Source organism: Erwinia sp. Eh17-17 (assembly GCF_039675725.1).
Taxonomy (GTDB): Bacteria; Pseudomonadota; Gammaproteobacteria; order Enterobacterales; family Enterobacteriaceae; genus Erwinia.
Genome location: NZ_JBDFQT010000009.1, coordinates 57,672 through 113,837 on the forward strand (window position 1 = coordinate 57,672; position 56,166 = coordinate 113,837).

General features: G+C 54.6%; 56 protein-coding genes (2 of these 56 running past the window's edge). 22 read left to right on the top strand and 34 right to left on the bottom strand.

All coding sequences use genetic code 11. The features are described from left to right. The 3 genes in view from ABEH87_RS18765 to rfaQ are tightly spaced (at most 3 nt apart) and all read right to left on the bottom strand, a layout consistent with a single transcriptional unit that may run on beyond the window. A protein-coding gene (locus tag ABEH87_RS18765; protein WP_346578561.1) for a glycosyltransferase crosses the window boundary here: on the bottom strand, window positions 1-1,041 show its 5' portion. It extends 57 nt beyond the left edge of the window; the window shows 1,041 of its 1,098 coding nt (coding positions 1-1,041); its start codon is at window positions 1,039-1,041; its stop codon lies off the left edge, out of view. Between the two features lie 3 nt (window positions 1,042-1,044). Beyond that, window positions 1,045-2,172, bottom strand: coding sequence for a glycosyltransferase family 4 protein (locus ABEH87_RS18770; protein WP_346578562.1), 1,128 nt, complete (start codon window positions 2,170-2,172; stop codon window positions 1,045-1,047). Beyond that, window positions 2,169-3,242: a putative lipopolysaccharide heptosyltransferase III gene (rfaQ, locus tag ABEH87_RS18775; RefSeq protein ID WP_346578564.1), complete on the bottom strand. Its 1,074-nt coding sequence runs from the start codon at window positions 3,240-3,242 to the stop codon at window positions 2,169-2,171. The genes ABEH87_RS18770 and rfaQ overlap by 4 nt, the downstream gene beginning before the upstream one ends. Window positions 3,243-3,401: 159 nt before the next feature. Between rfaQ and ABEH87_RS18780 the strand changes: the two genes are divergently transcribed. Together ABEH87_RS18780 and ABEH87_RS18785 are read left to right on the top strand one after the other, a co-directional pair. Beyond that, window positions 3,402-4,361, top strand: coding sequence for a deacetylase (locus tag ABEH87_RS18780; RefSeq protein WP_346578565.1), 960 nt, complete (start codon window positions 3,402-3,404; stop codon window positions 4,359-4,361). A 1-nt stretch (window position 4,362) separates the two neighbouring features. Further along, a complete protein-coding gene (locus ABEH87_RS18785) occupies window positions 4,363-5,454 on the top strand; it encodes a glycosyltransferase family 9 protein (protein ID WP_346578672.1) in 1,092 nt (363 codons plus the stop codon). 7 nt (window positions 5,455-5,461) lie between these two features. On the opposite strand, the gene ABEH87_RS18790 is transcribed toward ABEH87_RS18785, so the two are convergent. Genes ABEH87_RS18790 through rfaD form a run of 6 tightly spaced genes read right to left on the bottom strand, consistent with a single transcriptional unit; the run spans window position 5,462 to window position 11,850 of the window. Next, complete coding sequence (locus ABEH87_RS18790; RefSeq protein ID WP_346578674.1) at window positions 5,462-6,469, bottom strand: glycosyltransferase; 1,008 nt, start codon at window positions 6,467-6,469, stop codon at window positions 5,462-5,464. A 2-nt stretch (window positions 6,470-6,471) separates the two neighbouring features. Further along, the gene (locus ABEH87_RS18795) at window positions 6,472-7,704 is read right to left on the bottom strand and encodes an O-antigen ligase family protein (protein ID WP_346578567.1); all 1,233 of its coding nucleotides are present in this window, start codon (window positions 7,702-7,704) and stop codon (window positions 6,472-6,474) included. Between the two features lie 21 nt (window positions 7,705-7,725). Further along, window positions 7,726-8,892 carry a glycosyltransferase gene (locus ABEH87_RS18800; RefSeq protein ID WP_346578569.1) on the bottom strand — a complete coding sequence of 389 codons (1,167 nt, stop codon included), beginning with the start codon at window positions 8,890-8,892 and terminating at the stop codon, window positions 7,726-7,728. Then, entirely contained in the window at window positions 8,889-9,854 is a 966-nt protein-coding gene (gene rfaC, locus ABEH87_RS18805) for a lipopolysaccharide heptosyltransferase RfaC (RefSeq protein WP_346578571.1), read from the bottom strand. The genes ABEH87_RS18800 and rfaC overlap by 4 nt, the downstream gene beginning before the upstream one ends. Then, window positions 9,855-10,901: an ADP-heptose--LPS heptosyltransferase RfaF gene (rfaF, locus tag ABEH87_RS18810; RefSeq protein WP_346578573.1), complete on the bottom strand. Its 1,047-nt coding sequence runs from the start codon at window positions 10,899-10,901 to the stop codon at window positions 9,855-9,857. A 16-nt stretch (window positions 10,902-10,917) separates the two neighbouring features. Next, window positions 10,918-11,850: an ADP-glyceromanno-heptose 6-epimerase gene (gene rfaD, locus ABEH87_RS18815; protein WP_346578574.1), complete on the bottom strand. Its 933-nt coding sequence runs from the start codon at window positions 11,848-11,850 to the stop codon at window positions 10,918-10,920. Between the two features lie 228 nt (window positions 11,851-12,078). On the opposite strand from rfaD, the gene kbl reads away from it, so the two are divergent. Together kbl and tdh are read left to right on the top strand one after the other, a co-directional pair. After that, window positions 12,079-13,290, top strand: a complete 1,212-nt coding sequence (gene kbl, locus ABEH87_RS18820; protein WP_346578576.1) for a glycine C-acetyltransferase — start codon at window positions 12,079-12,081, stop codon at window positions 13,288-13,290. After that, entirely contained in the window at window positions 13,287-14,315 is a 1,029-nt protein-coding gene (tdh, locus tag ABEH87_RS18825; RefSeq protein ID WP_346578578.1) for an L-threonine 3-dehydrogenase, read from the top strand. Before kbl ends, tdh begins: the two co-directional genes overlap by 4 nt. A 79-nt stretch (window positions 14,316-14,394) precedes the next feature. Here the strand turns inward: tdh and ABEH87_RS18830 are convergent, their stop codons facing one another. Together ABEH87_RS18830 and envC are read right to left on the bottom strand one after the other, a co-directional pair. After that, on the bottom strand, window positions 14,395-15,324 hold the full coding sequence (locus tag ABEH87_RS18830) for a divergent polysaccharide deacetylase family protein (protein ID WP_346578676.1): 930 nt from the start codon (window positions 15,322-15,324) through the stop codon (window positions 14,395-14,397). A gap of 3 nt (window positions 15,325-15,327) precedes the next feature. Beyond that, window positions 15,328-16,635, bottom strand: coding sequence for a murein hydrolase activator EnvC (gene envC, locus ABEH87_RS18835; protein WP_346578579.1), 1,308 nt, complete (start codon window positions 16,633-16,635; stop codon window positions 15,328-15,330). Window positions 16,636-16,987: 352 nt separating this feature from the next. Between envC and ABEH87_RS18840 the strand changes: the two genes are divergently transcribed. The 5 genes from ABEH87_RS18840 (at window position 16,988) to cysE (ending at window position 20,139) form a co-directional block, all read left to right on the top strand. Further along, window positions 16,988-17,419: a rhodanese-like domain-containing protein gene (locus tag ABEH87_RS18840; protein ID WP_346578581.1), complete on the top strand. Its 432-nt coding sequence runs from the start codon at window positions 16,988-16,990 to the stop codon at window positions 17,417-17,419. Window positions 17,420-17,437: 18 nt separating this feature from the next. After that, on the top strand, window positions 17,438-17,689 hold the full coding sequence (gene grxC / locus ABEH87_RS18845) for a glutaredoxin 3 (RefSeq protein ID WP_346578583.1): 252 nt from the start codon (window positions 17,438-17,440) through the stop codon (window positions 17,687-17,689). Between the two features lie 82 nt (window positions 17,690-17,771). Next, entirely contained in the window at window positions 17,772-18,233 is a 462-nt protein-coding gene (gene secB / locus ABEH87_RS18850) for a protein-export chaperone SecB (RefSeq protein ID WP_346578584.1), read from the top strand. After that, window positions 18,233-19,252, top strand: a complete 1,020-nt coding sequence (gene gpsA / locus ABEH87_RS18855; protein ID WP_346578586.1) for an NAD(P)H-dependent glycerol-3-phosphate dehydrogenase — start codon at window positions 18,233-18,235, stop codon at window positions 19,250-19,252. The genes secB and gpsA overlap by 1 nt, the downstream gene beginning before the upstream one ends. A gap of 65 nt (window positions 19,253-19,317) precedes the next feature. Beyond that, a complete protein-coding gene (gene cysE / locus ABEH87_RS18860; RefSeq protein WP_346578588.1) occupies window positions 19,318-20,139 on the top strand; it encodes a serine O-acetyltransferase in 822 nt (273 codons plus the stop codon). A gap of 52 nt (window positions 20,140-20,191) precedes the next feature. Here cysE and trmL read toward each other — a convergent pair whose 3' ends face one another. Genes trmL through cpxR form a run of 3 tightly spaced genes read right to left on the bottom strand, consistent with a single transcriptional unit; the run spans window position 20,192 to window position 22,778 of the window. Next, window positions 20,192-20,662: a tRNA (uridine(34)/cytosine(34)/5-carboxymethylaminomethyluridine(34)-2'-O)-methyltransferase TrmL gene (gene trmL, locus ABEH87_RS18865; protein WP_346578589.1), complete on the bottom strand. Its 471-nt coding sequence runs from the start codon at window positions 20,660-20,662 to the stop codon at window positions 20,192-20,194. A gap of 38 nt (window positions 20,663-20,700) precedes the next feature. Then, window positions 20,701-22,080: an envelope stress sensor histidine kinase CpxA gene (gene cpxA / locus ABEH87_RS18870; protein ID WP_346578590.1), complete on the bottom strand. Its 1,380-nt coding sequence runs from the start codon at window positions 22,078-22,080 to the stop codon at window positions 20,701-20,703. Then, the gene (cpxR, locus tag ABEH87_RS18875; protein ID WP_346578592.1) at window positions 22,077-22,778 is read right to left on the bottom strand and encodes an envelope stress response regulator transcription factor CpxR; all 702 of its coding nucleotides are present in this window, start codon (window positions 22,776-22,778) and stop codon (window positions 22,077-22,079) included. Before cpxR ends, cpxA begins: the two co-directional genes overlap by 4 nt. A 152-nt stretch (window positions 22,779-22,930) precedes the next feature. Between cpxR and cpxP the strand changes: the two genes are divergently transcribed. The 5 genes from cpxP to ABEH87_RS18900 all read left to right on the top strand — a co-directional run bounded on the left by cpxP (window position 22,931) and on the right by ABEH87_RS18900 (window position 27,698). After that, complete coding sequence (gene cpxP / locus ABEH87_RS18880; RefSeq protein ID WP_346578593.1) at window positions 22,931-23,440, top strand: cell-envelope stress modulator CpxP; 510 nt, start codon at window positions 22,931-22,933, stop codon at window positions 23,438-23,440. 122 nt (window positions 23,441-23,562) lie between these two features. Next, window positions 23,563-24,465, top strand: coding sequence for a CDF family cation-efflux transporter FieF (gene fieF / locus ABEH87_RS18885; protein ID WP_346578595.1), 903 nt, complete (start codon window positions 23,563-23,565; stop codon window positions 24,463-24,465). A 195-nt stretch (window positions 24,466-24,660) separates the two neighbouring features. Then, on the top strand, window positions 24,661-25,623 hold the full coding sequence (pfkA, locus tag ABEH87_RS18890; protein ID WP_346578597.1) for a 6-phosphofructokinase: 963 nt from the start codon (window positions 24,661-24,663) through the stop codon (window positions 25,621-25,623). A gap of 144 nt (window positions 25,624-25,767) precedes the next feature. Continuing rightward, complete coding sequence (locus ABEH87_RS18895; protein ID WP_346578598.1) at window positions 25,768-26,757, top strand: sulfate ABC transporter substrate-binding protein; 990 nt, start codon at window positions 25,768-25,770, stop codon at window positions 26,755-26,757. A gap of 185 nt (window positions 26,758-26,942) precedes the next feature. Beyond that, complete coding sequence (locus ABEH87_RS18900) at window positions 26,943-27,698, top strand: CDP-diacylglycerol diphosphatase (protein ID WP_346578600.1); 756 nt, start codon at window positions 26,943-26,945, stop codon at window positions 27,696-27,698. Window positions 27,699-27,749: 51 nt separating this feature from the next. Here the strand turns inward: ABEH87_RS18900 and yhjD are convergent, their stop codons facing one another. Together yhjD and ABEH87_RS18910 are read right to left on the bottom strand one after the other, a co-directional pair. Further along, window positions 27,750-28,751 (bottom strand): inner membrane protein YhjD, encoded by a 1,002-nt coding sequence (yhjD, locus tag ABEH87_RS18905; RefSeq protein WP_346578602.1) that lies wholly within the window; start codon window positions 28,749-28,751, stop codon window positions 27,750-27,752. A gap of 56 nt (window positions 28,752-28,807) precedes the next feature. Beyond that, a complete protein-coding gene (locus ABEH87_RS18910; protein ID WP_346578603.1) occupies window positions 28,808-29,707 on the bottom strand; it encodes a LysR substrate-binding domain-containing protein in 900 nt (299 codons plus the stop codon). Window positions 29,708-29,822: 115 nt separating this feature from the next. On the opposite strand from ABEH87_RS18910, the gene ABEH87_RS18915 reads away from it, so the two are divergent. Continuing rightward, window positions 29,823-30,581, top strand: coding sequence for an SDR family oxidoreductase (locus tag ABEH87_RS18915; protein WP_346578605.1), 759 nt, complete (start codon window positions 29,823-29,825; stop codon window positions 30,579-30,581). A gap of 51 nt (window positions 30,582-30,632) precedes the next feature. Here the strand turns inward: ABEH87_RS18915 and ABEH87_RS18920 are convergent, their stop codons facing one another. After that, complete coding sequence (locus ABEH87_RS18920) at window positions 30,633-31,484, bottom strand: PhzF family phenazine biosynthesis protein (protein ID WP_346578607.1); 852 nt, start codon at window positions 31,482-31,484, stop codon at window positions 30,633-30,635. A gap of 112 nt (window positions 31,485-31,596) precedes the next feature. On the opposite strand from ABEH87_RS18920, the gene ABEH87_RS18925 reads away from it, so the two are divergent. Beyond that, a complete protein-coding gene (locus tag ABEH87_RS18925) occupies window positions 31,597-32,220 on the top strand; it encodes a glutathione S-transferase (RefSeq protein ID WP_346578609.1) in 624 nt (207 codons plus the stop codon). Window positions 32,221-32,346: 126 nt separating this feature from the next. Here ABEH87_RS18925 and ABEH87_RS18930 read toward each other — a convergent pair whose 3' ends face one another. Continuing rightward, complete coding sequence (locus ABEH87_RS18930; protein ID WP_346578610.1) at window positions 32,347-33,798, bottom strand: PLP-dependent aminotransferase family protein; 1,452 nt, start codon at window positions 33,796-33,798, stop codon at window positions 32,347-32,349. A 137-nt stretch (window positions 33,799-33,935) separates the two neighbouring features. Between ABEH87_RS18930 and ABEH87_RS18935 the strand changes: the two genes are divergently transcribed. Continuing rightward, window positions 33,936-34,523: a LysE family translocator gene (locus ABEH87_RS18935; protein WP_346578612.1), complete on the top strand. Its 588-nt coding sequence runs from the start codon at window positions 33,936-33,938 to the stop codon at window positions 34,521-34,523. 40 nt (window positions 34,524-34,563) lie between these two features. Here the strand turns inward: ABEH87_RS18935 and mqo are convergent, their stop codons facing one another. Both mqo and ABEH87_RS18945 read right to left on the bottom strand, forming a co-directional pair. Further along, window positions 34,564-36,162, bottom strand: a complete 1,599-nt coding sequence (mqo, locus tag ABEH87_RS18940; protein ID WP_346578613.1) for a malate dehydrogenase (quinone) — start codon at window positions 36,160-36,162, stop codon at window positions 34,564-34,566. Window positions 36,163-36,449: 287 nt separating this feature from the next. Then, window positions 36,450-36,905 carry a carboxymuconolactone decarboxylase family protein gene (locus ABEH87_RS18945; protein WP_346578615.1) on the bottom strand — a complete coding sequence of 152 codons (456 nt, stop codon included), beginning with the start codon at window positions 36,903-36,905 and terminating at the stop codon, window positions 36,450-36,452. A 58-nt stretch (window positions 36,906-36,963) separates the two neighbouring features. Between ABEH87_RS18945 and ABEH87_RS18950 the strand changes: the two genes are divergently transcribed. Then, complete coding sequence (locus tag ABEH87_RS18950) at window positions 36,964-38,397, top strand: PLP-dependent aminotransferase family protein (RefSeq protein ID WP_346578616.1); 1,434 nt, start codon at window positions 36,964-36,966, stop codon at window positions 38,395-38,397. Window positions 38,398-38,427: 30 nt separating this feature from the next. Here the strand turns inward: ABEH87_RS18950 and tpiA are convergent, their stop codons facing one another. Both tpiA and ABEH87_RS18960 read right to left on the bottom strand, forming a co-directional pair. After that, window positions 38,428-39,195 carry a triose-phosphate isomerase gene (tpiA, locus tag ABEH87_RS18955; protein WP_346578618.1) on the bottom strand — a complete coding sequence of 256 codons (768 nt, stop codon included), beginning with the start codon at window positions 39,193-39,195 and terminating at the stop codon, window positions 38,428-38,430. 118 nt (window positions 39,196-39,313) lie between these two features. Continuing rightward, window positions 39,314-39,907, bottom strand: a complete 594-nt coding sequence (locus ABEH87_RS18960) for a YiiQ family protein (RefSeq protein WP_346578677.1) — start codon at window positions 39,905-39,907, stop codon at window positions 39,314-39,316. A 91-nt stretch (window positions 39,908-39,998) separates the two neighbouring features. On the opposite strand from ABEH87_RS18960, the gene ABEH87_RS18965 reads away from it, so the two are divergent. Continuing rightward, a complete protein-coding gene (locus ABEH87_RS18965) occupies window positions 39,999-40,442 on the top strand; it encodes a DUF805 domain-containing protein (RefSeq protein ID WP_346578619.1) in 444 nt (147 codons plus the stop codon). Here the strand turns inward: ABEH87_RS18965 and fpr are convergent. Beyond that, window positions 40,433-41,179 (bottom strand): ferredoxin--NADP(+) reductase, encoded by a 747-nt coding sequence (fpr, locus tag ABEH87_RS18970; RefSeq protein WP_346578621.1) that lies wholly within the window; start codon window positions 41,177-41,179, stop codon window positions 40,433-40,435. The two genes, ABEH87_RS18965 and fpr, sit on opposite strands and share 10 nt — an antisense overlap. A gap of 310 nt (window positions 41,180-41,489) precedes the next feature. On the opposite strand from fpr, the gene emrD reads away from it, so the two are divergent. Next, the gene (gene emrD / locus ABEH87_RS18975) at window positions 41,490-42,668 is read left to right on the top strand and encodes a multidrug efflux MFS transporter EmrD (RefSeq protein ID WP_346578622.1); all 1,179 of its coding nucleotides are present in this window, start codon (window positions 41,490-41,492) and stop codon (window positions 42,666-42,668) included. An 87-nt stretch (window positions 42,669-42,755) separates the two neighbouring features. Here the strand turns inward: emrD and glpX are convergent, their stop codons facing one another. From glpX to ABEH87_RS18990, 3 genes are all read right to left on the bottom strand, one after another. After that, entirely contained in the window at window positions 42,756-43,766 is a 1,011-nt protein-coding gene (gene glpX / locus ABEH87_RS18980) for a class II fructose-bisphosphatase (RefSeq protein WP_346578623.1), read from the bottom strand. Between the two features lie 98 nt (window positions 43,767-43,864). Further along, window positions 43,865-45,379, bottom strand: coding sequence for a glycerol kinase GlpK (gene glpK / locus ABEH87_RS18985; protein WP_048914275.1), 1,515 nt, complete (start codon window positions 45,377-45,379; stop codon window positions 43,865-43,867). Window positions 45,380-45,413: 34 nt separating this feature from the next. Further along, window positions 45,414-46,259, bottom strand: a complete 846-nt coding sequence (locus tag ABEH87_RS18990; RefSeq protein WP_346578624.1) for an MIP/aquaporin family protein — start codon at window positions 46,257-46,259, stop codon at window positions 45,414-45,416. Window positions 46,260-46,705: 446 nt separating this feature from the next. Here ABEH87_RS18990 and zapB point away from each other — a divergent pair, with 446 nt between their 5' ends. Continuing rightward, window positions 46,706-46,945 (top strand): cell division protein ZapB, encoded by a 240-nt coding sequence (gene zapB, locus ABEH87_RS18995; protein ID WP_062746814.1) that lies wholly within the window; start codon window positions 46,706-46,708, stop codon window positions 46,943-46,945. A gap of 74 nt (window positions 46,946-47,019) precedes the next feature. Here the strand turns inward: zapB and rraA are convergent, their stop codons facing one another. The 7 genes from rraA to priA form a co-directional block, all read right to left on the bottom strand. Then, entirely contained in the window at window positions 47,020-47,505 is a 486-nt protein-coding gene (rraA, locus tag ABEH87_RS19000; RefSeq protein WP_346578626.1) for a ribonuclease E activity regulator RraA, read from the bottom strand. A gap of 107 nt (window positions 47,506-47,612) precedes the next feature. Continuing rightward, window positions 47,613-48,539 carry a 1,4-dihydroxy-2-naphthoate polyprenyltransferase gene (locus ABEH87_RS19005; protein ID WP_346578628.1) on the bottom strand — a complete coding sequence of 309 codons (927 nt, stop codon included), beginning with the start codon at window positions 48,537-48,539 and terminating at the stop codon, window positions 47,613-47,615. Between the two features lie 165 nt (window positions 48,540-48,704). Then, entirely contained in the window at window positions 48,705-50,039 is a 1,335-nt protein-coding gene (gene hslU / locus ABEH87_RS19010) for an HslU--HslV peptidase ATPase subunit (protein WP_346578630.1), read from the bottom strand. Between the two features lie 12 nt (window positions 50,040-50,051). After that, a complete protein-coding gene (gene hslV / locus ABEH87_RS19015) occupies window positions 50,052-50,582 on the bottom strand; it encodes an ATP-dependent protease subunit HslV (RefSeq protein WP_048914281.1) in 531 nt (176 codons plus the stop codon). A 90-nt stretch (window positions 50,583-50,672) separates the two neighbouring features. Further along, entirely contained in the window at window positions 50,673-51,608 is a 936-nt protein-coding gene (ftsN, locus tag ABEH87_RS19020) for a cell division protein FtsN (protein ID WP_346578632.1), read from the bottom strand. 172 nt (window positions 51,609-51,780) lie between these two features. Further along, window positions 51,781-52,818: a DNA-binding transcriptional regulator CytR gene (gene cytR, locus ABEH87_RS19025; RefSeq protein WP_346578634.1), complete on the bottom strand. Its 1,038-nt coding sequence runs from the start codon at window positions 52,816-52,818 to the stop codon at window positions 51,781-51,783. Window positions 52,819-53,025: 207 nt separating this feature from the next. Then, the gene (gene priA, locus ABEH87_RS19030) at window positions 53,026-55,224 is read right to left on the bottom strand and encodes a primosomal protein N' (RefSeq protein ID WP_346578636.1); all 2,199 of its coding nucleotides are present in this window, start codon (window positions 55,222-55,224) and stop codon (window positions 53,026-53,028) included. Window positions 55,225-55,441: 217 nt separating this feature from the next. Between priA and rpmE the strand changes: the two genes are divergently transcribed. Further along, window positions 55,442-55,654, top strand: coding sequence for a 50S ribosomal protein L31 (rpmE, locus tag ABEH87_RS19035; protein ID WP_133846351.1), 213 nt, complete (start codon window positions 55,442-55,444; stop codon window positions 55,652-55,654). Window positions 55,655-55,713: 59 nt separating this feature from the next. Here the strand turns inward: rpmE and ABEH87_RS19040 are convergent, their stop codons facing one another. Continuing rightward, window positions 55,714-56,166 carry the 3' portion of a linear amide C-N hydrolase gene (locus ABEH87_RS19040; RefSeq protein WP_346578638.1) on the bottom strand. The gene runs 636 nt beyond the window's last position, so 453 of the gene's 1,089 nt are visible here — the last part of the coding sequence; the start codon falls outside the window, past its right edge; the stop codon is at window positions 55,714-55,716.

The following is a 56,166-nucleotide window of genomic DNA, read 5'->3' on the forward strand; positions in this document are numbered from 1 at the left end:
CTGTTGATGATCGATTGTTGGCGGTGTTTGCCAGACCATTGCCATCTTTTCTGCCAGCGATTTGCTGTTGAGCTTTGCCAGCGCGTTACCCATGCCAGCTTTCTCCAGTATTTCTTCTGGTCCACCCGGACAGCGTGTGCTGACTACCGGTGTACCACAGATGAGGGCTTCCACCAGAACGTTGCCAAAACCTTCACTATCTGAGCTGAGAACCAGCATTTTTGCATGTTTGATGAGTGGGAAAGGATTAGACTGAAAGCCTGCAAAAATGACTCTGTCGGCGATCCCCAGTTTATCAGCAAGCTGCCTGATATCATCAATTCGGTATGCTTCACCTGTTCCGGCAAGGACTAATTTCGCCTGAATGCCAGACCTGGCGTAAGCTTTCAGCAGGCGATCGTGACGCTTCTGAGGGTGAAAACGGCCCACATGAATAAGATAAGGTTCGGTATCGGGTAAGTACGGCTCAGCGGCCTGGTCGAGAATTGCCTGCAAATCAAACGGGTTGTTGATGACGGCCTGGCGTCGTGGAGAAACGGACAGTTCACAGACGAGGTCTTTATCTACTGCCGCTGAAACGCTGACAATATTTTTCCCTTGATAGATCTGACTCATTTTACGCTTCTTCAGCCAGCGATTGAGTCCAGTCCGGTGGCCCAGATAGGTCTCTGATAGCATTCCATGAACGCAGAACCATAATTTTTCAGCTGGCAGGTTTTTACAGCGCGCCACGATCCGATCGGTTTTATGCAGATTGGAGAAAATTAAATCATAGCTCCCGCCCTGCTTTTCACTGGTTTTAATCGCCTGTTCCAGCGACCTGGCCCGACGATTTAGCTCTGTGATTTTACGCCATGGTGCGCGGCTGGTACTTTCCACTACTTTATAGTCGATACCTTCAGGCAATTGGTAGTTACAGACATTGCGCAGTGAGAACAGGCTAACCTGATGGCCCAATTTTTTCATGCCTTCACATAACGTCAGAACCACTTTCTCGGCCCCGCCGCCAGGCAACCCATCAATAATCATTAAGACACGCATCGATTAATCCAAAATCTGTTGGTAGAGAGAAATCAGCTGCTGTGACAAGCGCTGGGGGGTAGAGCCCATTACGCGTTCACGTGCATGGGTGGCCATACTGCTGCCGACGGTGTTTTCCGGAAGCGCCATGACGGCATCGCGCAGGGCGGCAATATCCAGTGCATCGCAGACATAACCATTTTCACCGGCCTGAATAAATTCACTGCCGCCGCAGGTAGTCGAGGTGATAACGGGTAAGCCGCAGGCCATGGCTTCCAGTATAACGTTGGGGAAGGGATCATAAAGCGTCGGCAGTAATAACCCGTCGGCCGCCTGATACCAGGGCCGCGTGTCCTGTTGTACTCCTGCAAAAATCACGCGATGGCTGCATCCCAGCTCACTTGCCAGTGAACGATAGTGCTTTTCAGCCTTATCTTTACCAACCACCACCAGATATCGGTTAGTACCCGAAATTGCACGAATAGCTGCTGCCAGTCCTTTTCGCTCAAAGCCCGATCCGACATAGATGAGTAGGCTGGCATCAACGGGAAGAGCGAGTTTTTGTCTCAGCTGCTGACGGGCTGATTCCCCGACGGGAACGAATTGATGGGTATCAATGGCGTTATAAATGACATGGATCTTGTCGCTGCTCACACCAAAACGCTCGACGATCTCCCGCTTAACCATGTGCGCATTGCAGATAACCGCTTTCAGTTCCGGAGCCTGATACATTGCACGTTCGGCATCCATCACGTAGCGATGATAGCGGTTATTCATCAGCAGCTTCTGTCGCCACGCAGGCAGCAGGCGTGAGCGTAATTCCAGCCAGCACTGGTGCACGCCATCGCCGGCCCGATAAATATCGCATCCTGGAATACGTTCATGGCTCTGGACAAGATCAAACTTTTCCCGTTGCCACAGTGCTCTTGCGGCATTAGCGAAGCCACGCTCCCGGCTGATGCGTCCCCATTTGACCGGGTCACATACGTGGAGGTGCCAGTTGTTTTGCTTCTCTCCCTGCCACTGTCTTGTAATGACATTGAGGTCCATGGTCTGCTGGTCGAGCGCTTCAAGCGCCCGTGAGATAAAACGTTCCGCACCACCATCAGGACGATACTTCTGGCGAACTATCGCCAGTCGGATAGATTTCATGCTAACAACCTCCGGGCTGCGGCCAGAACGGTTTCTACCGGTATCGCATCCAGATAGCGTTCTCCAGTTGAAGTGTCCACAGCATCAGGGTCTGGTAATGGAGCAAAGTCACCGGCCCAAATGACTTCTCCTTTAACCTGCCATGGCCGCCAGAAGGTTAATTTCGATGGGCCAAAAAGTGCCACGCAGGGGGTCTTTAGGGCTGCGGCCATATGCATTGGCACGGAATCCACCCCAATAAACAAATCCGCTTTATCGATTAAGGCTGCCAGCTGGTTCAGCGTTAACTGGCCCGCCAGTGAGATAACATGTTCTTGCGATAAAACCTGCGCAGAGATTTTTTTAACCATCTCCCGCTCTTTATCATCAGGGCCAGAGGTCAGTACGATAGTGTGTCCGTCTTCGCATAACGCCTGAAGCACGGCGGCAAACTTTTCTTCTCTCCAGCATTTGAAGAACCAGCGAGAAGTCGGCTGTATGACGATATATTTTTCCACCCCCTTCAGCAGTGTCGTAACTCGCTGAAGATCGGGCTCCGCATAATACATGCCGACCGTATCGTCGGTAGTTTCTAACTGAAGTGGATCGAGTAACGACAGGTTTTGCTGAACGGTGTGCAGATGCTGGTGGTTATCTGTAGAAACTAAGCGCGTATGGCAGTGTTGCCAGAGAACTCCGCGACGCTTGGGAATATTAAAGCCCAGCCGCACTGGCGCTCCAGTAAACAGGGTAATCAGCGCACTACGCCACTGATCTGCCAGATTAAGGACGATATCGTACTGCTGTTTTCGCAGGGTGCTCAGCAACTGCCATTCACGAGCCAGTTGATACCTTACGCCCTGTTTTTTCCAGCGTCGATCGATAGCATAAATCTGGTTGATATCCGGGTGGCAGGCAAGCATGGCTCGTGTTTCTTCATAGAGCAGCACGTCAATTTTCGCGTCCGGCATAGCCGCCTTGAGAGAGCGTATAACGGGGGTGGTGAGAAGCATATCACCATGATGACGAAACTTTATCACCAGAATACGCGAAGCCTTGTGAGGAGAAAGGGTCAGGTCCGGACGTTTCATGCTATACCGCTATTCAGTAAACCAGTCACTGATTCTAAAGCAGACATAAGGACCTGGCTAGCCTGGTCTCTGTCAGTCCGGAGAGTGATGGAATAACTTTGCGCAATTGCCATCCGCTACGTAACATAGCAGGCAGTTAATTTTATGGCAGGAAGAAGAATGGCTAAGCCCGCGTTTATCATCACGATTGACACTGAAGGCGATAATCTTTGGCAAAATCACGATCGGATCGCTACTGAAAACGCCCGTTTCTTGCCACGATTTCAGCAGTTGTGTGAAAAATATACTTTCAGACCGACATGGTTGACCAATTATGAGATGGCAGTAGACCCACACTATATCGAGTTTGCACGGGATGTTATTGCCCGCGGCTGCGGCGAAATTGGCATGCACCTGCATGCGTGGAATAGTCCTCCTCTCTATGATTTGACCGGTGATGACTGGCGTTATAAGCCCTATTTGATTGAATATCCCGCTGAGAATATTCGCGAAAAAGTCAGCTTTATGACTCAACTACTGGAAGAAACCTTTCAGGTAAAAATGCGCAGCCACCGGGCAGGACGCTGGGCGTTCAATGAATATTATGCAAAGTTGCTGATTGAATTGGGGTACCAGGTGGACTGTTCAGTCACTCCTCGGGTGAACTGGCAGTTTTCAGAAGGCGCTCCGCAGGGCAATGGCGGTACCAACTACCAGCATTTTCAGGATCGGGCCTACTTTATCGATGAGCAGAATATTGCAAAGTCGGGTAAATCCTCACTGCTCGAAGTCCCGATGAGTATTCAGTACAAACACTCATCGCTGATGAACCACGCGAAATCAGCCTACGATCGACTACGCGGTAAGCCGCGTAGTCCTTCGGTACACTGGCTGCGCCCGATGGAAGGTAACGTTGAACAGATGAAGTCAGTCGTCGATAAAACACTGGCAAGCGGTAATGATTATGTTGAGTTTATGCTGCACTCTTCAGAGTTTATGCCTGGTGGCAGTCCGACTTTTAAAACCAATGAAAGTATTGAAAGATTGTATCTTGAACTTGAAGAGCTTTTTAGTTGGCTAAAATTACGTACTGTGGGAATGACACTGTCTGAGTATTATCAGAAGAAAGTGAGTGGATAAAATGTCAAAGAAATGGAAAGTGAATCTCGCAAATTGGTGTCTGGAGCGTTATGTTGTTAAACATGGTCGTTTGCAGAAAAAAGAGAGTTTCGATAGTCGTATGGAGTTTGATAACATTGTTATCTATTCTACGACTGCGCTAGGTGATTTTATGTTTAATACACCTGCCATACGTGCGATTCGCGAAAGATATCCTCAGGCACATATCACTCTTGTCGCTCATAAAAAAAATAGTGAACTGGTTGAAAACGGCGCAGACTATGATCGGGTTGTGTACTGGGACAATAAAATAAAAACAGTGCCTTCACTGGTAAGGGAGTTAAAAGAATTCCAGCCAGATCTGGCTGTTATTCTTCACTCTCACCTGCCTTATGATGTTATTAGCGCTGTTATGTCCGGGGTTAAATATATCATCCGGGATAACTACAGTTCAGGGATTAGCGGACTTGAAAAGTGGTTAACTAACTATGTTTTCCATTATTATGGGCATTTTGTTCGCCGAAAGTTAGAGTTAATATCAGTACTCGGTTGCCGTAGTGATGATCCCACCATGTTCATTCCTTCGCCTTATCAGGCGGGAAACCGGGACCCGTCACGCCTGACGATAGGGTTTCAGCTTGGGGCATCAACGGAATCCCGTTGCTGGCCAGTAAAGCATTACGTGGCGCTGGCAAATAGACTTATTTCTCAGATAGAAAATGTGCGCTTCGTTCTTATTGGTGGCCCAACTGATGTCGGCAAAGCGAATCAGTTTATGCAACAGCTGGATGAAAAGGATAGAGGCTCTGTTGAAGACTGCATCGGAAAAACTGGATTGCAGCAGCTGATCACGACAATAGATAGTTTTGACCTGCTTATTACGGGAGATACCGGGCCGTTGCATCTGGCGGTGGCGCTGAAAGTGAAAACTATTAGCCTGTTTGTCACGGCTGATCCACGTTCAACAGGCCCCATTCAGGACACTGAGCTGCACCATATCATGCATAAGTCGCGTACAGGTTATACGCTGCCGCTTGAAGCAGAAGGTCCTGTGGGGGTTATTCAGCCAGAGGACGTCCGCGACGCAATATTTTCACACTTGCAACTGCGTTAATCCAGAATCAGGATTTATGAGAGTAAGTTCCTGATATCTTCTTTAGCGTCAGACGCACTTTGGAAAATAGCGTGTCTATCTGAGGGTAACGCATCTGGCAGACGGTTTTAGTTGATACGGCGGTACCTGAGCAGATATTAGCTGCCGCCCTCAAGGTTACAATCGTATCTTTATGATAATAATAATAACCATATAGCGCTTTTGACATATTCTTTACTTCACCAAAGCAGTTAACAATCATTCTTGCTGCCAGGCCTCTCAGTTCCTGATTGTCAGGCTGCTTCTCTGCGGCCAATATCATTTTTTTGATGGCGAAAAGCATATCTTCAATATCTTGTTTCTTTATATTCCGCGTGATGCCAAAGTAATTATCACGATAGAAGTATAATTTTTGATTAATGCGCCCAATTCGTGTTGTTTTGAAGTATATGAAAGGTGCAAATATGACATCTTCATAACGGCGGCCAACTTCAAACCTCTCATTTTCAAGAATATTTCGCTTGTAAATGCGGTTCCACAGGTGCCACATTGATCTTTCGAAAAGGATTTCAAGGCAGTTTAAACCTTTCTGCTCAAAATTATATCTGACACAAGGTGTATCTTCAGCGATATCGGACTCACAGGGTTGAGACGTAAATTTTTCATAGTCAAAATCGATAAGATCGAATTCGCCTGACTCCAGACACGGCCTGATGGTTTTCATATAATGGCGACTCAATATGTCGTCACCATCAAGGAATGTTATGTACTGGCCATTTGCATTATCTAGCCCAACATTTCGAGTAAAGGCGATGCCGTGATTACTTTGCGTAATAAGCCTGGTATTAGTATGGGGATGGTTTTCAAGAAAAAGACGAACTAACTCGCCAGACTTATCGGTTGAGCCATCATCTATCAGTATAATTTCAATATCATCAGCAATCTGCCTGAATAATGACTCCAGGCAGGGGGTGATAAATTCTTCGTTATTAAAAAATGGAATTATGATGCTTAATAGAGGTTCAGGTTTAGACATTGTCATCTCTGTACCTCATCTTGGGGTCTGTTAGCCAGTATGCAGATTATCATACTGGCTAAGAAGGTGGTAGTGTACTCAAGACTAAAGAAAAGAACATCACTTAAACCATATATTATCAGTGATAATGAAACGCCTAAAAGCATTACATTTTTTTTGTTTTTAAACGATAAAGCGATCAGGCTACCATAGAAGGCGAGCAGTAAAATAACCCCCCATACTCCTTTAAGAGAGTAAGTTTCCAGTATTTCGTTATGAAGATGAACGGTTAAATAACGCTCTGCATTATAGAGCTTCGGATCTGCACTAATGATTTTCCTGGCTTCTTCCGCCCTTTTTTCTGCAGACTGTCCAAGGGGCGCGGTGTTACCGGTTCGAACGGCGACAATTTGCATCCAGACACGCGAGAAGATGGAGTTTTCAACTTTAGTGTTGTCCATCAGGCTTATATTGTTGTGGAAATCGTTAATTCTCGTTTCAATTTGCTTTTTAAATATTAATCCACTGATAACCAGGAGAACAGGGAGCAGCAGCAGAAGCATTCTTTTCTGCTTAGGATTGATTAAATCTTTTGTCGCAATGATTGATATTATAATGATAACCGGGTAGGCAATCATCGATGCTCGAGTGCCCGTCAGAATGAGTGCGGAATAGGTGAAAATAAATGCAGCTGCATAGATTAAAATGCCGTAGCGGATGCGTAATGATATTATTGATTGCATCATCACGAGACTCGTAATGGTAATGATGTAAGCAACGATAGTTGCACGATCAAAATTGAGAATGACGCGTGGTTCGTTCAGCCACAAACCTTGATATAGCGCATAGCCACTGACAATGATCCCTGCGAAAATCCCAGTAAAAATCGCTATTTTTCTGGTGATTGTTTTATCATTTAATGCAAAAAGCATAATAAACGATGTTGCGATTTGTATTCTGGCGGTGCTCATGTAAGCACGATATATATTTATGTACTCATCCTGCTGCTTATAGATGGCTACCCAGATAATCGTTGTGCAACCTAAGAGCAGTAATGACATGGACGTTAAGAGATTGAATTTATTATTTTTATAATGTCTGAAATTTAGCACTACCAAAATAAATGCAATATAGCTTGAAAGGTAAAAAACATCCCTGCCTATTTTTAGATCGAATGGCACTGTGCAGAATGCAAATACGCACCCCAGATAGATAAAATAGCTTGAAATTGTCTGGAACCGTTTCCCTATAAGCATAGATTTCTCATCCTGGTGCTATTAATTTTCAACATAAAATTTTAGTGCCATATCAAATTCTTCTTTAAATGCATTATAGCTGAAATTTTCTAAAGAGTAGTTTTGCGCATTTTGGCTAAATTTTCTGTATGTTTCCAGTGGGAATAGACTTTCCACAGCGTCTGCACACAAAGTATGTGATAGTATTTTCGGCTCAACCAGGCAATCATCATCTGGACTGTAAACCTCATAGGGGAAATCAACGTGTATCCCAGTGAGTGCTTTGTGTTCTTCAATGGATACTGTTGGTGTAATACCTAAACCACATATGCCATTTTTAACGACTTCTGGTTGACCATCAATGACAGGGAAAATCACAGGTAACCCATAATATAATGCTTCCATGCAGGACAGACCAAATGGCTCTGTTACGGGTGTGCTCAAATAAATATCAATACGATTGAAGAAATCGGCGACATTGTGTTGGAATCCACTAAAAATGACTCTGTCACCAAGATCTAATTTCTGTACCAGTGCTTCAAATTCAACTCTGTCAGGACCTTTTCCTGCTATCTCCATGGTGACATCGTGCCCACGGCGAACCAGTTCCTGCATTGTTAACAGTGCTACACTTATCCCTTTGAGGGTAACCAGCCTTGATGCTGTACCCAAACGAACAGGGGTGCTGCGCTGCTTTTCTTTCAGGTTAATCCCCGGTGGGGTTTTAATCCGGTTTATCACAACTTTTGTTGGGCAGGGGAGATTAAAACGTAAATCCATTACCCTTTTAGAGGCAAATGATGCGGAGATTACGCCATCTAACATGGAGAAAAAGCGTAAGTTTTTAGCTGACTTTGGATAACGCCATGAGCAGCCATGATCGTAATAAACGAGTTTACTGCGCTTAGGTTTTGCAGCCAGGCCAGGGATGAGATCCCATACAATAATGATATCAGGGTTAACCCGTAAAATTTTCAACTGCAAAAGGTACTTACGCAGAAACTGAGGGCAGCGTAATGACCAGGCATTGATGAGCCGGGTTGCAAAAGCAATTTTCTGCTGTGGCATCTGACGCTTTATTTCTTCGCCGACTTCGTTACTGATACAGATTACATGATTACTGTCATCGGATGTTTCATTGATATATTGCAGAAAAAGGCGCTCAACTCCACCCATTTTCCCCAAATTAATAATATGAAGTTTTTTCATCCTGTAACCTGCATTATCTTGCGCCATATGAGATCAGCGCTCAGTGAAGCCATATTTTTGTCAGTAGAAAGCACAGGATACTGATTCTTCCCGTACCCACCAATCAGCCCCGGATCGGTTGGACCGTACAGGGTAATGTTCGGGCGGTCGAGCGCGGCGGTCAGGTGACTTAAACCCGTATCAACCGACACTACGGCACGTCCACCGGCAAGCGTACGCGCCACCTGTTCCAGCGTCAACTTCGGTAAGACCTCAACAAAGTCAAAACCTTCTGCCAGTCGAAGCGCACGCTGGTGCTCATGTTCTGCGCCCCACGGTAATTTAATTTTTAAACCTGAAGACTGCATTAAGCCGATCAGCTCTCGCCAGTGGTTTTCCGGCCAGTGCTTGTTATCTCGGGTGGTGGCGTGCAGAAAAACCAGATACTGGCCGGCGTCGGCGGGCAGGTCGCGGGTGAAATGCTGCGCGATAGCATAATCGCCAGGGGTGGCGGGCAGTTCATATCCCAGGCTTTTTGCAAACAGCTCACGGGTACGCTGTACGGCATGCTGTTGCTTACTGATTTCATGACGCTTATCAAACCACCAGCTGGCAAAGGGCTCGCGGGCGCTGCGGCTGTCCTGCCCGTGCTTAACGCCCTTTGCCAGCCGTGTTACCAGCGCGGCACTCTTCATCAGTCCCTGGGCATCGATGACCGCATCGTACTCGCGCGACTGGAGCGCGCGTTTAAAGACAACGCGCTCTTCACGCACCTGGCTGCCGAACCAGTGTTTACGCCAGCGACGAATCGCCACGGGTAAAACCCGATCTACCGCCGGGTGCCAGGAGGGGATTTGCGCAAAACCTTCTTCTACTACCCAGTCAAAGCGAATCCCAGGGATCGCCTGCATGGCATCCGTCAGCGCAGGCAATGCGTGCAGCACATCCCCCATGGAAGATGTTTTAATGATCAGAACCCGCATTCAGACTCCAGGCCGTGGGCAAAGCGTTTCCAGCTCGGTCATGACGCGCTCTGGAGTAATATCAATCAGGCTCTGGTGATAGCCTTCACCGGCATCACCTTTGCGAATTTTATGGTAACCCGTAATCAAACGGATCACGCGGGCTTTATCAGACAGCGGCGGAGTGAAGTCCGGGCTGCTCGGTCCGTAGAGGGCGACCAGGGGACGATTAAGCGCCGCAGCAATGTGCATTAACCCGGAGTCGTTGCTGACAACGGCATGGCACGCAGCCAGCAGGGTCACCGCCTGTTCCAGCTGGGTTTCCCCGGCCAGATTGCGGCAGTGCTGTCGTGCATCCTCAGCCAGCGCGGCCAGGATCTGCTGCCCGGTTTCCTGGTCTTTTGCCGAACCAAACAGCACCACCTGGTAGCCCTGGTCAATTAAACCTTGTGCCAGGCTGGCATAGTGGTAATGCGGCCAGCGCTTGGCGGGGCCAAACTCTGCTCCGGGACAGAAACCTATTACTGGCCGTCCGGCGTCGAGACTGAACTCACTGATAGCCGCCTGCTTTTCCGTTTCGCTCACCGCTAACTGCGGCCACAGCAGCGGCTGGGGCAGGTCTGCGGCACTCTGGATACGTGTTTTATCGTACCCCAGCGCCACATAGCGCTGCACCATCAGCGGGAAGGCGGCTTTATCCAGTTTGCGCAGGTCATTCAGTAACCCATAGCGCATCTCGCCGCGCCAGCCGGTACGGCGCGGGATCGCGGCGAAAAAGGGAACCAGCGCGGATTTAAACGAGTTAGGCAACACATAGGCACGGTCATAGCCGTTAGCCTGTAGCATTTTGCCAAGACGGCGGCGTTCGGCAATCTCCAGCGCTCCGTGCCCCAGCGGCATCGCCAGGGCTTCATTCACTTCCGGCATCCGTGACAGCAATGGACGGCACCACGCGGGTGCCATCACATCAATGACCGCTTCAGGATATTCGGCCTTCAGGGTGCGATAGAGACTTTGCGACATCATCATATCGCCGACCCAGGACGGGCCGATAACCAGAATTTTCATTCCCGGACAGTGCCTCTTACGCGTTGCGGTTCAGCCATGCCATATAGTCAGCCACACCTTCAGCGACAGTTTTAAATGGCTTGTCATAACCGGCAGCGCGCAGTTTGGTCTGGTCTGCCAGGGTAAATGCCTGGTAACGGCCTTTCAGTTTTTCCGGGAACGGAATGTATTCAATTTCACCGCTCTGGTGATATTTCAGCGCGGCATCCGCCACTTCCTGGAATGACTCTGCACGGCCGGTACCGCAGTTGAAGATGCCCGATACGGCATTTTCCCAGAACCACAGGTTCACTGCCGCTACGTCTTCAACATAGATGAAGTCACGCTTAAAGCCGTCGCTGCCTTCGAACAGCTTCGGATTTTCGCCGTTATTCAACTGGGTATTAAGATGGAATGCCACGCTCGCCATGCTGCCCTTGTGACCTTCACGCGGACCGTAGACGTTGAAGTAACGGAAACCACAGACCTGTGACTGCGCTTCCGGCAGGATGCTACGCACGTAGTGGTCGAACAGCATTTTGGAGTAGCCATAGACGTTCAGTGGCTCTTCAAACTGGCGCTCTTCGATAAAATCAGAGTTACGGCCGCCATAAGTGGCAGCGGAAGAGGCATACAGGAACGGGATCTGATTTTCCAGGCACCAGTGCAGCAGCTCTTTGGAGTACTGATAGTTGTTATCCATCATGTACTTGCCATCCCACTCGGTGGTGGAAGAGCAGGCGCCTTCATGGAATACCGCTTCAATTTCACCGAAGTCTTCATCTGCCAGCACGGAGATCAGGAAGTCTTCTTTATCCATGTAGTCGGCAATGTTCAGATCCGCCAGATTAGCGAATTTGGTGCCGTCTTTCAGATTGTCTACCACCAGAATATCGGTGTGACCCTTATCATTCAGCGCCTTGATGATGTTGCTACCGATAAATCCAGCGCCGCCAGTGACGATAATCATGAGCTTTAACCCTAAACAGTGGGGTGGAACAGGAGGTTCCACACGCTAATGGTTCATATCATAACATCTCATCGCCAAGTCAGCAGCCAGAGGAGTCTGCAACCGAAAAGCATCGACGTTGTTTTCCGTGATTTGTGCTGCAAAAAACAGATTGTTCCATGCATATCATTACCTTTCTGCTTCAATTCGGTTATCTGTATTGAACCCACTATGCCAGGGAGGATAAAGATGGACCCGACATTCTATCAGCAGCTCAGGGCGCAACTGAGCAGCGCAGAGCAGGAAGGGCTGTTCAAGCATGAACGGCAAATTATCAGTGCCCAGCAGGCCACCATCAGGCTGGCTGATGGCAGCGAATTGCTGAACTTATGTGCCAATAATTATCTTGGACTGGCGAACCATCCTGAGTTAATTGCCGCGGCAAAAGCGGGCATGGATAGTCACGGATTTGGTATGGCGTCAGTGCGTTTCATCTGTGGAACTCAGGACAGCCACCGCCAGTTGGAACAAAAGCTGGCCGCGTTTCTCGGTATGGAAGAGGCCATCCTTTACTCCTCCTGTTTTGACGCCAACGGCGGGCTGTTTGAGACGCTGCTGGGCCCGGAGGACGCGGTAATCTCTGATGCACTGAATCACGCCTCGATTATTGACGGTATCCGCCTGTGCAAAGCGCGGCGCTATCGCTATGCCAACAACGATATGGCTGAGCTGGAAGCCTGCTTACAGCAGGCGAAGTCAGACGGCGCAAACCACATTCTGATCGCCACCGATGGCGTGTTCTCCATGGATGGGGTGATTGCTAATTTGTCCGGAATTTGCGACCTGGCAGACCGTTATCAGGCGCTGGTAATGGTTGATGACTCACATGCCGTCGGTTTCGTCGGTGAGCAGGGGCGCGGAAGCCATGAACACTGTGGTGTCATGGGGCGGGTAGATATTATCACCGGCACACTGGGTAAAGCGCTGGGTGGAGCTTCCGGCGGCTATACCGCGGCGAAAAAAGAGGTCGTGGAGTGGCTGCGGCAGCGCTCACGGCCGTATCTGTTCTCTAACTCACTGGCCCCTTCGATTGTGGCCGCTTCCCTGCAGGTACTGACACTGCTGGCTGACGGGCAGGCATTGCGCCAGAGGCTGCGGGACAATATGAGCTATTTCCGCACGGCGATGAGCGCCGCCGGTTTCACGCTGGCGGGAGCCGATCACGCGATTATTCCGGTGATGCTGGGTGATGCCCGGCTGGCACAGGATTTTGCTGCCCGGCTCCAGCTGGAGGGGATTTATGTCACCGGTTTTTGCTATCCGGTGGTGCCGAAAGGGCAGGCGAGAATACGCACGCAGATCTCTGCGGCTCATACTCAGGCCCAGTTAGAACGCGCCGTGGACGCCTTCAGGCGGGTGGGTATTGAACTGGGAGTGCTTGATCGGGAGAAGGCAGAATGAAAGCGCTGGCAAAACTTCATCCCCGCGCCGGTATCTGGATGATCGGGGATGCCCCCGTTCCTGAGCCCGGACATAACGATGTCCTGATTAAGATCCGCAAAACGGCGATCTGTGGTACCGACGTGCATATCTACAACTGGGATGAGTGGTCGCAGAAAACCGTTCCGGTGCCGATGATCACCGGCCATGAATATGTCGGAGAGGTGGTGGCCGTCGGTCAGGAAGTCGTCGGCTTTCATCCTGGTGACCGCGTGTCCGGTGAAGGACATATCACCTGCGGGCACTGCCGCAACTGTCGCGGCGGGCGAACCCATCTTTGCCGTAACGCGATTGGCGTTGGCGTCAATCGTCAGGGGTGTTTCGCTGAGTATCTGGTGATCCCGGCGGTCAATGTCTTCAAAATTCCCGATAATATCTCCGATGAGCTGGCGGCGATCTTCGATCCCTTCGGCAATGCCGTTCACACCGCGCTGTCATTTGACCTGGTCGGAGAAGATGTCCTGATCACCGGTGCTGGCCCGATCGGTATCATGGCGGCGGCCATCTGCCGTCACGTTGGCGCGCGTCACGTGGTGATCACCGATGTGAATGAGTATCGCCTGGCGCTGGCCCGTAAGATGGGGGTGACACGTGCGGTAAACGTCAGCGAGGAGAAACTGCCGCAGGTGATGGATGAGCTGGGGATGACAGAAGGGTTTGATGTCGGGCTGGAAATGTCGGGTGTCCCTGATGCGTTTCGCTCCATGCTGGCGGTGATGAATCACGGTGGACGCATTGCGATGCTGGGTATTCCTCCATCATCCATGTCAATTGACTGGAATCAGGTTATTTTCAAAGGGCTGTTTATCAAAGGGATTTATGGCCGTGAGATGTTTGAAACCTGGTACAAGATGGCTGCGTTGTTACAGTCCGGCCTCGATCTGACCCCGGTGATTACCCATCGCTTTCACATTGATGATTTCCAGCAGGGGTTCGATGAGATGCGCTCCGGGCATTCGGGGAAAGTTATCCTCGACTGGAACTGACTCAGGCATACCCGAAGTTTATCCGGGCTGACCCTGTTTCGGTCAGCCCGGCGGAGCGATCGGAATAACAGGCCTGACGCTACGGCACCTGCTTCCCGAACAGATTTTTCTTCAGGTTCTGCACCAGCGGGCTGTTGCTGATGCTGTCACTGATGACCTCCAGCGCCCGCGTTGCCGGGACGGGCTGAACGGTCACTTTACACACCTCAACCCCGTGGAACGTATTGCGCGTTGGTTTGACGGGTTTAGCCTTGCTGTCCGGAGCTGGCGGGGTAGTGCTGCCTCGCTGCGGTTCGTTGAGCAACTGGCTCGGGCGCACCAGCGTAATATCTGCGGGCAGGGTGGGCAGCATCTGCTGCAGGACTCTGACCGTCGAAGGATGAGGGTGGCCGATGGCGATGGCGGAACCATCGCGCTGTGCCAGACGTACCGCAAGGCTAAACTGCTTGCGGATATCCGCTTCATTCTGAGTGTCATCAAGGAACACCCGGCGTTTGATTACTTTGACACTGGTCCCGGCTGCGGCCCGTGTGGACTGGCTGTTACCGATAGTCATGCTGTCGAGAAAATAGAAATTGTAGCGATCGAGCACCTGCATCACTTTCTGCATTCCCGGCAGGCTGGACGTCATCGCGCTGCCCATATGGTTATTGAGGCCGACCGCAAACGGCACGTCGGCCACCGCTTCACGAATAATACGGGCGATCTCGTCCGGAGACATATCCGGGCGCAGGGTATCTTTTTCCAGCGGCTGTTTGCTGAGGGGAGCCATTGGCAGGTGGATCAGGACTTCGTGACCTCGCTGGTGGGCTTTGGTTGCCATTTCGCGTGCGTGTGGTGCATTGGGCAGCACCGCGACGGAGATGGCGGCTGGCATCTGCAGTACCTGGTTTTCCTGAGCGGGACGATAGCCAAAATCATCAATGACAATCGAAAGCTTACCGGCATAAACCGGACTGGATAACAGCAGCGCGACCAGCAGGCCGCTGAGTTTTCGACGTTGAAACAACACTTATCTTCCTAACCACGGTTGTGGATTAACGGCCTGTCCCTGACGGCGGATTTCGAAATAGAGCGACGGCGTACCCCGGCCACCGCTGGTACCGACCAGCGCAACAGGCTGTCCTGCCCGTACCTGGGTGCCTACGCTTACCAGCGCACTCTGGTTATAACCATACAGACTCATATCGCCTTTACCGTGCTCAATGACTACCACCAGGCCATAGCCCTGGAGCCAGTCAGCCATCAGCACCCGGCCATCGGCGATCGCCTTAACTTCAGTGCCTTCCGGGGCATCAATCACCAGCCCTTTCCAGCGCAGTTCACCCTGCAGCTGTTCGCCGAACCGGTGTTCAATCCTACCACGAACCGGCCAGACGGCCTGACCGGAAGGCTGGCCCAAACCACCGGTGCGCGACATCAGCGATCGCTCACTGTCGGTCGGTTTATAAGTGCTGCCTTTGCGCTTTGCCTGAGCCTCGCGCTGACGGACTTTCTCTGCCTCACGCGCTTCACGCTCAGCGCGTGCTTTCGCTTCCCGTTCAGCTTTAGCAATTTTGTCCTGCAGGCGACTTTCGTTCTGCCGCAGCTCAACCAGCTGCGCCTGATCTTTTTCCAGCGAGGATTCCAGAGTGGTCAGCGTTTTCTTACGTGCCTGGCGCGCACCTTCCAGCTTCTGCTGCTGGCTCTCCTGCTGGCTTAACAGCGATTTTTGCTGCGCCTGTTTATCCACCAGGCTGGCTTTCTGTGCCGACAGATCGCTACGCGTCTGCTTTAAGGCCTCAATGGATTTTTGCCGGGCGTCGTTCAGGTAGCCAAAATAGGCCAGCATGCGTTCGCTGCGCTGGCTCTCTTCACCGCTGAGAATCAGCTGTAAACCGTTATGCTGCCCCTGACGGAATGCGGCATCCAGCTGCTGTGCGAGGATCTCTTCCTGCTGTTTCTGCTGCTGCTGGAGTTTACTGATAGAGGCGTTCAGGCTGGCAATGTCTTTATTGAGTGTTGTCAGGCTGGACTGGGTGTCACGCAGCTGACGGCTGGCCTGCGCAATGATTTTTTCCTGGCTCTGCAACTGGTCGAGAAGCTGGCTGCGCTGTTGCTTTTGCAACTGTACACTTTTCTCTTTAGCCGCAATATCCTGTTGAATACTCTGAAGTTGTGATTTGTTATCTTCCGCTGCCAGTGCAGAAAAAGAGAACAACAATGCGCCGGTGCAAAGCGCACTGACGGCCAGGACGGACAAGCTTGCACGTAATGGCGGAACGCTAGCCGATTGATTACGCGGGGTCCATGAATGTAACACTGTCGCTTTTTCCCTCATATCTGCGGATTATTCCACGATGAACAGCAGCTTACCAGCCATCTCTGAGTGGTTTTCTATTTCCGTCAGTAACAGTTTCGGCCCGATCGCGACCGCAGCCGCGAGCCAGCAGCCTTTGCACCGGCCGGCCGGTGCAAAGCGTTAAAACCGGCAGTTGCACAACATTCCACCGCTTAACTTCGCCGCAGTACCATCACAGGATAGCCTTTTTCACTTAAGGCAACTTTTTTTTGTCATCTGTCGCAGAAAACATAACTCTGAAGGGCTTCTCGACTGTACATGACACTCCTGGCAGGTATACTCAGAAGCCTTATTTTTAGCTTATTAACCCTTTCGGGAGTTGTTACCCCTCATGCAAGATATTATGCAGTTCGCAGGCAATCACACAATTTTAGGTCTGGCGTGGGTTGTTCTGCTGGTTCTGGTGATCGTGACCACCGTTAAGGGCATGTTCTCCAAAGTAAAAGTAATCAGCCGAGGTGAAGCCACCCGTTTGATTAACAAAGAAGAAGCCGTGGTAGTGGACGTGCGTGGGCGTGATGATTACCGCAAGGGCCATATTTCTAACGCGATGAACGTGCTGGCAGCAGATATTAAAAAAGGCAGCTTCGGCGAGCTGGAAAAACATAAAGCGCAGCCGCTGATCGTCGTGTGTGCAACCGGAACGTCTGCATCTGAATCAGCCAATAAGCTGAATGCAGCGGGCTTCGAGCGGGTCTACGTGCTGAAAGATGGCGTATCCGGCTGGAGTGGCGAAAACCTGCCGCTGGTTCGCGGTAAATAAAGAGACTGGAGTGCTGGCATGGCAAACGTTGAGATCTACACCAAAGCGACCTGTCCTTTCTGTCACCGTGCGAAAGCGCTGCTGAGCCAGAAAGGCGTTAAGTTCCAGGAAATCCCCATTGATGGTGATGCACCTCTGCGTGAAGTGATGATAAAACGTAGCGGCCGGACGACCGTTCCACAGATTTTTATTGATGAACAGCACATCGGCGGCTGTGACGACCTCTTTGCGCTTGAGAGTCGTGATGGCCTGGACCCGTTGTTAAAATAAGGAAGGCTGCGCATTGTGGCGCATATTGCCTGACTCTTGCTGCAGTACAGTAACGGATTATTAACCTATAGGATTACGTACCATGTCAGAACAGAACAACACCGAGATGTCTTTCCAGATCCAACGTATCTACACCAAAGATATCTCTTTCGAAGCGCCAAACGCGCCACAGGTTTTCCAGAAAGAGTGGGAACCTGAAGTTAAACTGGATTTGGACACCGCGTCGAGCCAACTGGCTGACGATGTGTATGAAGTCGTGCTGCGTGTGACGGTTACGGCAACCGTCGGCGAAGACTCTGCGTTCCTGTGTGAAGTGCAGCAGGCCGGTATCTTCTCCATCGGTGGTATTGAAGGAACTCAGATGGCGCATTGCCTGGGTGCATACTGCCCGAACATCCTGTTCCCGTATGCGCGTGAGTGCATCACCAGCCTGGTATCCCGTGGCACCTTCCCGCAACTCAACCTTGCACCGGTTAACTTTGACGCGCTGTTTATGAACTACCTGCAGCAGTCAGAAGGTGCAGCGCCTCAGCAGGACGCTTAATGGATAGCCCTCATGCATCCATGAGCGTCATCGGTGCCGGCTCCTACGGCACCGCTTTGGCCATTACGCTGGCTCGTAATGGCCACGACGTGGTGCTGTGGGGCCATAACCCCCGGCATCAGGCGCAGTTGCAGGCCGACCGTTGTAATACCGCTTTCCTTCCCGATGTGCCTTTCCCTGATTCCCTTCGGCTTGAAACCGATCTTGCTGCCGCGCTGGCCGCCAGTCGTGATTTACTGGTGGTGGTACCAAGCCATGTGTTTGGCGACGTGCTGCAACAGATTAAACCGCATCTGCGGGCGGATTCGCGCCTGGTATGGGCGACGAAAGGTCTGGAGAAAGAAACCGGGCGGTTATTACAGGATGTGGCGCGTGATATCCTGGGTGAGAATATTCCGCTGGCGGTGATCTCTGGCCCGACCTTCGCCAAAGAGCTGGCGGCTGGCCTGCCAACGGCGATTGCGCTGGCAGCAACGGATACGGAGTTCGCTGATGATCTGCAGCAGCTCCTGCACTGTGGCAAAAGCTTCCGTGTTTATAATAACCCCGACTTTATCGGCGTGCAGCTGGGCGGAGCGGTGAAGAACGTCATCGCTATCGGTGCTGGCATGTCGGATGGTATTGGCTTTGGCGCCAATGCGCGCACGGCGTTAATTACCCGCGGGCTGGCCGAAATGAGCCGGCTGGGGGCAGCATTAGGGGCCGATCCCACCACCTTTATGGGGATGGCCGGGCTGGGTGATCTGGTGCTGACCTGCACCGACAACCAGTCGCGTAACCGCCGCTTCGGCATGATGCTGGGGCAGGGGGCCGATGTTGATGGTGCTCAAAATGCCATTGGCCAGGTGGTTGAAGGTTTTCGCAATACCAAAGAGGTGAAGGCGCTCGCCGCACGTTATGGTGTGGAGATGCCGATTACCGAGCAGATTTATCAGGTGCTCTATTGCGGAAAAAATGCACGCGAGGCAGCATTGAGTCTGCTCGGGCGCACAAGGAAGGACGAAAACAGCGGTAGCTGAAGCGGACGAACAGCGTTGTAGCCTATGGCGTCTAATCGGGCGCCATTTTTAATGGGGAGAGAGCCATGCCGTGCGTAGAGCCTGAACTGATCTGGGATAACATCAAAACGGAAGCGCGTGCGCTGGCCGACTGTGAACCAATGCTGGCCAGTTTTTACCACGCCACTCTGCTCAAGCATGACGACCTGGGGAGTGCGCTAAGCTACATGCTGGCGAATAAGCTGGCTAACCCCATCATGCCCGCGATCGCCATTCGTGAAGTTATTCAGGATGCTTACCGCCAGGACCCGACGATGATCGTGTCTGCGGCCTGTGATATTCAGGCGGTACGTCAGCGTGACCCGGCGGTCGATAAGTACTCTACGCCGCTGCTGTACCTTAAAGGCTTTCATGCGTTGCAGGCTTATCGTATTGGCCACTGGCTGTGGAATGAGGGACGTCGTGCGCTGGCGGTCTATCTGCAAAATGAAATCTCGGTCTCTTTCGCCGTTGATATTCACCCGGCGGCAAAGATTGGTCGTGGCATCATGCTTGACCATGCAACCGGCATTGTCGTCGGTGAAACGGCCGTTATTGAAGACGATGTCTCGATCCTGCAGTCTGTTACCCTCGGTGGTACGGGAAAAACCAGCGGCGATCGCCATCCTAAGATCCGTGAAGGTGTGATGATCGGTGCGGGGGCGAAGATCCTCGGTAATATTGAGGTCGGGCGCGGCGCGAAGATCGGGGCCGGATCCGTGGTGTTGCAGCCCGTTCCGCCGCATACCACGGCGGCGGGCGTACCGGCACGTATTGTTGGCAAACCGGGCAGCGATAAGCCGTCGATGGATATGGATCAGCACTTCAATGGCATGGTGCCAGGCTTTGAGTTTGGTGACGGAATCTGATTTTGCGGGTCGATCGTGGATCGACCCCGGCGTATTTCGCCATTCCGGCGTGTTAACGGATTAACGCCCCTGCGTAATCCAACTGCCGCCACGCCTCATACACCACCACCGACACCGCGTTCGACAGATTCATGCTGCGACTGTCCGGCATCATCGGGATGCGGATTTTTTGCTGTGCTGGCAGGGCATCAAGAATGGTGGCGGGCAGGCCGCGTGTTTCCGGGCCAAACAGCAGATAGTCGCCCTCCTGATAGCTGACAGCGCTGTGGGCGGGTGTTCCCTTGGTCGTCAGGGCAAACACGCGCTGTGGCGCTTCTGACGCTGTAAACGCCGCATAGCTCTCATGATGGCTGATCGCGGTGAACTCATGATAATCCAGCCCGGCGCGGCGCAGGCGTTTGTCATCCCAGGCAAAGCCGAGCGGCCCTATCAAATGCAGCTTAAAACCAGTATTGGCGCACAGGCGAATAATATTACCCGTGTTCGGTGGAATTTCAGGTTCGAATAAAACGATATTTAGCATGTTACGGCCCTCAGGAACGAGGGCCGAAGGATAGCAAATTATTCACTCTGAGTGGTATACAGCGGCAGCCAGAGGGTCAGACGCAGGCCTCCGAGCGGGCTGTCGTCGGCTTTGACCCAGCCGCGATGCTGCTGAATGGCATTATCGACAATGGCCAGCCCCAGTCCTGTCCCTCCGGATTCACGGTCACGCGCTTCATCGGTGCGGTAGAACGGGCGGAAAATCTGCTCGCGATCTTCCTGGCTGACGCCAGGGCCGTCGTCATCGACGTGAATGGTGATGCCTTTTTTATCGACGGCAAAGCTGACAGAGATCTTGCTGTGCGAATAGCGCAGGGCATTGCGAACGATATTCTCCAGAGCACTCTCCAGCGCGCTGGGGTTACCGTACAGCGGCCACGGACCCGGCGGATAAGGAACCTCAAGGGTTTTCCCCACCTGCTCGGCTTCGAAGCGCGCATCCTCAAGAACATCTGACCACAGATGGCTGGCTTTAATGGCTTCGCTGACCAGCGCATTTTTATGCTGAGTGCGTGATAGCACCAGCAGGTCATTGATCATCCCATCCAGCCGCTGTGCCTCCATTTCAATACGACCCAACTCTTTGCCTTCACCGTGGCGGCGGCGCATCAGCGCGGTCGCCAGCTGTAAGCGCGTCAGCGGAGTGCGCAGCTCGTGTGAGATGTCCGACAGCAGCCGTTGCTGACCGGTCATCATCCGCTCCAGTGCGCTCACCATCTGGTTAAAGCTGGCACCGGCGGCAAGAAACTCCTGCGGTCCCGATTCCAGCTCTGGCCGCTGACGCAGGTTACCGGCAGCCACGTCATCCGCCGCGTGTTTTAGCTTACGTGCGGGTTTTGCCAGGCTCCACGCCAGCCACAGCAGCAGCGGTGAGCTGATCAGCATGGTAACAATCAGCAGCAGCAGCGGACGGTCAAATAGCAGATTGATAAAATCGAGCTGTGAGCTGCCCGCCGGACGGATCAGATACAGCTGATAGTTATCCTCCCCATCGCGGATGGAAAACGGCCCGACCATCTCCAGCCGGCCATATTTCTTCTTCTGCGGATGATCGGCGTTATCGGACTGGCCGATAAAGTTACGGATCACCTGCATTTCGTTATGCTGTGCGCCAATCACCCGCCCTTCGCTGGTGACCAGCAGCAGGCGTTGACCGGGCGGAGCCCATTTATCGATGGCGCGGAACAGCCTGCGCCACCACATTAAATCATTGGGCGGGTCCTGACTCAGCTCCGCCTCAACGTGCTGCTCAATCATAATTCCCTGCCGCTGCTCGTTGTCCAGCAGCGGGGTCATCTGACGGGAATCAAGCTTGGGCAGCATTAACACCAGCATCAGTACCAGTGCCAGGGTCAGCCAGAAAATGGCAAAGATGCGGGTGGTCAGGCTGGATATCATGTTGCCGACACCATCAGGTATCCCCGGCCGCGCAGCGTTTTAAACCACGGATGGCCATCTCTGCGCTCCGGCAATTTGCGCCGCAGGTTGGAGATATGCATATCAATCGCCCGGTCAAACGGTGTCAGACGTTTTCCCAGCACTTCCTGACTGAGATGTTCACGAGAGACCACCTGGCCGAGGTGCTGCGCCAGCAGGTAGAGCAGCGTAAACTCGGTACCCGTTAAGTCCAGTGTCACCCCGTCGAAACTGGCTTCCTGGCGGCCTGGATTCAGCCGCAGCAAGTCCACTTCCAGCGTCGGTGAGCTGTTGTCATGCTGTTGTTGCTGCTGCTCGCTCCAGTTAGAACGGCGTAAAATGGCACGAATACGTGCGACCAGTTCACGGTCGTTAAATGGCTTCGGCAGATAATCATCAGCCCCCAGTTCAAGGCCAAGCACACGGTCCAGCTCACTCCCGCGTGCGGTTAACATAATGACCGGTGTCTGATGCTGTTGACGCAGTTCCTTCAGGGTATCAATGCCATTTTTCTTTGGCATCATCACATCAAGTAATAACAGATCGACAGTGCTGTCCAGTAGCGCCAGTGCCTGCTCGCCGTCACCGGCAACCAGCACGTTGAATCCTTCCATTTCAAGCAATTCTTTCAGTAGCGAAGTCAATTCGCGGTCATCGTCAACCAACAGGATTTTATTCATTTTTTATTGCCCTCCGCAGGCAAAATACCGTGAACGAATGCGCTCAATCCATGACTTTACGTAGTTTTACACCCCCTGACGCATGTTTGCAGCGGGCACCGTAGACTCATTCTCGTTGAATCGAAATACGGAAACAAACCTGGGAGTAAACGATGCGTAAAGTTACCGCCGTCGTTGTGGTTCCGGCGCTGATGCTCACTCTCTCCGCCGCATGGGCTGACAACGTCGCGACGACTGACGAGATGCATCAGGATGACGGAGCAAACCGTACACTGAGGCAGGTTCCGCAGAGCCACATGTTTGATGGCATTAATCTGACGGAACAGCAGCGTCAGCAGCTACGAGATCTGATGCAGCAGGCACGACACGATCGTTCTCCTATAAGTATTAACGATTTAGAGCGACTACACGAACTGATTATTGCAGATAAATTTGACCAGACGGCCTATCAGGCTCAGGCGGAAAAAATTGCACAGGCTGAAGTGGCGCGCCAGGTCGAGATGGCTAAGGTTCGCAACCAAATGTATCACCTGTTAACACCGCAGCAGAAGGACGTTCTGGCACAGAAACACCAGCAGCGCTTTGATGAAATGCGCAGGCTAACGAATATGCAGCAGTCTTCACCGCTGCAGGCAGCAAGTAGTACCGGCAGTACCCAGTAACATAGTATCCCTGTTTTTCCTTGCCATAGACACATCCCTGTCTTCCCCCGCCATGATGGTGGGGGTTTTTTTTGCCTGAAAATCAGTATACTCAAGCCCACTGAATACAGTGGAAACGCGCGATGAATGCAGATTATGCCCGGTTGGTTAATGCGGCGGCCCTCGCGGCCACGGTGCTGGCTTCGCTGTTACTGATGATCAAAATTTTTGCCTGGTGGTACACCGGATCGGTCAGCATACTGGCTGCGCTGGTGGATTCGCTGGTCGATATTGCCGCTTCGCTGACTAATCTGCTGGTCGTGCGCTACTCGCTGCAACCCGCCGACGCCGAACACACCTTTGGCCACGGCAAAGCAGAGTCTCTCGCCGCGCTGGCACAGAGCATGTTTATCTCTGGCTCCGCCCTGTTTTTATTCCTCACCGGTCTGCAGCACCTCGCCTCTCCTGAACCGATGAAAGCGCCGCTGGTAGGGATGGTCGTCACCGTGGTTGCACTGGTGTCTACGCTGGTACTGGTGACCTTCCAGCGCTGGGTGGTGCGGCGCACGCGCAGCCAGGCCATACGTGCCGATATGCTGCACTATCAGTCTGACGTGGTAATGAACGGCGCGATTTTACTGGCGCTGGCATTAAGCTGGTATGGTTTTCATCGTGCTGATGCACTGTTTGCGCTAGGGATCGGCGTGTGGATTTTGTATAGTGCTTTGCGCATGGGCTACGAGGCCGTTCAGGCGCTGCTTGATCGTGCACTGCCTGCCGATGAACATCAGGCTATTTTTGATATCGTGTCGGCCTGGCCCGGCGTTCAGGGCGCTCACGATCTGCGCACCCGTCAGTCGGGGCCGACGCGTTTTATTCAACTGCATCTTGAAATGGACGATCACCTCCCCCTGTACCAGGCTCATCAGATAGCCGAACAGGTTGAACTGGCGCTGCTGCACAAGTTCCCCGGGTCGGATGTGATTATTCACCAGGATCCCTGCTCTGTGGTCCCCGACAGGCCGCAGGGCAAATTTGACCTGTAAAGCGTTTTTAAATGAAATGCTTAGCGTTTACACTGCTCTAAACGTGACAGACCGCAAAAAAATTAGCCGAAAGTTGCCTGACCTGAATCAATTCAGCCGGCAGGGTTTGATATACTATTGCCATTAATTTAGCGTGCGTCGATCCGCTCCGGCGTCCAGAATTCATCATTTGCATCATCAAGTTCAGAGGTTGTCATGATTAAAAAAATCGGTGTACTGACAAGCGGCGGCGACGCCCCAGGTATGAATGCTGCGATTCGGGGTGTTGTTCGCGCCGCGCTCAGTGAAGGTTTGGAAGTCTGCGGCATTTATGATGGGTATCTGGGCCTGTATGAAGATCGTATGGTTAACCTCGACCGCTACAGCGTGTCGGATATGATTAACCGTGGCGGTACTTTCCTCGGTTCCGCACGTTTTCCTGAATTCCGTAATGATGATGTGCGCACGGTGGCTATCGAAAATATGAAAAAGCGCGGCATTGATGCGCTGGTGGTGATCGGCGGTGATGGTTCCTACATGGGGGCCAAGCGTCTGACCGAGATGGGCTTCCCGTGCATCGGCCTGCCGGGCACCATTGATAATGACGTCGCCGGTACTGACTACACCATCGGTTATTTCACCGCGCTGGAAACCGTGGTGGAAGCCATTGACCGTCTGCGCGATACCTCCTCTTCGCACCAGCGTATTTCCATCGTCGAAGTGATGGGGCGTTACTGCGGTGACCTGACTCTGGCGGCCGCCATTGCGGGCGGTTGTGAATTTATCGTGCTGCCGGAATATCCTTACACCCGTGAAGAGCTGGTGAGCGAGATTAAAGCCGGTATCGCCAAAGGGAAAAAACACGCCATCGTGGCGATCACCGAGCACATCTGTGACATCGACGATCTGGCGAAATACATCGAAGAAGAAACCAAGCGCGAGACCCGTGCGACGGTGCTGGGCCATATTCAGCGCGGCGGTGCGCCGGTTGCCTATGACCGTATTCTTGCCTCGCGTATGGGGGCTTACTCCATTGAGCTGCTGTTACAGGGCTACGGCGGTCGCTGCGTCGGTATTCAGAACGAGAAGATGGTGCACCATGACATTATCGACGCGATTGAAAACATGAAGCGTCCGTTTAAAGGTGACTGGCTGGAAACCGCCAAGAAACTTTACTGATAAAAAACAGGGCGCTGCGGGTCAGCGCCTTTTTTATGCAAATCGTTATTCCATATAGTTATTACAGCTAATTTTTAATTCTTTAATTCACTGAATACTTTGTGTCACGCTCCTTCACAGATAAAACCTTTGGGAGTGTGTGCAATGAAGAAGTGGAGCGTGGGAATTACCCTGTTACTGGCCTCAACCAGCGTGCTGGCAAAGGATATTCAGCTGCTGAATGTATCTTACGATCCAACTCGTGAGCTGTACGAGCAGTACAACAAAGCCTTCAGCGCGCACTACAAGCAGGAAACCGGTGACAATGTGGTGATCCGCCAGTCGCACGGGGGGTCCGGCAAGCAGGCTACCTCGGTGATCAACGGTATCAAAGCCGATGTGGTGACGCTGGCACTGGCGTCAGATGTTGATGCGATTGCCGAACGCGGCCGTATTGATAAAAACTGGATCAAACGCCTGCCGGATAACTCTGCTCCTTACACCTCCACCATCGTGTTCCTTGTGCGTAAAGGCAACCCGAAGCAAATTCATGACTGGCCTGATTTAATCAAACCTGGCGTGTCGGTGATTACCCCGAACCCGAAAACGTCTGGCGGTGCCCGCTGGAACTATCTGGCGGCCTGGGGCTGGGCGCTGGACCAGAATAATGGCGATCAGGCCAAAGCACAGGAATACGTTAAAGCGCTATTCAAAAACGTTGAAGTACAGGATTCCGGCGCACGCGGCGCGACGAATACGTTCGTTGAACGCGGCATCGGAGATGTGTTGATCGCCTGGGAAAACGAAGCGTATCTGGCGGTGAACAAACTGGGTAAAGATAAGTTTGATATCATCACCCCGAGTGAGTCTATCCTTGCGGAGCCGACGGTATCGGTGGTTGATAAAGTGGTGGATGAGCGTGACACCCGTAAAGTTGCCGATGAATATCTGAAGTATCTGTATTCACCTGAAGGGCAGGACATCGCGGCGCAGAATTTCTACCGTCCGCGAGATGCGGCCGTAGCGAAGAAATATGCCAACACTTTCCAGCCGGTGAAGCTGTTTACCATCGACAGTAAGTTCGGTGGCTGGACACAGGCACAGAAAACCCATTTTGCTGAAGGTGGCACCTACGATCAGGTGATGAAGCGCTAAGCCAGCAGACGATGATTTTACGAGGGCCGACACTGTCGGCCCTTTTTGTTTTCACGTTATTTGCTTTAAGTCTTTACCGGTATTAAATAATTTCTGTTAACCGGTGACCTACAGATAAATTCGCATGATTTCCTGCCCGGCTTAGCATACATTGTGAGCGATGAGTGGTCAGAGGTGTGGAAAAGATGTTGGGACGTAGGCGGCTTGTTATCACGCTGGTGGCATTAGGGGTGCTGGTAACCGTCGGTAGTATTGCTATCGCGCTGAATTTTAATAAAAATTCGGATGCCCTGTGGAGGATTGTCAGCCAGCAATGTGTCCCTGGACAGGAACAAAAAAGTCGTCCGGCTCCCTGCCGCCTGGTCAATATGCAGGACGGGTATGTGGTATTAAAGGACCGCAACGGTGCTTTGCAGTTTTTGCTGATACCGGTAGCGAAAATTACCGGAGTTGAGAGCCAGAAATTACTCAATCCTGCTACGTCAAATTTCCTGGCAGAAGCCTGGCGGGCGCGACATTTTATGGAGGAGAAACGCGGGGCTATTATTGATGACCGGGTGTTTTCGCTGGCGATTAATTCGCGCTTGGGGCGTACTCAGAATCAGTTGCACATCCATATCTCGTGCCTGCGTGCAGATATTCGTCAACAGCTGGATGCGCTGAGTCCCCGGCTCAATGCGCGATGGCAAAGCCTGAAGCTGGGCAGTCATGATTATCAGGTCAGAACCATCACGCGCGATGAGTTTAAGCGTACCAGTCCGTTTATCCGTATCGCGAATGAACTGCCTGGTGCGCGTGAGGATATGGGGAGTTACGGCATCGCTATTGCGGTGTTAGCGGATGGCCGGCGGGTATTGATGGTGGTGAAACGTAATCTGCTGCTGCTCAATCGTGCATCGGCAGAGGAGTTGCAGGATCACAGCTGCGCATTATTGAAATAAGCCTGCCCGTCAGTTCGCCACGGTCGATCCACACCCCCCTGTCGTCACCGGCTATTTCTGCTCCAGCTCCGGGTCATTTTTATAACGGGCCGTGGCAATCCACGCGGCACAGAACAGCGTCAGCCGTGCAAAGAAATAGAAGAATGCCATCAGTCCCAGCACCGAGCCGAACGCCGCGCCGGACGGCGAAGAGGCCAGCTTCGGCAGGGTCAGGGTCATGATGAATTTAATCACTTCAAACCCGATGGCGGCCAGCAGAGTGCCGCGAAAAAGCGCTTTTTTGCGCGGTTTGTGGCGCGGAAGTATCCAGAATATCCACAGAAAAAGTAGATAGTTAGCGAAAATCGAGATCGACAGCGCAATCAGCGTCATTGCCGGGCGCAGCCATTCAATGCCCTCCAGCCCCAGGGCGCGTACAATCGCCGCCTGGGCGGCACCGGCAATCGACGTCAGAGACAGCGTGATAATCAACGCCAGCACCAGGCCGGTCAGTGAAATAAAGTCCCGCGAATATTTAAACCAGATTTTTTCCTGATCCTGCGGGGTGCGTTCCCAGACATCGCGAGACTGGGCGCGTATCGCCTCACGCAGATTTCCCATCCAGCTAATCCCGGAATACAGCGCTACCAGCAGGCCGGTCAGACCCACGGTGGTACGCTGCTGAATAGCCGTGTTGACCGTACTTTTCAGCGTCGCGGCCAGCGAGGGATCGCTGATATTGCTGACGATCGAATTGATCAGCCTGGCCAGCAGGTCGGGGTTGGAAGCCAGCACAAAACCGACGCCGGCAAAAGAGACCATCAGGATCGGGATCAGCGAAAGAAAAGAGAAGTAGGTGATGGCCGCGCCGAACTGACTGCCGAGACGATCGTTAAAGCGTTCACCGGCACGGATAAAATGCGCCACCGCCGGGATGGCGCGGAACCACTCGACCAGTCGTGACACGCGCGTCAGCGATTTATCCACCGTGTGATTTCCCGTTTTCAGGGTGATCAGCGGCTTCTTTTCCGCCGGCTCTGTCGATTGGGTCGTATGCTGTTGATTATCTGCCATGAATCCGGCTTCATCCTTTTATAAGTTTCAGACTGCTACTGATTATAGCCTGCTGGTCAGGTGACGTAACGTGCCAGCGCCTGGCTGAGCCATTCAATAAACACCCTGACCCGGCGTGCCAGGTTGCGGCGGTGCGGATACAGCAGCGATACCGGCATCGCGCGTGCCGGAAACTGCGGCAGGATCTCGATCAGTTTTTTTTCTTTCAGCGCCGGTAAGACACCGCCGCGCGGAACCTGAATAATCCCCAGCCCGGCGATACAGGCGGTGCGGTAAGTGTCTGTACTGTTAACCGTCACCACTCCGCCAGTCTTAATCAACTGCGTGGTTTTACCGTCATCATATTCGAATCCGGCCGGCTGGCTGCCCAGGTGCTGGCTGTAATGCACCATCGCATGTTGCGACAGGGCTTCCAGCGTCTCCGGCGTGCCAAAACGTGCCAGATAGTCCGGGCTGGCACAATTGATCAGCGGCAGATACCCAAGATGGCGGGCAATCAGCCCGGAGTCTTCCAGCACGCCGACACGTACCACACAGTCAAAGCCTTCGCGGATCACATCCACCCGGCGGTCACTGCTGCTCAGCTCCAGTTCAATCCCCGGATAGTGTTGCAGAAAGTCGGGCAGTAAAGGGATCAGGTAATTACTGGCCAGGCTGACCGGCATGTCCACCCGCAGCCGGCCGCTGAGGGTCGCCGGGTCGTGCTGAAACAGGGAGTCCATCTCCTCCAGCGTGGCCAGCACATCACGGCAGCGTTCGAAGTAAACCTGCCCGTCGTGGGTCAGCTGTACCCGACGCGTGGTGCGCTGCAGTAAACGCGAACCCAGGCTGTTTTCCAGCGCCTGAATCTGGCGCGACAGGCTGCCTTTTGGCAGACCCAGACTCTCCGCAGCTTTGGTAAAACTCTGCATTTCCGCCACTCTGACAAACACCTGCATTGCGTGAATTTTATCCATTGCTGAACCCATTGTTGTTGGAAATGGAACAGTGAAGCGTATCTGAAGACCTTTATAGATCAGCTGGCCAGTAATATCCTGCTTTTTGTCCACAGCCCACTCACCGGAGAAGAGAATGAGCCAGAAAATAGCACTGATTACCGGCGGCAGCCGTGGTTTAGGCCAGAATGCTGCCCTGAAACTCGCTGAAAAGGGGGTGGATGTGATATTGACGTATCGCAGCCAGCAGCAGGAAGCCGAAGCCGCTGTTGTGCGCATTCAGGCGCTGGGCGCCCGTGCGGTGGCACTTCCGTTAAATGTGGCAGACAGCCACAGCTTCAGCGCATTTGCCGATGAGGTCACGCAGCAGCTGAAAACCACCTGGCAGCGTACAACCTTTGATTATTTATTGAACAACGCGGGGACGGCTCTGTATGCCCCGTTTACTGAGACGACGGAAGCTCAGTTTGACCAGCTGGTGGATATCCATTTTAAAGGACCTTTTTTCCTGACGCAGACACTGCTGCCGCTGATGGCTGACGGCGGGCGCATCCTCAATGTTTCCAGCGGTCTGGCGCGTTTCAGCCTGCCGGGTTCCAGCGCTTATGCGGCAGTAAAGGGGGCGATGGAGGTTCTGACGCGCTATCAGGCTAAAGAGCTGGGCGCACGCGGCATTACGGTGAATATCCTCGCGCCCGGGGCAATAGAGACTGACTTCGGCGGTGGTCGGGTGCGTGATGATGCCGCGATGAATGCCTTTGTGGCGGCGCAGACGGCGCTGGGCCGCGCCGGGCTGGCGGATGATATTGGCCATGCGGTCGCCGCGCTGTTCAGCGAAGAGTGCCGCTGGGTGAATGGCCAGCGTATTGAGGCATCGGGCGGGATGTTCCTGTAATCGGGGAGGGGGACTGATCGAAAGAGACGGTCAGCCCCTGAGGATTAACTGTTATACCCGCACCGTGCCGTCGATCACCGTGACGGTCTGGCCGCCAATCCAGACGCCGTCAGCGGCATAGGTAACGCTCAGGCGACCGGCACGCTGCATCGCCGTACCCTGCCGAACCCGGTAATCGAGCTCCACGCCGCGTGCCTGGAGATAACGTGCCAGGCAGGCATTAGCACTGCCGGTGACCGGATCTTCCGTCAGTGCGCCCTGTTCAATCAGCAGGCCACGGACTTCATACTGTTCGTTCTCACCCGCTAGCGGACCAAAAGGAACCACACCATCGACGTTGGCTTTGCGCACCAGGCGGGCAAATTCGACCACATCTGGCTTCACTGCCAGTACGGCTTCGGCAGAGGTCATCGGTACCAGCAGCCAGCGTATACCCATATCGGCAATCATCACCGGCAGCTGTTCTTCCAGGCTGTCACTGTTGAGGGCGCTGGTGATAGGGGCATCGCTGAACGGCGTGAGGGTCGCTTCCGGTGCGGCAAAGGCCAGCGCGCCGTTATCACTGATTTTGACGCGCACCAGCCCCAACCCACACTCCTGCACAATCTGGCCGGGGGTTTTCAGCGCCACTCCGGCTTCCAGCAGGGCGTGAGCAGTACCCAGCGTCGGGTGGCCGGCAAACGGGAATTCGGTGTCCGGGGTGAAAATACGCACACGATAATCGGCCGCTTCATCCGTCGGCGGGAGCACGAATGTGGTTTCTGACAGGTTGGTCCAGCGGGCGATCGCTTGCATCTGCTCGTCGCTCAGGTCGCGGGCATCCATGATGACCGCCAGTGGGTTACCGTTGTAAGGTGTGGAAGTAAATACGTCGACCTGCTTAAAAGGGCGTAATTGCGTCATAACTTATCCTGTCAGTCTAAAGGTTCCATTGGCTGACCTTCCGTAAGGCGGTTGTCAGTTTCGGTTATTATGGGTATTAATAAACCACAGTGGTTAAAAAAGTGATGATTTTATGCTGAAAATACTGGGACGTGCTTCATCTATCAATGTCAGGAAAGTGCTGTGGCTGTGCGATGAGCTGGAGATCCCCTTTCACCGGGAAGAGTGGGGCGATGGCTTTAAGTCACCGCAGGAAGCCGAATTTAAAGCGCTGAATCCTAATGCGCTGATCCCGGTGATTCAGGACGGTGATTTTATTCTGTGGGAGTCGAACACCATTATTCGCTATCTGGCTAATGCCTTTGGTGGCGAAGCCCTTTACCCCACCGCGCCTCAGGCCCGCGCCCGGGTCGACCAGTGGATTGACTGGCAGGCTACGGAGCTGAATACTGCCTGGCGTTATGCGTTTATGTCACTGGTACGCCACTCTCCGGCTCATCAGGATCCACGCCTGCTGGCCGCAGCGAGCAAGGGCTGGGCGTACACCATGGGCATTCTTAACCAGCAGCTGGAGCGCACCGGGGCCTGGGTGGCCGGGCAGTCATTCTCTCTGGCTGATATTCCCATTGGTCTCTCGGTGAATCGCTGGTACGAAACCCCGCTGGACCATCCCAACCTGCCAGCCGTTCGCGCCTATTATGAACGCCTGACGACGCGCAAAGGCTACGCTACCTGGGGCCGTAACGGCACACCATAACTCGCAATCATCGTGCCCGCCGTAGGTTTGAAACCGCCACGGCATTGCGTTCGATCCCAGGGCCCGACCTGCTGTTTCGGTCGGGCCGGGATGATTGCCCCGGTCCTTCCTTCTGAACCAGACACGTCAACCTCCGGCCGCTATCCCACTCATTTCGCAGGCCAGCGCCCCTGTCCGCTGCAACGCCCATTTGTAACGTTCATCAAACGGGTAACAGCAGGAGAGACGCAGCGCGTGGTTGCAGCGTTCGGATAACGTATAGAGCGCGCCTGGCGTCAGGCAGATTTTTTCCTGCAGCAGACGATGGAACAGTTCCACGCTGTCGACGTTGCCCGGCAGCTCCACCCAGAAGACGAAACCGCCTGCGGGACGGGTGGCGCGCGTTCCCTGCGGGAAGTGGCGGGCAATAATTCCGCGCGCCTCCTCAAGCTGGGTCGCATAGCGACGGCGCAGCGAGCGCAGATGATGATCGTAGCCACCTGATTCCAGAAAATGTCCCAGAGCTTCCGACAGCAGGCGCGATTCCGCCAGTGAAGAGACGGCCTTCAGGCGCGCCAGCTGCTGGCTGAAGCGCCCGGCGGCTATCCAGCCAAGATGGAAGTCGGGCGCGACGGTTTTGGTGAAGCTGGTGCAGAACATCACCCAGCCTCCTTCATCAAAGGCTTTCACCGCCGGGGTCAGCGGCCAGCTGAACTGTAGCTCGGCGTACAACCCATCCTCCAGCAGCGGGACCTGATAGTGGTTCACCAGCCGCGCCAGGCGCTTTTTGCCCTCCAGGGTCATGCTGCTGCCCAGCGGATTCTGCGCATTAGGCATAGCAATCAGGGCCTGAAGACGTTTTTCCTGTAGCAGCAGCTCCAGCGCATCCAGCGACAGCCCGTACTGCGGGTCAGTCGGGATCTCCACCACTTTCAGGCCCAGGCTGGCCAGCAGCGGGAACAGGTAAAAATAGGTAGGCGTCTCGACGCCGACGCAGTCGCCCGGCCGGGTGACCGCGCGCAGGCCGAGCTGGAGCGCCTCCATGCAGCCGTGCGTCAGGGTGACATCTTCGGCGCTCAGCGTGATGCCCAGCGCCATCGAGCGGCGGGCAATCTCCCGCCGCAGGCGCAGGCTGCCGGGCGGCAGCGCATAGCGGCCAATCAGCTCCGGTTCACGACGCAGCAGTGAGGCAATGATGCGGCTGATTTTTGCCGTCGGGAAAAAATCACCGCTCTGCGGGCAGGCCAGCGAGATATTGGTGTAATCACTGTGGTTCTGAGCGGCGAACACGGCGTCAATCAGATCGAGCTTTTCACTGCTGGGAGAACGCACGCTGGCGTGCTCGAAAGTCGGACGAGTCAGCGACGGGAGCGTATCGCGCACATAATACCCCGACTGAGGCCGTGCCTCGATCAGCCCGCGATCCTCAAGGATGCCGTAGGCGGTGAGTACCGTATTCACGCTAACCTGATGGCTGCTGGCACAGCGGCGGATGGCGGGCAGGCGGCTGCCGGGCATAAACGTGCCCTGATGGATGGCGTCTGCCAGCGTGTCAGCCAGCTGAGAGTAGAGCGTGGTCTGGGGTTCAACGATGGACACAGTGTGCTCCTCCGGCAATGGGTACAGTGAGGGTTTTAGTAATATTGTGCTCATTACAATAGCTCGTTTCTGCATCTGTTACCATCGGGCGCGGCTGATTACACTGAGTCTCTTACTTGAAATGCAGGACAGAAATCATGCTCGATCCCTCTTTTATCAGCTACGTTACCGTGATGTCGATTACTCCGGGTCCGAACAATATGCTACTGGCTACTTCAGGGGTGAACTTTGGCATCCGCCGCACATTGCCGATGGTGAGCGGTATTCTGATTGGCTGTGCGCTGCAAACGGCACTGGCGGGGTCGCTGCTGGAGGTTCTGCTGCAGTGGATGGGCGCCATCCGCCTGCCGCTGACGCTGGTCGGTTGTGCCTATCTGCTGTGGCTGTCGTGGAAAATTTACCGTTCCGGCGCGCCGCAGATGCGTGAGAAAGCGCGGCCAATGACCTTTATCGGCGGGGTGTTATTCCAGGCGGTGAATCCGAAAGCGTGGCTGATGGCGATCAACGTGGCGCTGATGTACACGGTGAACAGCAATATTCTGACGGTAATGCTCGGTTTTATGGTGCTGAACCTGCCGTGCATTTTGATCTGGGCGGTGATGGGCGATCGGCTGGGGAAACATTTGCAGGTCGCCTGGAAACTCCAGCTGTTTAACAGCCTGATGGCGCTGTCGCTGCTGGCAACGACGCTGTGGATGGTGGTGGAAGCGGTCCAGATGGCATAAAACGCCGGGCCGATCGCGGTGGGCGATCGGCCCGGTGGGCTTATTTACCGACCACGGAATCCACCACTACGGCGGGTTCGTCATTGGCGGCCGGGTTCATTGGCGCATAGTCCAGCTGCAGTATACGGCTGGTTTCGGCCAGCTCACGTTCGGTTGCGGCAACGTTACCATTCAGTTTCTGGCCATAGAACGGAATAATGGCCTTCAGTTTACTCTGCCATTCCGGCGACACCATCTGCTTTCTGAACACTTTGCTCATCAGGTCCAGCATGATTGGCGCGGCAGTGGAGGCTCCCGGAGACGCGCCCAGCAGGGCAGAGATGGTGCCATCTCCGGAGGTGACCACTTCCGTACCCAGCTTGAGTACACCGCCTTTTTCAGCATCTTTCTGGATGATCTGCACGCGCTGACCGGCTTTCACCAGGCGCCAGTCTGCTTTCTGCGCTTCCGGGAAATATTCGCGTACGGCATTCATACGGTCATCTTCATTCAACATCACCTGACCGACCAGATACTTCACCAGGTCGAAGTTGTCGAGGCCGACGCGCACCATTGGCATCAGGTTTGATGGCGTAATGGAGCCGAACATATCCCACAGCGAACCCTGCTTGAGGAACTTGGTGGAGAACGTGGCGAATGGCCCGAACAGCAGCACCTGTTTACCATCCAGCGTACGGGAATCCAGGTGGGGAACGGACATCGGCGGTGCGCCAACCGAAGCTTTGCCGTAGACCTTCGCGTGATGGCGCTGTACCACTTCCGGGTTGTCGGTGACGAGGAACTCACCGCCGACCGGGAAGCCGGCATAGTTTTTCGCTTCCGGAATACCGGACTCCTGCAACAGCGTCAGCGCTGCGCCACCGGCACCGATAAACACGTATTTCGTCCTGATGACGGTTTTTTCGTTATTGTTTTTCAGGTCGGATACGGTAACGCTCCAGGTATTGTCGTCGTTGCGTTTAATCGCACGGACTTCATGACGGGTCTGACGTTCAAAGTTTGGGCTCTTTTCGAGGGAGGCCACCAGCTGGCGCGTGATTTCACCGAAATTCACATCGGTGCCGGTAGGAATACGGGTCGCCGCGACTTTCTGCGTGCTGTCACGACCTTCCATCACCAGGGGAACCCACTCTCTGATCTGCGTCGGGTCTTCTGAGAATTCCATGCCGCGGAACAGGGTGCTCTGCTGCAGGGCAGTGAAACGCTTCTTCAGGAAAGCGACGTTATCCTCACCCCAGACGAAGCTCATATGTGAGACGCTGGTGACGAAGCTGCGCGGGTCGCGCAGCACATTGCGCTGTACCTGGTGCGCCCAGAAGCGACGGGAAATCTGAAACGCTTCGTTGATCTCCACCGCTTTCTTGATATCAACAGAACCGTCAGCGTTCTCCGGGGTGTAGTTCAGCTCCATCAGGGCTGAATGGCCCGTACCGGCATTATTCCAGCCGTTTGAGCTCTCTTCGGCCACACCATCCAGACGCTCTACCATGCCGATACGCCATTCTGGCTCCAGCTCTTGCAGGTAGGTTCCGAGTGTGGCGCTCATCACGCCACCCCCGATCAGTAATACATCGACGTGCTTCTCTACTGCCATTTTGCGCATGAGACGACATCTCCGTGTGATAAAGGAAATCAACATGTTAAGTAGAGAGGCAGGGTTGAGTTTTCTGCACCCCGTCTGACTGCTCTGCCCTGGTAAGGATTGCTGACGGCAAAAAACCACACCAACCGGATGTGTTTAATTGCTGTGCAAAAGCGTCAGAAATATAACATTGTTACGGGGTAATTAAAAAAGTGTTTAAAGATTAAAAATGAGAATGATAGGTCTTATAAAATAAGTAACATTTATACGAGCCGTTTAACGGCCCGTGATCTCAGGCAGGAGCCCCTGGCTAAACAGGGGGTAACTCGTTGAACCGTCAGCTATTAGCCGCGCGGAGCGCTGTCGGGGAGCTTGCGCAGACCAATCGCCAGCCGGTTGTAGGCATTCATCAATCCGATGGTGATTGTCAGGTCAGCGATCTCCCTGTCGCTAAATTCCGCTTGCGCCTGAGCAAAAACCTCGTCCGGAGCATTGGTCTGTGCGATCAGCGTCAGCGACTCCGCCCAGGCCAGCGCGGCCTGCTCACGCGTCGAGAACCAGTGACCGGCCTCACGCCATACCTGAGTGAGCACGATTTTATCCCACGGCATGCCGTCTTTGTGTAACGCTTTGGTGTGCATATCGATACAGTACGCACAGCCATTAATTTGTGACACGCGCAGAAAAACTAACTCGATAATCTCGTGTGGCAGGCCGCTCTGGGTTACATAACTGCTGACACCGGCCAGGGCTTTCATGCCTGCCGGAACCGTGGTGTAGAAGTCGATACGTTCGCTCATGGTCTTGTCCTTTGATGGGTTCAGACGCTATTTTCATCCGTTTTATGGGCTGCTTAAAGTGCCAGGAAATAACAAAATTAATGGTCCATCTGTCCCCGCTATGACGCTGCTGCGCCATTCGGGCCGGTCCCTGAGTGACCAAATCCGTGAGGAGTTCGCGCAGGCGATCGGCGAAGGGCGCATGTCACCGGGTTCCAGGGTGCCTTCATGCCGGGATCTGGCCGCTCAGCTTGGCGTGGCGCGGGGAACGGTGCGGGCGGCTTACGATATGCTGGTCGACAGCCAGCTGCTGGTGGCAAAGGGGGCCGCAGGCACCTGGGTCAGCGACATCCCGCAGCCCCAGGCCCGGAACGACGGGCAGGAGGCGACGGCGATCGCCCCGCTGGCAGCGATTGTTCATGCTTTTGACCGCCCGCCGCTGACGTTCCAGATGGGCGTTCCGGCCGATGATGCCTTTCCCGCCAAAGTCTGGTCGCGCATTCTGACGCGCCATGCGCGCGAAATGGTCAGCAAACCGATCGGCTATTCCGACCCGCGAGGCAGCCGGGCACTGCGTCAGCAGCTTGTCAGCTATCTGTCGATGGCGCGTGGTATGCGTTGCCAGGAATCTCAGGTGATCATCACCAACGGCTATGCCGGGGCGCTGGGGCTAATCTGCCTGGCGCTGGGCCTGCGTGGTCAGCGCGTGTGGACAGAGGACCCAGGCTATCTGCTGGCGCGCAGGGCGCTGGAAATGGCCGGGGTGGAAGCCGTTGCCATCCCGGTGGATGAGCAGGGGTTGTGCGTGGAGGAGGGGATGCGCCTGGCGGCCGATGCCGCTGCCGTACTGGTCACGCCAGGTCAGCAGGCCCCGCTGGGGATGACGCTGTCGCTGGAGCGTCGGGCCGCGCTGCTGGCCTGGGCGGAGCGCCGTGCAGGCTGGATTATTGAAGATGACTATCTCGGCGAGCTACAGCTTCAGGGGCGGGCGGCACCGGCGCTGGCGGCGCTGGACGGGGGGCGCGTCCTGCATATTGGCACTTTCAGTAAAAACCTCAGCCCCTCACTGCGGTTGGGCTATCTGGTGGTGCCAGCGGCTCAGGCGGCGCATTTTGGCGAGGCGGCGGCCCTGCTGGCACCGGCCTCATCCTTTGTGCTGCATAACGCGGTGGCTGAATTTCTGCACGAAGGACACTTTATGCGTCACTTACGCCGTATGAAGCGTCTTTATAGCGAACGTCTGCTGGCGATGCTGGCCGCGCTGCACCCTTTTTTCCCGCAGGCATCGCGGGCGGCGCTGGCGGTGATTATTGTGTTGCCGGCAGGCACTCAGGATACGCGTATCGCGCAGAAAGCGCTGGCGTATGGCATGGCGCCAACGCCACTGTCGGTTTGGTATCAGGATGAAAAGCGCTGTCGCTGTGGGCTGGTGTTGAGCGTGACGAATATGCCGTCTGGGGGATTTGTGAAGAGTGCGCAGCGTCTGAAAGCGCTGGTCGATGAATGGGGTTAAACCCTGCCCCGTAAGGGGCAGGGGGCATCATCAGGCTTTTTTCGCAGCAGCAGCCGCTTTAACGATCACCGCGAAAGCGTCAGCTTTCAGTGATGCGCCGCCCACCAGGGCACCGTCGATGTCTGGCTGAGCAAACAGCTCTGCCGCATTTTTATCATTGACAGAACCGCCGTACTGGATGATGACCTGAGCGGCCACCGCAGCGTCTTTCTTAGCGATGTGGTCACGAATAAATTTGTGAACCGCCTGAGCCTGAGCCGGGGTGGCAGACTTGCCGGTGCCGATAGCCCACACTGGCTCATAGGCCACGACCACGCCATTGAAAGCGTCAGCGCCCTGCGTATTCAGTACGGCATCGATCTGACGTGCGCAAACTTCTTCGGTTTTACCCGCTTCGTTTTCGGCTTCAGTTTCACCAATACACAGCACCGGGATCAGACCCGCAGCTTTCAGCACGGCGAATTTTTTTGCGATCAGCTCGTCGCTTTCAGCGTGGTAAGTACGACGCTCAGAGTGACCGATGATAATGTACTGGGCTCCCAGGTCTTTCAGCATGTCGGCAGACACTTCACCGGTGAACGCGCCGGACAGGTTAACGTCAACGTTCTGCGCACCCAGTGCGATATGGCTACCGGAAATGGCATGTTTTGCCTGATCCAGGTACATCACTGGCGGGGCAATCGCCACACCACAACCATCAACACCGCTCAACTCGGTACGCAGACCGGCGATCAGCTCGTTGACCATGTGCTTGTTGCCGTTCAGTTTCCAGTTACCCATAACTAATGGATGTCGCATTGTATCCTCCACGCTTAGAGAGTATTAAAGCTGCCAGCAGGCAGCATTGTCTGCCAGACAGTATAGAGATCAAACACCGGAAAGGCTTTGCTTTTCGTCATCCTTTAGGACTGTCGGCTCAGGGCATTCTTAACGCCAGTTTCAGCGGCTCGACGGCAAATGTTAAGCCTTTATCACCGTTATCAGCGACGATATAACGTAACGCCCCTTCAGTTTGCTGGTAAAAGCGTGAGCCTTTTCCTTTGGCCAGCAGGTCATCTGCCCGCTTCCGGCTCTGTTCATCGCTGAGCATCGGTTCAAAGTAATGAATCAGCGCGGCCATATACGCCACGGCTTTATCGCGGGAAGCCTTCTGCTCTGGGCCAGGTATCGGTAGCCAGGTGATCTGTAATGTTTTAATTTTTCCTGTGCCCTGTTCCAGCGCCGTCGACGAATAAATATTTTCGTTGATCTTGCTGGCCGCACGCGTCAGATTGCTCTTATCACCATGACCGTCAATGGCGCGATATTCACTCAACGGTAACGTTGGGTGGGCAGCATTATACTTTTCGCGAAACTGGCCGATAGTCATATCAAAGGTGGGGGCACCAGCTTGCAGGTAAGGCGCAGCGGGGAGATGTTCAGATCGGTCTTGTGGCTCTGGTGCCGCATGGACTACAGCGACAGTCACTGTGGCGAGCAGTACAATCCCTGCCCAAATCGCGTTCTTCATGTCAATGGCCCTAACCAGTAAACTCAGCCCAAGATTAGAACGGACAATGACCGGAAAAGTCAAAGGCACCTGGACTCTGAGATAAAAAATAATGACGTTACAGCAATGGTGTTTCTCTTTTCGTGGTCGCCTGGGAAGGCGTGATTTCTGGATCTGGCAGGCAGCCTGGATGCTGATGCTGGTGCTGCTGTTCACCTTAGCGGGCAATGGCTGGCTGGATAATCAGACCGCGGCGTTCTGCGTAGTCGCCCTGCTGTGGCCCACCAGCGCGGTGCTGGTGAAGCGCCTGCATGACCGCAACAAAGGCGGCCAGTGGGCGCTGCTGTTTATTCTGGCGTGGATGCTGATGGCCGGCCACTGGGCGATGTTGCCCGGAGATGCGCAATGGGTAGTGGGGCGTTTTATTCCGACGTTAATCATGGTCAGCATGGTCGTCGAACTGGGCGGTTTTTCCGGCACCGCCGGGGACAACCGCTTTGGTAAAGCGACGCAGTCGGTGGCTTTTCTGCGCCGCCGTACCCCTGATTACCAGTAATGCTCGCTGGTCATGTGTCCGGGTTTGCGCTTGAGATGTTTACGCATCCCGCGGCTCTCTTTTAAAAGCTGCTGGGTGTCACGCACCATCTGCGGATTGCCGCACAGCATCACATGACTGTTTTCCGCATCGATCGTTAACCCGGTGGCGGCTTCCAGCTGGCCACTTTCAATCAGCGCCGGTACCCTGCCGGTGAGTGAGCCAGGGCTCTCTTCGCGGCTGACTACCGTCTGGATCTGTAATTTCCCGCTATAACGCTGCTGTAATTCCTGCATCAGCGGCAGGTAGCTCAGGTCCTGTGCGTAGCGTGCAGCATGTACCAGCACGATATTGTTGAAGCGTTCCAGTCCCTTTCCTTCCTGCAAAATCGACAGATAAGGGCCAATGGCCGTGCCGGTTGCCAGCATCCACAGGGTTTCACACTCAGGCACTTCATCCAGCACAAAGAATCCCTGAGCATCCTGGGTAATCATCACGTCATCACCCGGCTTCAGGGCATGCAGACGCGGGCTGAGTTTTCCTTCCGGGACGGTCACCAGGTAGAATTCCAGATTTTCGTTACTGGGTGCATTCACAAAGGAATAGGCACGCACCACGCGCTCTCCGTCAATTTCTAATGCCAGCTTGGCATACTGCCCGGCAGTAAACGGATCGACAGGAGCTGTCACCGTCAGACTGAACAGGGCATCAGTCCAGTGGGTGATCTGTTTAACACGGGCATTGACCCATACGGCCATAAAAAACTCCTTTATTCGCTTGCGACATTGATTGGCGTCTCTGCGGCTATCTTCGCCAGCCATCGGGCTTTTTTCCAGCCAGTGGCACGGGTGAAAGCTCATATCGACAAAGTATGCGCACTATTTAAACGTAGCGTAAAATTTGTTTTACAGTTGCCATCGCTTTTGCTGACAGCCGGACGTGCGCTATTTAGTGCCGCCCCCTCGCTTTGTTACGTAATTCTGATATTTTCAGCGCCATTATGCCGTTCTGTCCGGCAGATCCTCTTCACTGAGTGATTTTCTCCCTGATTTATACTGACGCTGAGCGATGAAAAAATTAGAAAACGGGCATCTGTTAGTGATGCTGATTGCTTTACTGGCGGTCGGGCAGATGGCTCAGACCATCTATGTCCCGGCGATGTCGACCATCGCTGACGTCTTTCATGTGAAAGACGGTGCGGTACAGCGGGTGATGGCGGCCTACCTGATGACCTACGGTGCCTCGCAGCTGTTCTATGGTCCACTGTCGGACAGCATTGGTCGCCGCCCGGTGATCCTGATGGGAATGGCGGTGTTTATTGTCGGGTCGCTGACCGCGCTGCTGGCCAGCAGTCTGAACGGCCTGGTGCTGGGAGCCGCTATACAAGGGATGGGCACCGGGGTGGCCGGGGTGATGGCTCGCACCATGCCGCGTGACCTCTATTCCGGCAGTGCGCTGCGCCATGCCAACAGCCTGCTGAATATGGGCATCCTGATTAGCCCGCTGGTCGCCCCGCTGATCGGGGCCGGGCTGACCCACCTGTTTGGCTGGCAGGCCTGCTTCGCCTTTTTACTGCTGCTGTGCCTGATGGTGAGCGCGGCGATGCTGCGCTGGCTGCCGGAAACCCGTCCGCCAGGTCAGCAGACGCGCCCGCTGTTTTCCCGCTACCGCCCACTGCTGGGCGACAGCAGCTTTGTGCGTTATCTGGTGATACTGATTGGCGCGCTGGCCGGGATTGCGGTATTCGAGGCCAGCTGCGGCGTGCTGATGGGTGGCGTACTCGGCTACAGTAGCCTGGCCGTCAGCGTGTTGTTCATTCTGCCCCTGCCTGCGGCATTTTTCGGTGCCTGGTTTGCCGGGCGCAGTGATAAACCGTTCACCAGCGTGATGTGGTATGCGGTTAACAGCTGCCTGCTGGCGGGAGTGATGATGTGGATCCCCGGCTGGCTGGGGGTGATGAATCTGTGGACGTTAATTGTGCCTGCGTCGCTGTTCTTCTTCGGTGCCGGGATGCTGTTTCCGCTGGCAACGACGGGGGCAATGGAACCCTGGCCTTATATGGCGGGCACCGCCGGGGCGCTGGTGGGGGGGTTACAGAACCTCGGCTCCGGACTGATCGCCTGGCTGTCAGCTCTGCTGCCGCAGACCGGGCAGTTCAGCCTGGGCATGCTGATGTTTGCGACGGCGCTGCTGATCCTGCTGTGCTGGCTGCCGCTGTCGAAGCGCCCGCAGGCGCACGCGGTATAATTGTGCAAATTATTGGCAAGGGCGGACCGCAAAAACAGGTCCGCCCTTACAGGATCTCGTAGGGGGCGGGCATGCCCGACCCGGGTTTTACAAAATATACTGATGCAGGCTTTCGTCTTTCAGATCGAGGTAGTGAATCGACTGAATGCGACGAATGGTGCGCGACTTGCCGCGGATCAGCAGCGTTTCGGTGGTCGCCATATTGCCCTGACGCGTGATGCCTTTTAGCAGATCGCCGCTGGTGATCCCGGTGGCAGAGAAGATCACGTTGTCGTTGCGCGCCATCTCTTCCAGCTTCAGCACCTGACCCGCAGCAATCCCCATGGTACGACAGCGCTCCAGCTCTTCTTCACCCAGGCGACGATTCTCCGGGGTATCGCCTTTGACGTCGTGACGGGCCAGCAGGCGGGCCTGCATATCGCCATCGAGCGCGCGGATCACCGCTGCCGACACCACGCCTTCCGGCGCGCCGCCAATGCCGTACATGACATCCACTTCACTGTCTGGCATACAGGTCAGAATTGAGGCCGCCACATCGCCGTCCGGGAAGGTAAATACGCGTACGCCCAGCTGTTGCAGGCTGGCGATGATGGCATCATGGCGTGGCTTCGCCAGCAGCGTGACCGTCAGCGCGTTGAGAGGTTTGTTCAGTGCTGCGGCAATACGAATCAGGTTCTCTTCCAGCGGCAGATTGAGGTCAATGGCGCCTTTGGCCCCCGGACCAACCACCAGTTTCTCCATGTACATATCCGGTGCGTGCAGGAAAGTTCCTTTATCTCCGACCGCCATGACGGCCAGGGCGTTAGCCTGCCCAAGCGCCGTCATGCGGGTACCTTCGATCGGATCAACGGCAATATCAACGGCATCACCGTTGCCTGTGCCGACTTTCTCGCCGATGTACAGCATCGGGGCTTCATCAATTTCCCCTTCGCCAATCACGATCTGACCGTCGATATCCACTTTGTTGAGCATAATGCGCATCGCATGCACGGCCGCGCCGTCTGCGGCGTTTTTATCGCCACGCCCCAGCCATTTATAGCCAGCCAGTGCCGCCGCTTCAGTGACGCGGGAAAATTCAATCGCCAGTTCTCGTTTCATGACATGCCTTTAGGAAACTAATCAGGCGGGAAGTTTATCACAGGGAGCCGATCGGGGAAGGGAGATACCCGTGGTCAGGCGACCACGGGTTGAAGGGCTTACTTATCGTCGGCCTCTTCCCATGCCTGCGCACGGGCGACCGCTTTCTTCCAGCCCGCGTACAGCACGTTACGCTGGGTGGTTTCGATGCTTGGGCGGAATTCACGTTCAATCACTGATTTAGCGCGAACTTCGTCCAGATCTTTCCAGAAGCCCACTGCCAGACCCGCCAGATAAGCGGAACCCAGCGCGGTGACTTCACGTACTTCAGGACGCTCAACGCGCGCACCCAGAATGTCAGACTGGAACTGCATCAGGAAGTTGTTGGCAACGGCACCACCGTCCACACGCAGCGATTGCAGGCGGGTGTTGGCATCGTTCTGCATTGCTTCCAGCACGTCACGAGTCTGATAGGCAATTGACTCCAGCGTAGCGCGGATGATGTGGTTGGCGTTAGCGCCACGGGTCAGGCCGAAGATAGCACCACGGGCATACGGGTCCCAGTATGGCGCGCCCAGGCCGGTGAATGCCGGCACCATATACACGCCGTTGGTGTCATTCACTTTCGTCGCGAAGTATTCAGAGTCGGTAGAGTCATTGATCAGCTTCATCTCATCACGCAGCCACTGAATCGACGCACCGCCGATGAACACGGCGCCTTCCAGCGCATAGTTCACTTCGCCACGCGGGCCGCAGGCAATGGTCGTCAGCAGGCCGTGTGTCGAGGTCACGGCCTCGGTGCCGGTGTTCATCAGCATAAAGCAGCCGGTGCCGTAGGTGTTTTTCGCCATTCCCGGCTGGACGCACAGCTGGCCATACAGCGCTGCCTGCTGGTCACCGGCAATACCGGCGATAGGGATACGCGTACCGCCTTTACCACCGATGTTGGTCTGGCCGTACACCTCTGAAGAAGATTTCACTTCAGGCAACATTTCACGCGGGATATCAAGGATTTCCAGCATGCGCTGATCCCACTCCAGCTTGTGAATGTTGAACATCATGGTACGTGAGGCGTTGGTGTAGTCGGTGATGTGAACCCGTCCCTGCGTCATTTTCCACACCAGCCAGGAGTCGACGGTGCCGAACAGCAGCTCACCACGGCGTGCGCGCTCGCGCGAGCCTTCTACGTGGTCGAGGATCCACTTCACTTTGGTGCCGGAGAAGTACGGGTTAATCACCAGCCCGGTGGTGTGGCGGATGTACTCTTCCAGGCCTTCTCTTTTCAGTTTTGCACAGTAGTCAGCGGTGCGCGGATCCTGCCAGACAATGGCATTATAGATCGGCTTGCCGGTCTCTTTTTCCCAGACAATAGTGGTTTCACGCTGGTTGGTGATACCAATAGCGGCAATCTCGTCAGAGTTAATATCTGCATGCGCCAGCACTTCAACCAGCGTTGAGCTTTGCGAGGCCCAGATATCCATCGGGTCGTGCTCAACCCAGCCCGCTTTCGGGTAAATTTGCTGGAACTCACGCTGAGACACCGCAACGATGTTGGAGTCATGATCCAGAATCACGGCGCGGGAGCTGGTGGTTCCCTGGTCGAGTGCGACGATATATTTTTTTTCTACGGTCATAATCAATTCCTGATGGTGTTAACAGTGAGCAGGATTACGCTTTACGCTGTGTGGTGCCGCGTGGTGCTGATTTTTCCTGTTTTTCCACAACCTTACCCGGAAGGTTGTTGGCAATCAGGATGCGGTAGCCAAAGGCACCGAGGCTTGCACCGACCAGCGGGCCAAAAATCGGAACAAGGAAGTAAGGAATATCGCGAGCACCAGTGAAGGCAACATTACCCCAGCCAGCCACCCATGCGAACAGTTTGGGTCCGAAATCACGCGCCGGGTTGAGGGCGAAGCCGGTCAGTGGACCCATCGCTGCACCGATAATGGCGATCAGGAAACCAATCAGCAGCGGTGCCATCGGGCCACGCGGCAGGCCGTTACCATCGTCGGTCAGCGCCATAATCAGGGCCATCATGATAGCGGTAATCACCATTTCTACCAGGAACGCCTGTCCTACGCCGATGTGCGGGTTAGGGTAGGTGGAGAAGACGCCCGCCAGGTCGAGGCTTTCAACGCTGCCGCGCACCATGTTGTGCGTCTGTTCGTAATCGAGGAACAGGTTGTGATAAAGGCCGTAAACCAGTGCCGCTGAGCAGAATGCACCGGCAACCTGCGCGAGAGTATAAGGCAGTACTTTGCGGCCTTCGAAATTGGCGAACAGCCACAGAGCGACGCTGACGGCAGGGTTAAGGTGAGCACCTGAAATACCTGCGGTGAGGTAGACCGCCATCGCAACGGCCAGGCCCCAGACGATACTGATTTCCCACAGGCCGAAGCTGGCGCCAGCGACTTTCATGGCGGCAACACAGCCAGCGCCAAAAAAGATAATCGTGGCGGTGCCGAGAAACTCAGCGATGCACTGCCCTTTTAGTGTGCTTGTAGCATGACTCATGATGAAATTCCTGAAGGCGAGGTTAAGTGTCAACGATCTTAGTTTTGCTTCTTCCATGAACCAGCCCAATCTAATGTAGGACTGATGTGAATTTATCGTTAACGAGCATAAACGAGAAATAGCGAACTTGAAATTTGTGTTCTCCGTCATAAAAATGAGCGTTTTCGCGTCTTTTTGCTTTCCGGAAACGGCGATATGCGCGTTTCATCGCGTGTGAAATGCGCAATTATTTAACCACGGTCTTACAAGCGGGTGAGTAAGATGTTACTGAAACCAGGTCTAGACTGAAAATTGTTACAGACTGCGGCCCGGTTGGGTTCGCTGCTGGACTTGAGCTTCCGCTCTACTTACAATCGGAGCATCGTTGTTATCCGCGGAATGCCGGTTCATTCCTCACCCCTGCGGCTAGCATCATCAACGCCCTGCGATTAGGAGAGGTTATAGACATGTCATTTGAAGTATTCGAGAAACTGGAAGCGAAAGTGCAGCAGGCGATTGATACCATCACGCTGTTGCAGATGGAAATCGAAGAGCTTAAAGAACAAAACGGTCATCTGAACCAGCAGGTTCAGCAGGCAGCAGGCAGCAGCGATGCGCTGGTGCGTGAAAATCAGCAGTTAAAGGAAGAACAGCATGTCTGGCAGGAACGTCTGCGGGCTTTGCTGGGAAAAATGGAAGAGGTGTAATGCTGCGCCTGGCGTAAAAAGCAGGAAGCAAGCAGAAGACGGGTGCCCTGGGGCACCCTTTTTTATGTTCGTATTTATTCGATGTCGAGTGGGTCTTCAGACAGGATGATACCGGTGTTATCGGCATACAGGTGGTCTCCAGAGAAGAACGTCACCCCGCCGAAATTCACCCGCACGTCGCTTTCGCCAATCCCTTCGCCAGCGGCACCGGCAGGGATCGCGGCAATCGCCTGGATACCAATATCCAGCTCTTCAAGGTCGTCGACCTGGCGCACGGAGCCATACACCACGATGCCTTCCCACTCGTTTTGCAGCGCCAGCCCAGCCAGTGCAGCATCAACCAGCGCACGGCGCACCGACCCGCCGCCATCAACCAGCAGAACGCGGCCACGGCCGTTCTCCTCCAGCAAATCATACAGCAGCCCGTTATCCTCAAAACATTTTACCGTGGTGATCTGCCCGCCAAACGAGGCACGCCCACCAAAGTTTGAGAAAAGCGGTTCAACGACATTCACATCTTCATGGTAAATGTCGCACAGTTCTGACGTATCGTATTTCATAGGAGGTTTCGTCTGTTGGCAACTGAGGCCTGAAGTATATCGCTTAAAGGCCGCTGTTGGCAAAATCATCAATTGTTAAAAGTTGCGATGGGTCAGGTATATCGCAACTAGCTTAAGAGCAATCCTGCGGCAAACAGGACGTTGATTAACAGCGCCGTTTTGACCGTTTTCTCCAGCATCGGGCGCATCGCCAGCGCACTGTTTTCCCGCAGAATGAAGCGGCCCTGTTGCCACAGCAGCGGCGCAGCCAGCAGGAACAGCCAGCCTGTTAAAGGCAGGCCCGCCGCGCCGCTGTACAGCGCGAAACAGGCCAGTGCAGCACTCAACAGCAGCGCGTGATAGCAGCGGGCACCGTGCGCGCCCAGGCGGACGGCGAGCGTAAATTTGCCATTCTGCCGATCGCTGTCGATGTCGCGCAGATTGTTGACGTTCAGCACCGCCGTTGCCAGCAGCCCGCAACCGCTGGCAGGAAGCAGCAGTAACAGAGCGATCTGGTGCGTTTGCAGGTAATTGCTGCCGATGACGCCCAGCCAGCCAAAGAAAATCATCACTGACAGATCTCCGAGGCCAAGATAACCATAGGGCTTTTTCCCCACGGTGTAGGCAATCGCCGCCACCATTGCCAGCGTACCCATCGCGATAAACCCCAGGATATCAGCAGGGGACCGGCAGGCCCGCAGGATCAGCAGCAGGCCACAGCCGGTGGTGACGACGACGGTGAGTATCAAGGCAATGCGCATCTGTTCTTTTGTTATCGCGCCTTTTTGCATTCCGCGCAGCGGGCCAATCCGCTGCGGGGTATCACTTCCTTTCAGCGCATCGCCATAGTCGTTGGCCAGATTAGAGAGGATTTGCAGCAGGATCGTGGTCAGCAGCGCCAGCAGGGCGATAGCGGGGTCAAAATGACCCTGATGCCACGCCAGTGCACTGCCGGTAATAATCGAAGCACAGGCCAGCGGCAGCGTGCGCAGGCGCAAACTTTCCAGCCAGGCCTGGGGCATTGAGAGGGGAGAAGCCAGTTGGCTATTTTCCATGACAGGTAACGCCTCCGGTCCGCTTCAGGTGGAGTGTGGCAAGTGCCACACGGTATCAGCGCCATGGTAAGGCGCTTTTCCGCGGTGGATGTTAATCCCGGTCAAGGATAGTGCTCACGCATAAAAAAAGGAGGCCGCAGCCTCCTTCTTATCGCGAATAGCGTTTTACAGGATAAAGCGGCTGAGATCTTCGTCAGCAACCAGTTCATCCAGATGTTTACTCACGTACTCCGCATCAATGGTGAACGACTGCCCGCTCAGGTCGCTGGCGTCATAGGAGATCTCTTCCATCAGACGCTCCAGCACGGTGTGCAGACGACGCGCGCCGATATTCTCTGCGGTTTCATTAACCTGCCACGCTGCCGCAGCGATTTTGCTGATGCCGTCTTCAGTAAAGTTAATTTCCACGCCTTCGGTGTTCATCAGCGCTTTGTACTGTACGGTGATAGACGCACTTGGCTCGGTCAGAATGCGCTCGAAGTCGTGCGTGGTCAGCGCCTGCAGTTCAACGCGGATCGGCAGGCGACCCTGCAACTCAGGGATCAGGTCAGACGGGCTGGCCACCTGGAACGCACCGGAGGCGATAAACAGGATGTGATCCGTTTTCACCATGCCGTGCTTGGTGGAGACGGTACAGCCCTCGACCAGCGGCAGCAGGTCACGCTGAACACCTTCGCGTGAGACGTCCGGGCCGGAGGACTCACCGCGCTTACAGACTTTATCGATCTCGTCGATAAACACGATGCCGTGCTGTTCAACCGCATCGATAGCGTCCTGCTTCAGCTCTTCAGGATTGACCAGTTTGGCCGCTTCTTCTTCAATCAGCAGCTTCATCGCTTCTTTGATTTTCAGCTTGCGCGGTTTCTGCTTCTGCCCGCCGAGATTCTGGAACATTGACTGCAGCTGGCTGGTCATCTCTTCCATACCCGGAGGGGCCATGATTTCGACGCCATTGGCCGATACGGCCGCCAGATCGATTTCGATCTCTTTGTCATCCAGATCGCCTTCGCGCAGCTTCTTGCGGAACGACTGACGTGCCGCAGACGGCTCCGCTGTGGTTTCGTTCTGACCCCAGTTGTTTTTAGCCGGTGGGATCAGCACGTCGAGAATACGTTCTTCTGCCATCTCTTCGGCACGGTAACGGTTTTTCTCAATCGCCTGTGAACGTACCATTTTCAGCGCAGAGTCGGTCAGATCGCGGATGATTGAATCCACCTCTTTCCCGACATAGCCCACTTCGGTGAACTTGGTGGCTTCCACTTTGATAAACGGCGCGTTGGCCAGTTTTGCCAGACGGCGGGCAATTTCCGTTTTACCGACACCGGTCGGTCCGATCATCAGAATGTTTTTTGGGGTCACTTCGTGACGCAGCTCTTCATCAAGCTGCATACGGCGCCAGCGGTTACGCAGGGCGATGGCCACGGCGCGCTTTGCACCATCCTGACCGATGATAAATCTGTTCAGTTCGCTGACAATCTCGCGCGGAGTCATAGCAGACATAAATTAGGATCCTTACGCTTTAGACGGTAGTGATTCGATGGTGAGATTGTGGTTGGTATAGATGCAGATATCGCCTGCAATACCGAGCGCTTTTTCCACAATATCCTGCGCGCCGATATCGGTGTTTTCCAGCAGCGCACGGGCTGCTGCCTGAGCGTAAGGACCGCCCGAACCGATGGCAATGAGGTCGTTTTCTGGCTGGATGACGTCACCGTTGCCGGTAATGATCAGTGAGGCATTTTCATCTGCCACGGCCAGCAGAGCTTCGAGCTTACGCAGCATACGGTCGGTACGCCAGTCTTTCGCCAGCTCAACGGCGGCTTTCACCAGGTGGCCCTGATGCATTTCCAGCTTGCGTTCAAAAAGTTCAAACAGGGTGAAGGCATCTGCGGTACCACCGGCAAAACCGGCAATGACTTTGTCATTGTAGAGACGACGCACTTTTTTGACGTTGCCTTTCATCACGGTATTGCCGAGGGTAGCCTGGCCATCACCGCCAATTACTACCTGGCCGTTGCGTCGTACACTTACTATTGTTGTCACGGGCAGACCCCTTGTTGCAGTCGGAAGATGTCCCCGTACAAGGTATACGGGGCACTGATGCAATCAGATATGGGGCGGGATTGGAGGGTTTCAACCCCCCACAGAGAGAGGAATACAATTTGAGTGGCCGGAACCACGCAGGCGTTTCAGCGTGCTGTCAGCTCCGCTGCGGCTGTTATAGGGGCCGATAACTACACGATTCCAGCCACCGCCGGTAGTAATACGGCTTTCAAAACCTTCAAACGCTAACTGGGCGCGAATCGACTCGGCCTGGTCGGTGCCTTTGAACGATCCGCACTGCACCATCCAACGCTGGCTGCTCTGTTTTTCAGCTTCTTTCGGCTTACTTTCTACTTTCGGCTGGGCGGCTGTTTCCGGTTTCGTCTGGCGGACCGGCTCACGGGTGACAGGCGTGATCGGTGCAGCATGTTGCGTCTGAGCCGGAGGCTGAGTGCGCTGTGGCTGAGTTTGCTGCTGTTGCTGCGTACGCGACGGTGGCTGAGTCTGCTGCTGCTGCGGCATACGCGACTGTTGCTGAAGCTGGCTCTGCTGCTGCTGACGTTGAATCGTCTGCTGGCGCTGGGCTGGCGTCTGTTCATTCCACGGCACTTCGTTGAGCTGGGTCGGCTGCTGGCGCATATCGGCCTGCATCTGATCCAGCAACTGGCGCTGCTCATCGGTTAACTGCGTTTGTGAATGGGCTTCACCGCCTGACGTGGGTTCGGTAGGCGAGGGGACACCAAGCTGGCGATTTTCCAGCTCTTTAATGTAGCGCCAGCGCTCTTCAGGCTTCGGCGGCAGGCCATTGCCGGTGGCCTTATGGTCCGGGATCGCCGGGGTCTCTTCTTTTTTATGGTGCGCAATAAACCACAGGCCACCCACAAAGGTGACCAGAACGGCAACTGCCAGCACTATCATGATTTTTGATACACCCGACCCACTGCTGCGCTTTTTGCTGCGACTGTTGGTATTTTTGCGACGCGTCCCTGTCGAACGCCCGCGGCCTACATAATCTTTTTGTGCCACTATCGTTCCGCTAATAATCGATGAAGGTAAGTCCGGGCTATGGAGGCGACGATCGGTGCCCGGTGAGTGCCCGTCATGTTACTGAAGGGTCGGAAGTTTGACCAGCGGCGATCTTACTAAGAATCCGCTGATTTTCTTTAATCCGGCTGTTCGTTATGCCGTTATCGGCCCGTCAGTCCTCGTCGCGCAGCGAAGGCGCGGTGCTGCCACGAATTTTTAACTCGAAGTCCAGCAGGCGTGAACCGTTGCTGACCATCCTGCCCTGTAACTGCTCCAGCAAGAGTAGCATTGCTTCGCGACCTATGTTGAAACGCGGCTGGGCTACGGTGGTTAACTGCGGGTCGCTGTAGCGCGACAGTTCAATATCATCAAAGCCAATAATCGACAGGTCTCTCGGAATACGCAGACCCATATTCTTCGCCTGCGACATGGCACCCAGCGCGATAATATCGCTGTGGCAGAACAGGGCATCAGGTGGCCTGGGCAGCGTCATCAGGTGCTTCATCGCCTGCGATCCGGCGTCAAAGGTGAAATCACCGCGTACGATATAGGTCGGGTCTACCGTCATGCCGTGTCGGCGCAGGGCCTGAATATAGCCCTGCAGGCGGTACTGGCACAGCGGCATCTCTTCCGGGCCTGAAATGCAGGCAATACGACGGTGGCCGAGCTTCTGCAGGTGGTTGACGGCTTCGAAAGCGGCCGTCAGGTTATCGATATGCACCGTCGGCAGCTCCAGTTCCGGAGCGAACTCGTTCGCCATCACCATCGGCGGCAGATTACGCTGTTCCTCCAGGCCGGTCTCGAACGGTACGCTGGATCCCAGCAGCAGCATGCCGTCGATCTGACGGGTCAGCATCAGATTGAGGAAAGATTTTTCCTGCTGATTCTGGTGTGCGCAGTCACCAATCAGCACCAGATAGCCTTCAGCGGCGGCGACCACTTCGATACCGCGAATAATTTCGCTGAAAAACGGGTCACAGATGTCCGGTACGATCACCAGCACCGTTCGTGATTCGCTGCGTCGGGCGCTGCGCGTCATTGAATGAGGAGAGTAACCGACGGCGATCACCGCCTGCTCAACCTTGTAGCGTGTTGCTGCGGAGACCTTTTCCGGATTTGTCAGGGCGCGTGAGACCGTTGCCGTCGATACGCCTGCTTTTTCAGCCACATCCTTCATGGTCGCCACTGTTGTCTCTTGATTGTGCTCCAACCCTTTTCTCCTCACGCCAGCCTGAGCTGGCCTGAACAACTCATGACAATTTTTAATCCACAGACTCAGGTTATCGCTCTCGCTGCTGATAACCCCGCATTCTTAACAGATAAGAGGGGGGGCTGTTACTTAATTTGCATAAAAATTGTGACTTGTGCGACTTTTTTCGATCGAATACGCATCTTTGCTATGCAAACGATTACGTCCTCAACTTTCTGTCGGGTCGATGTCCAGAGTCCATTTCACTTTACGTGCCTGTGGCAGGGTCGCAATCAGCGGCAGGCTGGATTTAATCAGGCGCTGCAGAACAGCACGTGAAGGGTGTTGAAGCAGGAGTTGCCAGCGGTATCGTCCGCTGCGTTTAGCCTGTAGTGCGGGTACCGGACCCATCACCCAGAAGGATTCACTGTTAAGCGGGCTGGCTTCAAGCAGATTACGCAGCTGTTGCAGGAACAGGCTGGCCTGCTGGTTATCATGGTCCTCTGCCCGAAACAGAGCGTGGCTGGTGAAAGGCGGCAGGAAGACGCTATTCCGCTCGCTCAGCGCCTGATGGGCGAAAGCATCGTAGCCCTGATGCAGCAGCGTTTGCAGCAGCGGATGTTCCGGGTGGTGAGTCTGCAACAGCACTTCCCCCTGCTTCCCGGCGCGCCCGGCGCGGCCCGCGACCTGCACGTAGAGCTGGGCAAAACGCTCTGCGGAGCGGAAGTCGGCAGAAAACAGCGCGCCGTCCACATCCAGTAGCGACACCAAAGTGACATCCGGGAAGTGATGACCTTTTGCCAGCATCTGGGTGCCGACCAGAATACGCGCTCCGCCGCGGTGAACTTCCGCCAGCTGCTGTTCCAGTGCGCCTTTACGGCTGGTGGTATCACGGTCGATACGCGTCAGCGGGACGTCGGGGAACAGCGCGCCCAGATTATGTTCCAGCTGCTCGGTGCCCAGCCCGACCGGCACCAGGTGGGTGGAACCACACTGCGGGCACTGATGCGGTACGGGACGCTGACTGTCACAGTGGTGGCAGCGCAGCTGGCGCTGGTTCTGATGCAGCGTGTAGTAGCGGTCACAGCGCTGGCATTCGGCAATCCAGCCGCACTCGTGGCACAGCAGGGTCGGGGAGAAACCGCGGCGGTTAAGAAACAGCAGTACCTGGTTATCGGCTTTAAGATGCTGACCGATTTTCTTGATCAGCATCGGTGACAGGCCGCCCTGTAGCTTAACGCCTTTCAAATCCACCAGCAGCTGCGTGGCTTTGGTGGCGTTACCGGCGCGTTTGCTGAGGTTAAGCTGATGGTACTTACCCGACTGTACGTTGTGCAGTGTCTCCAGCGCCGGGGTGGCCGATCCCATGACGATCGGGATATCCTCCTGACGGGCGCGAAACACCGCCAGATCGCGCGCGTGGTAGCGCCAGCCTTCCTGCTGTTTATAGGAGCTGTCGTGTTCTTCATCAATGATGATCGCGCCCAGACGGGTAAACGGTGTAAACAGCGAGGAGCGGGTGCCAATGACAATCGCCGTCTCACCGCTGCGGGCGCGCAGCCAGACGGCCAGGCGTTCGCTGTCGTTTAAGCCCGAATGCAGCACGTCAACCGGCGCGCTGAAGCGTTCGCGAAAACGGGCGATGGTCTGCGGCGTCAGGCCGATCTCCGGCACCAGTACCAGCGCCTGACGGCCATTTGCCAGAATGTTTTCCAGCATACTCAGGTAAACTTCAGTTTTCCCCGAGCCGGTGATCCCCGCCAGCAGCCAGGCAGAAAAGTGGTCGTCCGCGCTGCGGATCGCACCCACCGCCGTCGCCTGCTCCGTGTTCAGCCGCAGACGTTCGCCCTTTACCGCGAAACTTTCACGCCAGTCCTCACGGGCTCGGGGCTGTGCACGCAGCTCGCACAGACCTTTGGCACGTAACGCCTGAAGCGTGGCTTCGGTGATATCGTGCTGGCTGACCTCATGGCGGTACAGCCCACCGTGACGCAGTGCAGCCAGCGCCTGCTGCTGCTTCGGAGCGCGTTTCAGGCTTTCCGGCGCCGTGGCTTTACCCTCTTCGGTCATCAGCCACTGCCAGATGGGGGCTTCTTCAGCCGCTTTTCCCTGGCGCAGCAGCACCGGCATGGCGTGAAACAATACTTCGCCCAGCGGATAGTGATAATACTCGGCGGCCCACAGCAGGATGCGCCACAGGGAGGCGGGGTACAGAGATTCGCTGTCCAGCACCTCCAGCACGCTTTTCATCTGGTCGGGCGGGAAGTCGCTCTGCCCGACAATGGCCACCACCACGCCAGTTGCTTTGCGCTTGCCAAACGGCACGGTGACGCGGCCGCCGACCACTGCGTGGCTGAGAGAGTCAGGCAACAGATAGTCAAAGTTGCGGGCAAGCGGAACGGGTAGCGCGACCTGAACAACGGGCATGGATTCATCCGGGTGAAAAATTGAGCCAGTTAGTGTACACTGTGTCGTGCTCAATGTGCGGATCCGATTGCGGTGAGTGGTTAATTTCTGTATAGTCCGCCGCCGTTGGTATGGGATTTTTATATCAGCACAAACTTAACTATTAATCTTCGTGTGGTGCCGGTGCAGGAGCGATCCTGGCGCGGGAGAGCGACACGGCCTTAACTGAGGTTTTCCCATGAAAAAAGGTATTCACCCTAATTACGCTGAAGTTACTGCTAAATGTTCTTGCGGTAATGAAATCAAAACCCGCTCTACCGTGGGTCACGACCTGAACCTGGACGTGTGTGGTAACTGCCACCCGTTCTACACCGGTAAGCAGCGTGACGTTGCAAGCGGTGGTCGTGTGGATCGCTTCAACAAGCGTTTCAGCATCCCAGGCGCTAAATAAGCACCCTGTAAGATGTAAGAAAAAACCCAGCTTCGGCTGGGTTTTTTTATGTCTGCGATTCAGGAGGCGCTGGCGTATTTCAGCACGTCACCCTGCCAGCCTTTCTCCGCATAGTTTTGCAGATGGTCGATGCGTTTCACCGGTTGCCCGGCCGCGAAGTTAATCTCTTTCAGACTGACCATCACGTCGGAAGGCGCAGACACCGATTTGAAGTGATACTCACTGTTGCTGAGATCGGCCAGCGTCGTCCAGTAGGTCGCGATGCCCTTATTCTCCAGCGGATATTTTGAGTATTTTTCATAGGATTCAGTCACCGCTTTCACCATCGGATCGCTGGCATCCGGGTAGTTAATCGGGAAGGCAGCGTTATTAATGACTGACAGCACAAAGCCCTGCGCCTGCGCTTTACTGTCCGGCTGCGGAATATTCTTCAGGCCGATGCTGGTGCGCACAAAGCGGTCTTCGGCACTCTGGGTGCCGGGAATATGTTCGGCATCAGCAGGATTAAACTT

What these genes read in the sequence shown, in the direction of transcription:
- ABEH87_RS18770 (WP_346578562.1), bottom strand. Translation starts at nt 2,172, where the DNA reads ATGAAATCTATCCGACTGGCGATAGTTCGCCAGAAGTATCGTCCTGAT.
- rfaQ (WP_346578564.1), bottom strand. Translation starts at nt 3,242, where the DNA reads ATGAAACGTCCGGACCTGACCCTTTCTCCTCACAAGGCTTCGCGTATT.
- ABEH87_RS18780 (WP_346578565.1), top strand. Translation starts at nt 3,402, where the DNA reads ATGGCTAAGCCCGCGTTTATCATCACGATTGACACTGAAGGCGATAAT.
- ABEH87_RS18785 (WP_346578672.1), top strand. Translation starts at nt 4,363, where the DNA reads ATGTCAAAGAAATGGAAAGTGAATCTCGCAAATTGGTGTCTGGAGCGT.
- ABEH87_RS18790 (WP_346578674.1), bottom strand. Translation starts at nt 6,469, where the DNA reads ATGTCTAAACCTGAACCTCTATTAAGCATCATAATTCCATTTTTTAAT.
- ABEH87_RS18795 (WP_346578567.1), bottom strand. Translation starts at nt 7,704, where the DNA reads ATGCTTATAGGGAAACGGTTCCAGACAATTTCAAGCTATTTTATCTAT.
- ABEH87_RS18800 (WP_346578569.1), bottom strand. Translation starts at nt 8,892, where the DNA reads ATGAAAAAACTTCATATTATTAATTTGGGGAAAATGGGTGGAGTTGAG.
- rfaC (WP_346578571.1), bottom strand. Translation starts at nt 9,854, where the DNA reads ATGCGGGTTCTGATCATTAAAACATCTTCCATGGGGGATGTGCTGCAC.
- rfaF (WP_346578573.1), bottom strand. Translation starts at nt 10,901, where the DNA reads ATGAAAATTCTGGTTATCGGCCCGTCCTGGGTCGGCGATATGATGATG.
- rfaD (WP_346578574.1), bottom strand. Translation starts at nt 11,850, where the DNA reads ATGATTATCGTCACTGGCGGCGCTGGATTTATCGGTAGCAACATCATC.
- kbl (WP_346578576.1), top strand. Translation starts at nt 12,079, where the DNA reads ATGGACCCGACATTCTATCAGCAGCTCAGGGCGCAACTGAGCAGCGCA.
- tdh (WP_346578578.1), top strand. Translation starts at nt 13,287, where the DNA reads ATGAAAGCGCTGGCAAAACTTCATCCCCGCGCCGGTATCTGGATGATC.
- envC (WP_346578579.1), bottom strand. Translation starts at nt 16,635, where the DNA reads ATGAGGGAAAAAGCGACAGTGTTACATTCATGGACCCCGCGTAATCAA.
- ABEH87_RS18840 (WP_346578581.1), top strand. Translation starts at nt 16,988, where the DNA reads ATGCAAGATATTATGCAGTTCGCAGGCAATCACACAATTTTAGGTCTG.
- grxC (WP_346578583.1), top strand. Translation starts at nt 17,438, where the DNA reads ATGGCAAACGTTGAGATCTACACCAAAGCGACCTGTCCTTTCTGTCAC.
- secB (WP_346578584.1), top strand. Translation starts at nt 17,772, where the DNA reads ATGTCAGAACAGAACAACACCGAGATGTCTTTCCAGATCCAACGTATC.
- gpsA (WP_346578586.1), top strand. Translation starts at nt 18,233, where the DNA reads ATGGATAGCCCTCATGCATCCATGAGCGTCATCGGTGCCGGCTCCTAC.
- cysE (WP_346578588.1), top strand. Translation starts at nt 19,318, where the DNA reads ATGCCGTGCGTAGAGCCTGAACTGATCTGGGATAACATCAAAACGGAA.
- trmL (WP_346578589.1), bottom strand. Translation starts at nt 20,662, where the DNA reads ATGCTAAATATCGTTTTATTCGAACCTGAAATTCCACCGAACACGGGT.
- cpxA (WP_346578590.1), bottom strand. Translation starts at nt 22,080, where the DNA reads ATGATATCCAGCCTGACCACCCGCATCTTTGCCATTTTCTGGCTGACC.
- cpxR (WP_346578592.1), bottom strand. Translation starts at nt 22,778, where the DNA reads ATGAATAAAATCCTGTTGGTTGACGATGACCGCGAATTGACTTCGCTA.
- cpxP (WP_346578593.1), top strand. Translation starts at nt 22,931, where the DNA reads ATGCGTAAAGTTACCGCCGTCGTTGTGGTTCCGGCGCTGATGCTCACT.
- fieF (WP_346578595.1), top strand. Translation starts at nt 23,563, where the DNA reads ATGAATGCAGATTATGCCCGGTTGGTTAATGCGGCGGCCCTCGCGGCC.
- pfkA (WP_346578597.1), top strand. Translation starts at nt 24,661, where the DNA reads ATGATTAAAAAAATCGGTGTACTGACAAGCGGCGGCGACGCCCCAGGT.
- ABEH87_RS18895 (WP_346578598.1), top strand. Translation starts at nt 25,768, where the DNA reads ATGAAGAAGTGGAGCGTGGGAATTACCCTGTTACTGGCCTCAACCAGC.
- ABEH87_RS18900 (WP_346578600.1), top strand. Translation starts at nt 26,943, where the DNA reads ATGTTGGGACGTAGGCGGCTTGTTATCACGCTGGTGGCATTAGGGGTG.
- yhjD (WP_346578602.1), bottom strand. Translation starts at nt 28,751, where the DNA reads ATGGCAGATAATCAACAGCATACGACCCAATCGACAGAGCCGGCGGAA.
- ABEH87_RS18910 (WP_346578603.1), bottom strand. Translation starts at nt 29,707, where the DNA reads ATGGATAAAATTCACGCAATGCAGGTGTTTGTCAGAGTGGCGGAAATG.
- ABEH87_RS18915 (WP_346578605.1), top strand. Translation starts at nt 29,823, where the DNA reads ATGAGCCAGAAAATAGCACTGATTACCGGCGGCAGCCGTGGTTTAGGC.
- ABEH87_RS18920 (WP_346578607.1), bottom strand. Translation starts at nt 31,484, where the DNA reads ATGACGCAATTACGCCCTTTTAAGCAGGTCGACGTATTTACTTCCACA.
- ABEH87_RS18925 (WP_346578609.1), top strand. Translation starts at nt 31,597, where the DNA reads ATGCTGAAAATACTGGGACGTGCTTCATCTATCAATGTCAGGAAAGTG.
- ABEH87_RS18935 (WP_346578612.1), top strand. Translation starts at nt 33,936, where the DNA reads ATGCTCGATCCCTCTTTTATCAGCTACGTTACCGTGATGTCGATTACT.
- mqo (WP_346578613.1), bottom strand. Translation starts at nt 36,162, where the DNA reads ATGTTGATTTCCTTTATCACACGGAGATGTCGTCTCATGCGCAAAATG.
- ABEH87_RS18945 (WP_346578615.1), bottom strand. Translation starts at nt 36,905, where the DNA reads ATGAGCGAACGTATCGACTTCTACACCACGGTTCCGGCAGGCATGAAA.
- tpiA (WP_346578618.1), bottom strand. Translation starts at nt 39,195, where the DNA reads ATGCGACATCCATTAGTTATGGGTAACTGGAAACTGAACGGCAACAAG.
- ABEH87_RS18960 (WP_346578677.1), bottom strand. Translation starts at nt 39,907, where the DNA reads ATGAAGAACGCGATTTGGGCAGGGATTGTACTGCTCGCCACAGTGACT.
- ABEH87_RS18965 (WP_346578619.1), top strand. Translation starts at nt 39,999, where the DNA reads ATGACGTTACAGCAATGGTGTTTCTCTTTTCGTGGTCGCCTGGGAAGG.
- fpr (WP_346578621.1), bottom strand. Translation starts at nt 41,179, where the DNA reads ATGGCCGTATGGGTCAATGCCCGTGTTAAACAGATCACCCACTGGACT.
- emrD (WP_346578622.1), top strand. Translation starts at nt 41,490, where the DNA reads ATGAAAAAATTAGAAAACGGGCATCTGTTAGTGATGCTGATTGCTTTA.
- glpX (WP_346578623.1), bottom strand. Translation starts at nt 43,766, where the DNA reads ATGAAACGAGAACTGGCGATTGAATTTTCCCGCGTCACTGAAGCGGCG.
- glpK (WP_048914275.1), bottom strand. Translation starts at nt 45,379, where the DNA reads ATGACCGTAGAAAAAAAATATATCGTCGCACTCGACCAGGGAACCACC.
- ABEH87_RS18990 (WP_346578624.1), bottom strand. Translation starts at nt 46,259, where the DNA reads ATGAGTCATGCTACAAGCACACTAAAAGGGCAGTGCATCGCTGAGTTT.
- zapB (WP_062746814.1), top strand. Translation starts at nt 46,706, where the DNA reads ATGTCATTTGAAGTATTCGAGAAACTGGAAGCGAAAGTGCAGCAGGCG.
- rraA (WP_346578626.1), bottom strand. Translation starts at nt 47,505, where the DNA reads ATGAAATACGATACGTCAGAACTGTGCGACATTTACCATGAAGATGTG.
- ABEH87_RS19005 (WP_346578628.1), bottom strand. Translation starts at nt 48,539, where the DNA reads ATGGAAAATAGCCAACTGGCTTCTCCCCTCTCAATGCCCCAGGCCTGG.
- hslU (WP_346578630.1), bottom strand. Translation starts at nt 50,039, where the DNA reads ATGTCTGCTATGACTCCGCGCGAGATTGTCAGCGAACTGAACAGATTT.
- priA (WP_346578636.1), bottom strand. Translation starts at nt 55,224, where the DNA reads ATGCCCGTTGTTCAGGTCGCGCTACCCGTTCCGCTTGCCCGCAACTTT.
- rpmE (WP_133846351.1), top strand. Translation starts at nt 55,442, where the DNA reads ATGAAAAAAGGTATTCACCCTAATTACGCTGAAGTTACTGCTAAATGT.